We start from the raw sequence: 57671 nt of genomic DNA, 5'->3' as shown, positions 1-57671 counted from the left end.
CTTGACGGATATATTCTTGCACTGTGCGTACTGCCTGCTCAAAGTCCTCTTGAGGAAAGGAGGTGTGCCATCCTTCCGTTTCCTGATCCGAATCGGTTGATTGCGCAGTGAGATGAATGTGGCTATGACGATGCTCCAATGCCTGTTGCTGCTCCTCCGCCTGGGCAAACCCTAGAATATGCAGCCATCGTTGCTGCATGGCTGCTGCTCGCTCTTCTGCTTCTGCATACAGCCTACGGAGCTGAGCTTCATCCTGATCTGGCTGTACAGCCAGATGAACCATACAGAACAGCGCCTGCTGGTCATGGTCATACGCCCATATTTCTTCAAACCGCATCCACCAATAATCCGGGAGAGCCGGGTTGTCTTCAGCCAAGGTTGGCAGCTTTTCCAAAGATCTCGCTACGTCATAGCTTAGATAACCTGCACATCCACCGCCAAAGTCTGGAGCCCCGCTCACCTTTGGTGCGCTGTACGGCGCAGCCCATCTTTTTAATACTTCCAGCGGTTTACCACAGTCTGTCCGGGTACCGCCTTGAATGAGATCTTGAATAACAGCTTCATTGCCCTTGCCGGAAATAACGGATACCGGATTTAATCCCAGAAAGGTATATCTTCCGCCTTTACCATTCTCCAATACTATTGCATAGGGTGACGCCTGCTGCCAGGCTGCCTCCCACGTTAACGGTAAACCGCCATGATACGGTCCTTTATCCGACTTGATCATATACGGCATCATGGTCCAACCTTTTCCGGCCCACTCTGTCCAGTCGGCGTATGTTGTCATCAGGTGTGTCATTGCGGTTTGCCGCCCTCCATCTGTCGCTTGTTCTATTGTCTGATAGTATACTAAAGCGCCGCTGCTTTTAAAAGCATTCAGCAAAAAATCCTCCACACCCGGTATGCGGGCAAGGAGGATTTGTTTCATCACTTGTTAAACTTAAGCTTCGAAGTTGTAAAGTGGCGTACTGAGGTAACGTTCGCCGTTACTTGGCACGATAACGACAACACGTTTGCCTGCACCCAACTGTTTGGCCACTTGCAGACCTGCGCGGATAGCTGCACCGGAAGAAATACCGGACAGAATACCTTCTTCCTTCGCTACTTGACGAGCCGTCTCAAACGCATCGTCATTTTCGATGTGAATGATCTCGTCATAGATTTCCTGATCCAGAATCTCAGGAATAAAGTTAGCACCGATCCCCTGAATTTTGTGAGGGCCCGGTTTGCCACCTGCCAAGATTGGGGAAGCTGCTGGTTCAACGGCAACAACTTTAATCCCAGGGAAGGATTCCTTCAACACTTCACCTGTACCTGTAATCGTTCCGCCTGTACCGATTCCTGCAACGAAAGCATCCAACGTACCGCCTACAGATTGAATAGCTTCAACAATCTCAGGACCAGTCGTTTCACGGTGGATCTTCACGTTGGCTTTATTTTTAAATTGCTCAGCCATGAAATAAGATGGATTTTCCTTAAGCAATTCCTCAGCTTTTTTAACTGCACCATTCATACCTTCGGCTCCCGGTGTAAGCACAAGCTCAGCTCCGTAGGCGCGAAGCAGGTTACGACGTTCCATGCTCATCGTTTCCGGCATAACAATAACAGACTTGTAGCCTTTGGCGGCAGCCACCATAGCCAGTCCAATTCCTGTGTTACCACTTGTTGCTTCGATGATGGTATCACCCGGTTTCAGCTTGCCTTCTTTTTCCGCTTCTTCCACGATGCTAATCGCGATACGGTCTTTGACGCTTGAACCTGGATTCTGGTATTCCAGTTTCACGAACACTTCAGCACTGCCTTCAGGTACAATACGGTTCAGACGAACAAGCGGAGTACCTCCGATGAGTTCTGTTACGTTATTAACTACTTTAGCCATATGAATGCCCTCCTTAGTGGGATGAATACTACTTAAGTCCTGTTGCCATATACATGTGTGGCCGAGCAGCCTCTAGATGTTATAAAAGAGAACCACGGAAATCCTTCTGAGTCTATTCCATCTGCAATAAACCGGACAGAACCTGGGTTTTCCGAAGATTTCTTTGTTCATATAAATGGTTTTATTCCGAGTAAATGAGTAGGTTTTTGATTATTTTTATCTTATCAACGTTACACCCTATTGTCAATATGAGGACTCAAAAAAATACTCCGCCCTGGGCCCTAAGGCCGTAGACAGAGTATTTTTATCAAGATGCAGCAGAACATTCGTTTGCAGGATAATCAGGATGCCGGAATTTCAGCGATGATGACAGCTTCATACTTGTTGCGTAACCTCTCCTCCACCTGAGGCAAGGGATCAGCCAGGCTTAGAGCAAGCTGCATCCGAATTTCTTCGCGAACCTCTTCTGCTGGTTGTACCTGACGCTCTTGTTTGTCATTCATTTTAATGATGGCGTAACCTTCTTCGACCTTTACCGGCCCTGCAATATCGCCAACGTCCAGTTGAGCTGCAAGTTTGAGAATTGCTTCGGACTGAAACGGATCGTTCTGCTCGATCCATCCCAGACGACCACCCGCATCACGGGAGTAACTGTCTGTCGATTCATTCCGTGCGGTTTCTTCAAAGTCTGCTCCCTTGTCGAGCGCATCCAGGACTGATTCAGCCTGTTCCTCTTCCTTCAATACAATGATAGACAGATCATATTTCTCTGGGGAAACATAGTCTTCACGGTGTTCGTTCCAGTAATGCTCAATATCTGCATCCTTAATCTGAATACCGCCCGTCGCGATTTTCTCAAGCAGAAGTCGGTATCCCGCCTCCAACTCAAGGTCCTGCCTGGATAAACCCAGTTGAGACTGCATTTCGTCAAAATAAGCCTTCTCCGAATCATATCCATCCATGGCTGCGGCAAGTTCCTTCGCAATTTCCTTGGGAGTCACCGTCAGATTACGATCGAGCGCTTCCGCATATACGGCTTTGCGATTGAGCATCTGGAGCAGCAATTCACTGCCATAGCGCCGTTTCAATGCTTCGGTCCATTCCTTGTTGGTTATGACCTCCCCATTGATCGTTGCTACCGCACTTCCCTCTTCCTGATTGGTATCCTGAGGTGGATCTGCTCCTTCTCGTCCATTTCTTAAGCCTTGCACAACCAAAACCGAACCCATCACCAGCATTCCAAGCGTCAAGACAATTACAGCCGTCCATAACCCTTTTTCCTGTCTTGTCATTCCGCGTCCCGTCCCCGCATAAAATCAGTTCTTGGCTTGCTCTAGGATGGTCTCAAGTTGTTCCTTGTTAAAATCGTAAGCCTCATTGCAAAATTGGCAAACCACTTCGGCCTGGCCTTCTTCCTCAATCAATTGTTCCAATTCCGATTGACCCAGACTGATCAATGTTTTCTCTACCCGCTCACGTGAACACTCACAGTGGAAATGGATATCCATTTCGTCCATGACCTGTACATCAGGCAGTACGCGTCGAAGCAGTGCTTCCAGTTCAAGCCCCTCTGCCAGCAGTGACGTCACTGGCGGCATTGTGCCAATGGCATTTTCAATCACAGTAATTTCATCATCCGTCAAACCCGGAAGCAACTGTACAATGAATCCACCGGCTACAATAACCGAATTGTCGGTGTCCACCAGTACACCTACGCCTACAGCAGAAGGCGTCTGCTCCGATTTGGCAAAATAGTACGTAAAGTCTTCGCCAAGTTCTCCCGAAATAATCGGCACACTGCCGCGATAAGGCTCTTTCAGCCCCAGATCCTTGGTTACGTTCACGAATCCCTCTGTTCCGACTGCGCCAGCAACGTCCAGTTTGCCCATACTATTGCTCGGCAGATGTACATGCGGATTGCTTACATAACCACGAACTTCACCCTTCGCATTAGCATCGGCAACAATCTGTCCAATGGGACCATCGCCTTTGACTTGAATAGTCAGCTTCTCTTCTCCCTTAAGCATAGCACCCATAATGGATGCTGCTGTAACCGTACGCCCCATAGCTGCTGTAGCCGTGGGAAACGTATCATGTCTTCTGCGCAGTTCCTCAACCAGTTCCGTCGTTTGAACAGCAAAGGCCCTAACCCGTCCGTTCATTGCTGTACCGCGAATTAACCGGTCTTGTTTGTTGTTGTTTTCCAAGTCATTCAGCCTCCTTTGGCGTAATCGCCAGTTATAGAAAAAACGGCATAACATATAAGACTGTAATCTCAGCCCGCTGTTTGCCGTCTCTGTTCTTACCTTTCCCGGTTCCGCTCATAAACGATACGCAGCCCTTCAAGCGTAAGCAGCGGATCCACTTCATCGATGCTGCGTGTTTCTTCTGCAATCAGCTTGGCAAGGCCTCCGGTTGCAATAACTCTAGGCTTGGCTCCCATTTCCTCACGAATACGCTCCACAATACCGTCCACCTGTCCTGCATAACCATAAATAATGCCGGCCTGCATCGCATGAATGGTGTTGCGACCAATGACTTTCTTGGGCTTCTCCAATTCAATACGAGGTAGCTTGGACGCTCGTTCATAGAGTGCTTCGGTTGCAATATGGATGCCGGGTACGATAGCCCCGCCCAGATAATTTCCTTTCTCGTCAATACAGTCAAATGTGGTCGCTGTACCGAAATCGACCACAACGAGAGGGCCGCCATACTTCTCAACGGCTGCTACTGCATTAACAATGCGATCCGCGCCAACTTCACGAGGATTCTCATACCGCAGGTTCAGGCCGGTTCGGATACCAGGCCCAACGAGTAACGGTTTTTTGCCTACGTATTTCTCACACATGGCTTCAATCACATTTACCAGCGGTGGAACCACGGATGAGATGATCACACCTTCAATGTCGCGTGTTGAAATACCCGACATATGAAATAAATTATAAATCAATACGCCGTATTCATCCACTGTCGACTGCCGGGATGTACTCAGGCGAAAATGGTGGAGCAACTCCCGGCCTTGATACACGCCGAGTACGATATTACTGTTGCCCACGTCTACCACAAGAATCAAAGAGGTTCACCCCTCTTTCTTTTCGTTTAAATCTAGGCTGATATCCAGGCTCTCAAAAGAATAGGTTAACCTGCCAACTGAAATTACATCCACTCCGCTCTCTGCAATACCACGAATGGTATTTAGCGAGACGTTGCCCGATGCCTCAACCTTCACATGCGGAGCCTGCTCACGAATAAGAACGACGGCCTCACGCATCCGATCTGGTTGCATGTTATCCAGCATAATGATATCTGCCCCAGCCTGCAAGGCTTCTCTGACCTGTTCTAGGTTTTCGGTCTCAACTTCAATGGTCATGGTATGCGGAATGACGGCCCGCGCACGCTGTACCGCTTCAGTGATCCCCCCTGCGCCCTTGATGTGGTTATCCTTAATCATAACGGCATCATAGAGGCCAAACCGGTGATTTGCTCCGCCACCAACCCGCACTGCATATTTTTCAAGCAAGCGGTGTCCCGGTGTCGTTTTACGAGTATCGACCAGTCGTGTAGGGAGGCCTTCCAACGCATCGACATAGGTACGTGTGCGGGTAGCGATACCAGACATACGCTGAAGCAGGTTAAGAGCCAAACGCTCTCCTGTCAGCAAGCTATGTGTGCTCCCTTCTACCTCAGCCAGAATCGTACCGTGCGTAACTGCATCACCGTCTTTTACCATCGGTGTGAACACAAGGCCAGGATCCACTACCTGAAACACGAGTTCTGCGACCGTAATCCCTGCAATGATTCCATTGTCTTTGGCATGTATAACGGCCTTGGACTGACTGCCAGCAGGAATTGTCACACTTGTTGTGACATCGCCTGCGCCAACATCCTCACGAAGCCAGTTTTTGATTGATTCGATGAGTCCTTCATTATATCCGTTCAGTATCATGACATCAATTCCTCCACAATCGCTTGTTCTCGCTGCTGCAGACTATGCTTCTGCCATACGGCATCGTCACGCTGCGGGAAATCCTCACGGTAGTGGGCTCCCCGACTTTCCTCGCGGTGTAATGCTCCAGTGGTAACCAACCAGGCACAGGTCAAAAGGTTGGCATATTCCATCTCTTCTTTGTGAGTAAACTTCTGATCAAAAAATTGCAGTTCTTGTTGCAGCTTCTCTATTGCTCCTTGCAGGTTAGCCCCATTCCGGCGCAGCCCCACTTGACGTACCATCATTTTTTGCAGACGCAAGCGTCTTTCGGACACCGGCTTCTGCTCTTCTTTTATGCTCCTGCGAATGCTTGTTGATGTGGGAATTCTTGTCTGTAGCGGAGCTAGTGGAGGAAGGGCTTGAATACGATCCACGATTCTCCGGCCAAATACGATTGCTTCAGAGAGAGAGTTGCTTGCCAGACGATTGGCACCATGCACTCCGGTAGAAGATACCTCACCGCAGGCAAATAATCTGCCAATGCTGCTCTCCCCGCTAAGATCCGTCTTCACTCCGCCCATCATGTAATGTGCAGCAGGAGCGACCGGAATCCAGTCTGTAGTCATATCCAGTCCGTATCGCATACAGGTCTCATAGATGGTAGGAAACCGATGTTTAATCATCTCCGACGGTTCATGAGTGATATCCAAATATACAAAGGTACTGTTTGTCGATTCCATCTCACTGACAATGGCCCGCGCAACGATATCACGTGGTGCCAGTTCAAGCTGTGCATGATACCGTTCCATGAAGCGCTCGCCTTTCACATTGCGCAAATAAGCTCCTTCGCCACGTACAGCCTCGGACACCAGGAAACGTGGTGCTCCTGGATAACAAAGTGAGGTCGGGTGGAATTGAATAAACTCCATGTCCCGGACAACTGCTCCGGCACGATAGGCCATCGCCACGCCGTCTGCTGTAGCCACTTCCGGATTAGTCGTATATCGATACAACTGTCCAGCCCCGCCAGAGCATAGTACGGTTGCCTCTGCTTTCACAAATACTTGCGAACCATCAGCCTTCTGAACCAGCGCACCTACACATTCTCCCTGCTCTGTAATTAGGTCAATGACAAAATGCTCATCCCACACTTCAATCCCCGGATGTTCATTCGCCTGTGCAGCCAGTGCACGCACAATCTCATATCCCGTTGCATCCCCATTGGCATGCAAAATACGGCGGTGGCTGTGCGCACCTTCCTGCGTCAACGCCAACTCGCCGTTCTCCAGATCAAACAAAGTACCCAAGCGAATCAGTTCTTTCACTCCGTCAGGGCCCTCGTTCACCAATGCTTCGACTGCTTCGGAGCGGCATAATCCCGCTCCTGCAACAAGTGTATCCTGCAAATGGTAGGCAGGTGAATCATCTTCAGCAATAACCGCAGCGATTCCCCCCTGCGCATACCGGGTGTTACTTTCCAGTAACGACTTCTTCGTGATCATCAACACACTGCGTTGTTCACTCGCCTTGATCGCAGTAAACAAACCAGCAATGCCTGAACCAATAACCAGCACATCCGTCTCCACCATCGGCAGCGCGGACAGATCAAAATCCACTAAATATTGCGGTATCATGTTATTTCACCTGTCTTGGAGCAAGAGTAGCGCATGCTACTTCACCAGTAACATGCGCTCTAGTGATTCTCTGGCTTTGTCAGCAACAGCCGGTGGCACGTAAATCTGCGGCTTCATCGTTTCCAGACATTTAACCAGCTTTTTCAAGTTGTTGACCTTCATATTCGGACATACAAGGAACTTCGTAGCAAAGTGGAATTGTTTATCCGGACTATCGAGACGCAATTGGTATCCAGTACCGTCCTCAGTCCCTACGATAAATTCTTTAGCGGACGAATTCTTACAGTATTCCAGAATGGCGGTTGTGCTACCTACGAAATCACCCATTTCTACGACCTCAGGACGACATTCCGGGTGAACAACAAACTCTGCATTTGGATGCTTCGCTCTCATCTCAACCACGTCTTTGACCGTCAGCATATCATGGGTATTGCAGTAACCTTCCCAGATAATCATTTTCTTGTCTGTATGTTGTTGCACATAATGTCCCAGATTTTTATCCGGTACCCAGATGATTTCATCGGAATCAACAGATTGAATGACTCTGACAGCATTGGCCGATGTACAACAGATGTCGGTCTCTGCCTTGATCTCAGCTGAGGAATTGATGTACGTTACAACTTTGGCCTTCGGGTGCTGTGCTTTCAACTTACGTAAGCCTTCAACGTTCACCATGTCTGCCATTGGGCAGCCTGCACGTTCGTCAGGGATGATAACCGTTTTGTTAGGGGCAAGAATTTTAGCGCTTTCACCCATAAAATGAACCCCGCAGAAAACGATAACATCCGCATCGGTTTGTGCCGCCTTCTGAGCCAGCAAAAACGAATCTCCCCGGAAATCAGCGACCTCTTGTACCTCGTCACGTTGATAATAATGGGCAAGAATAATAGCATTACGTTCCTTCTTCAACTCCATCAGCCGCTCGCGCAGCTCCCGGTTCATCTCAGCCTTGCGCTCTAAAGCCAGAGCTTCCACCTGTGATCCTCTCCTTATCGGGACAGCCTCATACGCTGTTTTATATGGCAAATCCAAGTCGTTATTTTCGCTTGAGAAACGAATCACAAGCGGTTTAACACCTAATGTACACAACGTTCACGACTCTGTCAATAAATGAAAACGCCCCAGAACAAGGGCATAACCGCCCATTTCCTACGTAGTTCGCCCTAAAGCTCCCGGTTATCATTATCTATACAATTTGAAGGAATACATAAAAAAAGAGAGCCCGAGGGCTCTCCTTTTCATCTGCCACTATAGACAGATTGTGTTATAAATTAAGACGTTGGCTTCGTTCCACCATCATCTGGGTCATTGCTGTTTCCTTTGTCCAGGTTCGGAGCTTCGTTAGGAATATCTCCGGCTGGTGGCTCAGGCGTTTCATCTTTGCCTTGGATACGGACGCGTACATCACCGATGTTGTCGATGATTGCCTCTCCGCCTTCGCTAGGCGTACCTTCGCCATCGTTGCTGTTTTCATCTTTTGGAGTCAGAGAACCGGTCTCGATCAATTGCTTGATCTGATCCATTTCCAAAGTCTCCACTTCCAACAACGTTTGAGCGATCAGATGCACTTCTTTGGAATGCTTAACGAGCAAGTCTTTACACTTCTCATAGCATTCGTTAATAAAGCGTTGCATTTCCTGATCAATCTCGTATGCAATGGAATCCGAGTAATTCTGTTCGTGACCGATATCACGACCCAGGAATACCTGTCCCTGTGAACTACCAAACTGCATAGGTCCCAGCTTCTCACTCATACCGTACTCCATAACCATGCTACGGACGATACCCGTTGCTTGTTGGAAGTCACTATATGCGCCCGTACCGATTTCACCGATAAACAGTTCTTCGGATACACGGCCTCCAAGGAGTCCTGTAATTTTGTCCAGCAATTCTTGCTTGGTAACAAGCATACGATCTTCTTTTGGTAACATGATTACATATCCACCCGCACGTCCGCGCGGAATAATGGTAACTTTATGTACCATATCGGCATGTTCCAGGAAGTAACCTACAATGGTATGACCTGCTTCGTGATAAGCGACAATACGTTTTTCACGGTCACTGATAACACGGCTTTTCTTCTCCGTACCAACGATGACACGGTCAATCGCCTCGTCAACTTCTTTCATAGAAATATCTCTGCGATTACGACGTGCCGCAAGCAATGCCGCTTCATTCAAGAGATTTTCCAAATCTGCACCGGAGAATCCGGTAGTACGCTTCGCAATAATGTCCAGCTTCACATCTTTGGTGAGTGGTTTGTTGCGTGAGTGTACTTTCAGAACTGCTTCACGACCTCTCACGTCAGGGCGGTCAACCGTAATTTGACGGTCAAAACGTCCTGGACGCAGCAAGGCAGGGTCCAAAATATCAGCACGGTTCGTTGCAGCAACAATGATAATACCTTCATTGGCTCCGAATCCGTCCATTTCAACGAGCAACTGGTTGAGTGTTTGTTCACGTTCATCGTGACCACCACCAAGGCCAGCACCACGCTGACGTCCTACAGCATCGATCTCATCGATAAAGATGATACATGGGGCGTTTTTCTTCGCATTTTCAAACAAGTCACGTACACGAGATGCACCGACACCGACAAACATTTCAACGAAGTCAGAACCGGAAATACTGAAGAATGGTACACCCGCTTCACCAGCAACAGCACGAGCGAGCAAGGTTTTACCTGTACCCGGAGGACCTACAAGCAATACGCCTTTCGGAATTCTTGCACCTACTGCTGCGAATTTACGAGGGTCCTTGAGGAAGTCCACGACTTCAACAAGCTCCTGCTTCTCTTCGTCAGCACCCGCAACATCTTCAAATGTAACCCGTTTTTTCTCTTCGTTATAGAGACGAGCACGGCTTTTACCAAAGTTCATTACTTTACCGCCGCCGCCTTGTGCCTGATTAAACAGGAAGAAGAACAGCAGGAACATAATGATCAAAGGAATGAAGGAAGTCAGCAACGTCAACCAGATGCTGTCACCTTTCATAGGTTCCTGATGATATTGGAATTTGTTCGTTTCGCTTGCAGTTACAAGCTCACTAATTGCCTCATCCGTAGGAGGAATATACGTTGAGAAATTTTCTGATTTGGCTCCGTCAGGCGTCTCCCTGTATTGACCGGTCACGAGGTACGTCTGACCGTTGAATTGAACCGTCAATTCAGAGACGTTGTTGGCCTTGATCGCAGCGCGCAACTGATCATATCTAGGATTATCGGTGGCTTCGCCGCCATTGCTGACGAACTGGACTATCCCCACCACAACTAAAAAAAGAATCAAATAAAAAGCAGAATTCCGGATGAACCGATTCATCCCCTACCTCCTCTCGAGACACTGTAATTATTTTAACATAGCCCAACGTAGCTTCTCAACAGAAGCCACCAACAGATATGGGCTTGGAACTAGCTTAAGCATTAGTTGCTGTAAACTTCCGGTTTCAGAATCCCGATGTAAGGGAGGTTCCGGTACTTCTCGGCATAATCCAGGCCATAGCCAACGATGAATGCGTCTGGAATGTCAAATCCGGTGTAATGAGCTTCAAGTTCGACTTTGCGACCTGAAGGCTTGTCAAATAGCGTAACTACGCGGACCGATTCAGCACCGCGGTTCTGCAAGAGTTCGATCAGATAACTGAGCGTGAGTCCACTATCAATAATGTCCTCTACAATCAGAACCTCGCGTCCCTCAACGGATTCATCCAGATCCTTAATGATTTTGACAACGCCAGATGATTTGGTGGAAGCACCATAACTCGATACTGCCATGAAATCCATCTCAACAGGTACCGTAATGTTCTTAACCAAATCAGCCATAAATATAAACGCACCCTTGAGCACACAAATGACCAAAGGATTGCGATTTGCATATTCGGCACTTATTGTTGCGCCTAATTCCTTGATTTTACTCTGAATCTCTTCTTCACTGATCAATACTTCCTGAATGTCGTTCTGCAACTGTGCGAACCTCCTAAGTTATACATATGAAAGCCTTACCTGAACCATAACCACTACCCCTGAATCGCTGAATCGCCTACAGTCATGTACAGGATTGCGGAAGTATCCTCCCTGACAGGAGCTACACTAGACCGGCGAACACCCGGTAACCAGATGATATTGCCTGCTCCATCACATACCACGGGAACCCGTGAACGGACAGAAGGGGGAATTTTCTCATCGATGAAAATATTTTTCACCTTTTTGCTTCCGTTTAATCCCATCACTTTCATGGTATCTCCAGGTAACCGTGAACGCACAACCAGCGGCATAAGCAGTTGATCCGCATCAAATGCGGCATGGTCCGCCGATTCCGGTACATGATAATCCTCGGGACTCATCGGAACGATCCGAACATTCCGGTCGATTTCCGCGAGAGAAAGCTCATAAGTTCCGCTCCATTGAGCAAGACGATATTCGTAAGATTGATCCTGTACGTCAGTCCGTATGCCGAAAGAGATCAGATCATACTCCCGGGTGCAGGCGAGTGTCTGTCCTATATCCAGGCTCCAGGTCGTCGCGTCAGGTTGAATAACCTTGCGGCGAATGGTCTCAATACGGGTAAAGTCGACAAAATCACTGTCCAAAGGCAGATAATTCAATATTAGTTTAATCAACCTTCGTTGTAAAGCGACATGTAACTTCAAAAAGGAAGGCACCTCAAAGGTTTGCCTTCCGCCGTTCGCCTGCACTAGACACCTGTATGCGTCATATGCACCTTGTTCCATGAAATCGTCTTCATCACCTACAATTTCGGCAAGTCGATTCAAAGACGGCGTTAACTGTCCATTATATTGCCCCAAAAAAGGAAGCACATCCAAGCGAATGGCATTACGCCGATATTTACGCAGGGAATTGCTTTCATCATTAAAATACAGAAAACCCTGGGTATTACAAGCTTCTACAAGGTCTGTCTTGTTTATACGAAGGCATGGACGAATAAGTTCCACATTTTTTTCTCGCCTTTTAAACTTCATTCCTGCGAGTCCGGAAAGACCACTCCCACGCAGCAAATGGAGCATAACCGTCTCTGCTTGATCGTCGGCATGATGGGCCAGTGCAATGCTCGCCGCATTGTGTTTGGCAGCCACTTCATGCAAAAACTCATATCGTTTGTTGCGTGCAGCTTCCTGAGAGCCTTGACCGGTAAGCTTCATATAAGAAGGTACATCGGCCTTCACCCATTCGAATGCAATGCCCAGTTGATGAGCAAGTGCCCTCATCATCTCGGCTTCATGATCAGATTCAATCCGAAAGCCATGATGTACATGGGCGCAAATCAATTCCAGCGGAACATGCCTAGTACTGATCTCATGCATGATATGCAAAAAAGCCACCGAGTCCGGTCCGCCCGATACTGCGACGACAATCCGATCCCCGGGAACCCATAACTGATGCTCTTCCGCTGCATCCAGCACGTTATTCACCAGCTTGTTCCAGCGTAAAGCCTCCATACCTGTTCCTCATTCCTTACGTTATGTATATGCACTCTCATAGGTCAGAATCGCAGTGCATAGATGAGTACCCCAATAAGTAATATAACGGATACGGCAAATGCATTTTTGAGCCATCGCGGTGTTGTACTTTTGGAACGGCGACGAAGAGGAGAAGGGCGCGCCATCATCTCTTTCCAAACCTTAGCTGCGTGTCCGGCATCCTGAAATTGACCTCGTAATGCCTGAATAGTCCAGTTTCGAAAAGGACGGAGACGCTCGCTGCGCTCCACGAGAGCTGTGAGCTGGTTTACACTCCGCAGTTGAGGTAATCCCTCTGCAGCCAGCGCTTTGAGTGCATCAGCTTCAAGTACATGAATCAATAATAGGGCAAAAGCAAACACATCATATGTTCCATCTGCTGTTCGGCTGCCCGCATTCCAGAATCCGCGATCATACCATTCAGTGAACTGCTTGACACTCCGGCCGATAGAAGTCACTCCGCCATAGTCGATAAGTTCTACCTGCCCATAATCCGAAACCAGTACATTTTGAGGTTTGAGGTCACCAAACACCCATCCAGCCTGATGCAATTGAGCCAACTTCTGCAATAGTCTGAGTCCAACCAGGAGTGTCCAGTCCGTTCCCTGGCGCCTAATGAAGTGGTGCAGAGACTCCCCCCGAACGTAACGCATCACATAAAAGGGAATATCACGACCACGAATGGCGTAGTCATCCACATCTTTCAAATAAGAAGGAATGCCACTCTGCCGAAGGGCCTCATGATTACGCTGTAATTGAAAAGATTTGAGCACATTAATTTCCGATTGCAGATCTACAGGGTCAAATCCCATTTTAAGCGCATAATGTTTGCCATTCTCACCCCGCTGGACAAGAAAAACGATGCCATTGGCTCCTTTGCCCAGCAGCTTCCGAATCGTATAACGGCTGCGATTCCATTTCCCTATGATGACTGTTCCTGGCGGGAAAGAGGCGTCAGACAACGTTGTCACCGAGCATCCCTTCTCTTTCAATGCGATAGTTCCCTTCTATTTCCTGCTGTCCCTCCAGTGTACCATAACGGTAAAAATCAATCACCCTTTGAATCGCAGGACCTGTCGGCGTCGCTCCCTTCATTTGCAAACGTCCAAATAGCGAACGAACACGGCTCGGGTCAACTGTCCAGTCGATGTCCATGACAGCTTCTTCTCCGCTATGTCGTCCAGGAAAATGAAAGACGGAAAGATGGCTCTGACCCATACGTGCCTGCAAGCTAAGCATTAAATCCCGAATCCCTTCCTCCACAGCTGCGAGCTTCGGCTTCATACTGGCACTTACATCAATGAGAAGAACGACTTGAAGCGGTGTTGTCTCCGCCATATCCTCCATCACTTCAACCACCTGTGCACGTTTAGCCGGTTCAAGGTCAGTTACCGTTTTCGGCTCTTGCTCACCCAGAATTTGTGTTAACTCTCTATTAACCGCCTGTTGAATGGTCTGAACCACTGTTTTTCTGGTCATCATCTGCATCGTGTGGGCAAGCTGTCTGGTGCCTACGATCTGACTGATTCCACCTCCGGCTTTGGCAATATCCTCGATTTCCCGACTGCCCAACTCACCAATGGTTCCATAATCAATAACACCGACCACGTTGACCGTAATTCCCTCTTCCCGCGCTTCCGCCGCAGCCAGCACCGGGCTGGCACCTACATTGGAACAACCGTCGGTGATCAATAAGATTTGTTTCATCCGATATCCCTCCGTTTTGGGTTACTCTCCAACTCTATGACTAGCATTGCCAGAATGAAGAGACTTCAAACAGAGGAATATGCAATTAACTAACGGTGCGCGGACGCTCCATCCGGCTTATTCCGGGGACTCTCAATGTCGCCCACTCCGGGCGATAATGTTCTATTTTGCCTACAATTACAGTCATGTCATCATAGATCTCATTTTGCTGGTAACGAATAACACTTTCAAGCAGACAATCTGCTACTTCCTGAGGATCATCACTATCAATTTCCTGTATGAGCCGCTTCATCCAAAGTTCTTTATTGACGGCATACCCTGGCGCATCATAGATGCCATCAGTCATCATAATTAAAACATCCCCTGGCTGAAGCTGTACGGTTACCAGATCCACCTCAATATCTTTAATAATTCCAATCGGCAGATTGCTTGCCGAAACCTGAATAACCTCCTGCCCTCGCTTAATGAAACTTGGAGTCGATCCGATTTTCATAAATGTGGTCTCTGCCGTATATTCATCGATCAGAGCCATATCGACCGTTGCATACATTTCTTCAGGAGAACGCAACATCAGAACGGAATTCACCGATTTGATCGCCAGCTTTTCATCCATGCCCGACTGTAACAACTGCTCTAGTATATTTAGCGCAGCACTGCTCTCCATGCGTGCGCGTTCCCCATTACCCATGCCATCACTAAGCGCAACTGCAAATGTACCATTGCCCAGTTCAACCGTACTGAAACTGTCCCCGGACATCACATCTCCCCCTTTGGCGGCAGCAGCAACACCCGTTGTTATCTCAAACGTTTTGGCAGAGCCAAAGGTGACTGTCGCCAGTCCTTGGCGAGGGTCGAGCATCGTCTCGTTCAAGACGGCGATATGCTCATCCAGTACATCCGAGATCAGCGGAGCGATCATTTTCCGGCACTCGTCAAATCCGCGTGTATAGGCATGAACAATCTCAATTTCCACATTCCCCGCTTCCAGATTAATGATTTCAATAGAATGTATGGACAGACCTAACGATTCAAGCGCATCTCGAATCTGCTCCTCCTGTTGTACCATTTCCTCACTTTCCCGTTGAATTTCTTTCGCCAGGTCCTCCATTACCTGGGATACCCCTGATAATTGCTCTGCAACCAGCTGTCGACTATCTATAATCTGACGTTTCCATTGCATGTTATGTTGATGCAGACCGTACTGGGCGCGCATCACTTCAAGTACCTCCTCCGGTTTCGCACATACCCTGTTCCATTCCACCGGAATCTGCTTGCCTGACATCTCCGGGTTGGCTTCAATGGAACTCATCACATCGGTCATATATTTATAGGTTTGAATAAACTTCGAATCCCAGCATTGCGCCTTCTTAAAGCATCCTGAGCATGTGCCTTCGGCTACAGCATTCATGAAATGCTCCATCCCGCCTTCGTTCTGTACCGGCTCCCCCGCGCCGGACATCTGATCGAAGCTGCGTGACAATTGACGGAATACTTGCGAGAAGCGGGTAACCCGTTCTGCGGTGACATCCCGTATTCTCTTCGCATATTCATGCTGCGACTTCGTATGATCCTGCGTGCCAGGAACATATTTGGATATTGCCGTGAGCATACTTTTTGGCGTTAACATAAACAGAACAATGGCTGCACATGTCTCCCATAAAGAATTCATGACATCTCCGGGACCACCCAGATATATGGATAGAATGGAGGAACCAAGCAGCATGCCCAGAGCAACCGCCGCACGTTTTCCTTCCCTGAGCATACCCGCCAGCATGCCAGCAAAAGCAAGCAGACTCATCTGATATACCGCAGACATATCGGCCAGACTCAGAATGAGACCAGTAATGACCCCAACCGAGGCTCCAAGGGGGGCTCCGCCCACCAGCGCGAAAATCAGAATGAGATATCGGGAGAGCATATGCTCCACGGACAGGGATTGAATTGTCCAGCCCACCGCCCCGGTCATCACGGAAGCCAGCAAAATGATCAGACAGAGGATCTCCTCGTTCTTTAGGTTGAATTTTTTTTTGCGATACGTGAAGATCGGTATAGCCTGTATGAAAACCAGGGTAAGCACAAAGCTGAGTACGGAATCCATCGTGAGCATGAGCATGGCGTACCAGCTGAAAGACGGCCCAATGACGACGGCGAATAACTTGACCATAAAAGTAGTCGTAAACACCATCGTTGGCGCATAAGATAATTCAGCGCGGTCATAAGACTCCAGGCCTCTGAACAACAGATAGAAGATGGCGAGCTCCGAAGCAACAATCAGAGGTACCGGAAACGGAGCGAAGAGACTTCCTGCCAGCAACGCAGCCCCTACCGGAATAATGTAATCCCTGCGCATGAAGGCGATAACCGCAAAATAAGCAATCGCAAAGGGCGATAATTCATTCAGAATCATGGCCTTGCCCAGCAAAAATCCCATAAAGGTAAGAAGCAGCACCCATTTCCGTGCAGCAACGATCTGGACGGCCTTGCGGGAGCTAATCCACTGTTTGAGACGTACTGACAGCTCCTCCCGAGCTTCTGTACCTCCTTTACCAGCTTTCATTCCCGGAAATTGAATGACATTCCACTTTTCCATCATCCTCAAGGCACCCCATTCGATTAATTTAATTTTCGTGTTTCGTTCTCGATGGTTCTGATTATAGATAGAATAGAAGACGTAGTTTGTCACAATTGGTGGGTAGTGTCCAAAAACTTTACGACAAAAGAAACAGATGCGGCGCGGTGGTGCGAAACCCCCGGCCTTATTGTGGTTTCATCCATTTGCCACGATCCTTGCCGACAAGACACTTGTCTTATTTTGAACCGGACGCGCTTCGTCATCGCCACGATTTGAGCAGGATACCTGTGGAATGCCATGGAAACCTGTCGGTAAAAAATGGTAGACGACAAATGTTCTTATGTACTTTTTTTCCTGCGCAGAAAAACTGGGGATATGGAGATTCACTTTACAAAAACGGCTATGAATCCGGTTAAATGTCTATATCTGAACGGTTAAATTCCAAAATTAAAAACTAACGCAAAAAAACCGCCAGCCCCAAGGCTAACGGTTTTTCTTATATTTTAAATCAGGTTGAACCAGATTACACGCGTTTGGCTCCACGGCCACCACGTTTGCCTTCTGTGTTCTTCTTCAGCGAAGAGATCCGTTCTTCGCTATCTTTCAGGAAGCGTGACATTTTATCCTCAAATGAAGGTTTGCCTGCTGCGGGCTTGAAAGAACGGCCACCGCGGTCACGGTTAAAACCACCACCACCACCGCCGCCACGGCCTTGGCCACCACTTGGGCCTCCACCGCTGAATCGTTCGCGATCTCCTCCACTGCGTTCCGGTCTAGGAGCTCTTGGGGGTCTGGACTGTGTTTGTTGCTCAACCGGTTTGTCAACAGCTTGCTTAATGGAAAGCCCAATCTTGCCATCCTTGTCAACGTTGATGACCTTAACGGTAACGAGGTCATTAAGCTTCAGGTGGTCGTTGACATCTTTGACATAATTGTCGGCGATTTCCGAGATGTGAACGAGACCCGTGACACCTCCTGACAGATCCACAAATGCTCCAAAATGCGTGATGCCTGTCACCTTGCCCTCTAACTTGGTGCCCACTTCAATTGCCATAGAATAAAATGATCCTCCCTTAAAAATATACAACCCGATTTTTTGAATGCCAAAATCAATGCTGTGCTAATTTAATTATACCTTATGCCGCAAACCAAGGTCAACTGAGCACTACCCCTTAAGGCAGCCTATTTTTTCCGGTATAACGGCTTCAGACATGTAGATAACAATCCTTGCTCAATAATGAGCCAAATTACATCAGTTCCCTGACTCTTCAACCTGAATTGGTGTTTCCTCAGGCAGATAGTATCCTTTTTTTCGAGCCAGCTGTCCTATGTATTCGGGATCCTTCAACCGACTGACTTCGTACTTCAATTGATCCAGCTTCTTCAACGTCTCTTCCTTTGAAGATTGCTGGGCAGCCAGATGAGAACTCTTGTCCGAAATTTGCGCAGTCTGCACAAGGAACGTATATCCTGCCCAAATGATAAACACAACCATAAAGGTCATCCATAGCATGAGACGCCTTTTGGCACCTGCAGATTTTCCTTGGCCTGCTGGAGCTTTTGATTTGTTCATAGGTGTTTTACCCATTATCGGACCTCCTTAAAACCAGCGTTTCCACATCGCTGCGATACTTGAACCCGCACGGATCAGGAAGCGTGGCGTAACCCAATGTTTCAAGATTGGCCTAAACATCCAGCGGAACAACTTGCCGAAAGGTACCAAACATTGCAGCACCAGCTTACCCAGGAATAACAGTATGGCGAGTACGAAACCAATTAATACGCGCACTAGCTTGTATATTCCTTTAGCGGGCATAACGATCAGGATGTTAAGGATATGTCCACACCAATGAATCAGCGTTCTTGCGAGTTTAATTAACATTACCACAAAACGCTGGGTTGTAACACTTAAAAGCCAAAAATAGAAGCAAACCCCTATAATCAGCCCCAAAAAGACATAAAACCGCAGCTGTCCGTGATTCCCGGCATACAACATCCGGAAGACGAACAGCGCGGAAGCGACCCAATACAACAGATCTAGCGTGTGGACGCTCCATCTCGGGAACCGCAGCTGACCGGACAGTACCCGGTAACTGTCGTAGGCCATCCCCATTACGGCTCCCGACATCAGCATCCACATTAATGTGATCCATTGAGTATCCGGACTCATCGGAACATCTTGCCGAACAGGCCTTTACCGTTTTTGGACTGGGAACCGGGGTCCAGATATTCAAGAGAACTGATAGTGCCCTCGATGGATAACAAACCGTCCTCCAGGCTCAGGTTTTTGATATGTAAATTGTGCCCCCGGATGGTCAGATGCCCAAGTTCAGTTTGCAGCAAAAATTCCTCACTGTCGAAGCTCTCCACATTGGAGACACCCGTCAGATCCAGCAGTTTCCGATTCTGCATGCTCAGATGATGCTGTTTCGTCTTACTTTGCTCAACCATGGCATGTACCCCTCCTTCTTAACCCTAGCTTATGGATCAGAAGTGAAGAATAGAACCAAGGTGCGATGAAAGCAAATATGCGAATATTGAGAAACACAAAAACGCCCTTCCCTATACGGGAAAGGCGTTTCTCCTCATTGCACAATGAATGTGTACAAAAGTATATCAGGCATCCCTGTTACCAGTTCAGACCGTTGTCCTTGGCAATCGGCTCTTCCTTAACCAAGGTGTAGAGGCTGCTCGCCTCATCCTTCTTGGTACTCTCGGCTAGACGCTCCACCTTCACGGTGACCAGCTTTTGACCGAACTGAACCGTAAGTTCATCGCCCACTTTGACAGCGGCGCTTGGCTTCGCTTCACGTCCGTTCACCAGCACACGTCCCTGTTCGGAAACGTCCTTGGCTACGGTGCGGCGTTTGATCAACCGAGAGACCTTCAGGAATTTATCAAGACGCATTATTTTACGGCTTCTTTAAGTTTGTTGCCTGCTTTGAACGCAGGAACGGTGGACTCAGGAATCACGATTTCATTCCCTGTTTGTGGGTTACGTCCGGTACGACCGGAACGTTTGCGGGTCTCAAAAGTGCCAAAGCCGATCAGTTGTACTTTGTCTCCGCTGGCAAGTGCATCTGTAATTTCTCCCAAAAAGCCGTTCAATACGGACTCAACGTCTTTTTTAGTCAAACCGCTTTTGGTGGAAATGTTGTTAATCAGATCTGTTTTGTTCATTTTTAAAAGCCTCCCAAATTGAAAAAAAAGTATCTGCGAATCCGTGACAACAGATCTGCTGCTGCTGGCTCCGCGCAAGGTTTACTACACATGTATTCTGGCTTGGCATCTGAAATCCTGCATCGGTCTTCGACTTTTTTTCACTTTTTGTCGGTCCTGCCCAAGAACAGTCTAAGTCCAGTACCCGAAACACCTCTCTGTTAATCACACGCTTTCTCGTGCAACTCGCCCGATATGTTTCGACAACACGATACGCATGATGCAAAATGCTCGCCTATGTGAATGATATCGGATCAGCGCCCAAAATGCCAGAACCCTTTACAATCCAGCCTTCTTCGCAGCCTGCCAGTATTGCTCCATTTCATCAACATTGCTGTCTGACGGAGTTCTTCCCTGTTCACGTAGACGCTCCTCGATATACTGGAAACGTTGAATGAATTTCCGATTGGTGGCGGCAAGCGCCTCCTCCGGATCGGTATCAATAAATCTCGCAACATTGGCAGCTGCAAATAATAAATCACCCAGTTCCAGCTTCCGCTCTTCCGCAGACTGGTTATGCTGTACCGCTTCTTTTAGCTCTGTCAATTCTTCCTCGATCTTGGCAAAGACACCTTCCACGTCATCCCAATCGAAGCCAACTTTGGCCGCTTTTTTCTGTAATTTGTACCCTTTCATCAAGGCAGGCAAGTCACGGGGAATACCGTCCAGCACAGAAGTCTGCTGTAGATCCTGTCCCTTGCGCTTTTTCTCCTCTGCCTTCATCTGTTCCCAGTTTTGCAACGCTTCATTCGCATTCTCTGCCTGTTGTTCACCGAATACGTGCGGATGACGGAAAATTAGCTTGTCGTTCAATCCTTCAATAACATCGTACACGTTAAATGTGCCAACCTCTTCTTCCATCTGGGAGTGCAGCAAAATCTGCAACAGGAGATCACCTAGCTCTTCCTTCATGTGATCGGGATCATCTTCATCAATCGTTTCAATGACTTCATAGGTTTCCTCAATCAGGTTTTTGCGAATAGACTGGTGAGTCTGCTCCTGATCCCATGGACAGCCGCCTGGACTGCGAAGGATATTCACGATTTCATGCAGCCGTGCAAAGGAGCGCCGACGAAGCGCGTCATCCGTATTTTTGGGCACATATATCAATGAGAGATTACCGTATCCTTCAATCCGGTCCAGATCATGCAGCGGCACCTTGTGAATGATCTCCTGTCCCTGCACACCCAAGGCATGTCCGACAAATACCGGATAATCGTCAGGGTAAACGTCCATCAGGCACAGTTTTACGTCAGAAGCGGTAAACACATCATATACTTGTCCAATCAAGGTATGAAGCTGAGGCTGCACCAATTCCGTATTCAGACTGCTGGCATCGAGAAGCTGAAACCCTTCAATAGGATCGAATCCAAGACGAATAAACGCTTCATCCAGAAAGCTTTCCCCGCCCATGACACGCAGCGAAATACCCATTTGTGGGCAGCGCTCTTTCAACAGACGTACGCTCGCTTCAGCGACCATGGGATGCCCTGGCACGGCATATGCGATCTCGGTACCCGGCTCGCCCTTGCGTGCGGCCTCAATCAACCGGTCTGCAATTTCGTCATACACTTCCGGAAAAGAATCCTTCGCTTCATAGATGGCATCAAAGGATGTCATCTCCAACCCTTCCTGCTTGAGATCATTCAATACGGGATGATCCAGTGTGCGTACATACAGCGTCGCTGCATGTTTCATTTTTTTGATGATCCCTACCGTCAGCTGATCTGCATCTCCAGATCCAAGACCGACTACTGTTAAATCTGCACTCATGTTTATAAGCCTCCATCCGAACTATCCTGTCCATACTTCCATCCTTGATCAAAACCAATCACGGATGAGTCATACATAGTACTGAACAGGGCTCTATAATTACACGTATTATACCAGAATTAGACGTTATCCTATAATTGCATTTGCATGTGACACGGTGTGACCCATTCAATCGCTGTTGCTCTGCTTTAGAATGTGGGAGCCGGGGTGAATGGACGGCGTAGCGCTAAGTGTAGCAGCACAACGCGAGGGTTATCGCAGCACACGCAGTCTGCGCAGCAGCTTGGCAAGCAGTGGCCCCAGCTTGGGCACGGCCGCCAGCTCTGCGGCGGTCAGCAGCCCCGTTCGGGCCGCGGCCAGCAAGAAAACGGCTGAGCCTGCGGCTATGCCAAGCAGGCTCACGCCCATAGCGGCCAGCCTGCGGTCGGCCGCGATACCGATGCCGCCGAGCACTGCTTCGGCGGCCCAGGCCGTGCCTGCCGCCGCCAGGCTCAGGGCGGCGATCACTAGCGCCGGCTTCGCCAGGACGGCGCCCGGGGCCGGGCGCAGGGCGACAAGCCGCGCCAGCAGCGCCACATTCAGGCCAGCCGCCAACATGTAGGCGACTGCGCCTGCAAGGGCCGCGCCGCTGATGCCCAGCGCCGGCACAAGCATGACGTTCAGCAGCGCCTTGACGCCTGCGGCGGCCAGCATGCTGAACGCGGGTGCGCGCACGGCGCCTAGGCCTTGCAGCAGCGCCGCCGCGATAATGCTGACGGTGCTGCCCGCAGCCGTCAGCGCCATGTACCGCAGAGCTTCGGTGCCTGCGGCATCCCCGTACAGCATGCGGTTAATCGGCTCTGCCAGCACCGCCAAACCTGCGGATGCGGCCAGGCCGATTAACCAGAACCAACGCAGCGCAAGGCCTGCTTGCTGCCTCACGGCTCCCGGCCCGCCTTTCAGCCGGGCTTCGGCCATCGCCGGTATAAAGAGCACAGACAGCGACGTGGCAAGCATCGTCACCAATTGAACCAGCGGCAAGCCTCGGTTGTAAATCCCGAAGGACACCATGGATTGAAGCTCATCCAGCCCTTCTCGTCTTAACAACCGGGGTACTGTAAAGGTATCCACCAGATTCATCAATGGCACGGCCAGTGATCCGAGACAGACCGGAATGGCATAGATCAGTAGTGTGCGAATCCATTCACCGTTGGATCTCCGCTCCTCAGACAGAAGCGTGCTCCCCCCGCTGGGGTGCTCTTTGGTTTTCTCCATTTGCCCACCTGTCTCAGCACTTTTCATAACAGCGAGCTTTTCCCCATTTTTGCGTCGATGATGGTACACATACCCAAGCATTGTAACTAACCCGGCAAACCCACCTGCCACTGAACCAATCATTGCTCCAGCTGCAATGGTCTCCAATGAAGCGTCCCGCCCCATGAGCCACAACAAAAGAACAATCATCACCGTGACCCGAACAGTCTGCTCTACCACTTGGGAAACGGCTGTTGGCACCATTTGCTGCAACCCCTGAAAATATCCGCGCAGTCCTGTCATCACCGGTACAAACAGCAATGCCATTGAAGCTGCCCGAATAGACGGTACGACACTTCCATTACCAATCAGACTTCCAACAAGCGGTGCACCTAAATACATCAACAGGGCCAGTGCCAGCCCAATTCCACCGAGCAGCAACGAGGACAAGCGTACAACCCGTCTACCCTCCTCCGGTTGACCAAGAGCATTCTGCTCGGCTACGAATTTGGATACAGCGACAGGCAGCCCGGCAGCGGCAATGGTAATAATGAGCATGTAGAACGGGTACACCGTATTGTAGATGCCAAAAACACCGTCTCCCCCCAGATTCTGCAGCGGAATCTTCTGAAAAGCACCAATGATTTTGGATATTATGGCGGCAAGCCCAAGCACAAATGCACCCTGAAGCAATCTTGAGCCTGTAGACGACTGTTTCATATGTCCCTCCTGCGTATGTCCGTGCATTCATTCTTTCAAGGTATACCTAGTTATTATACCTGTCCAAAGGCACACAGACTAACCCTTCGAGGTATCCTGTTCTTCAGGACTCATCCACACGGTCTAGAGCTTCCGTAAAATGCAAAAACTCCTGTATGCCCTCAGGGCACCAGGAGTTGATCTGCTTTTTTTATTGCTCCATCTGTTTGCCAAGGAACCCGGCAGCCGTCTCGGACATTTTGATTTCCATCTGAGACATCTTCACCGATTCATCCTTGTTGAAAAGGATAACCGTTCCGATGGGGTCACCACCCGAAATGATTGGAGCGATAACAAAAGACGATAACGTCTCGTCGTGATCTTTGCTAAGCTCATACGAACCATTGTTGGTCTCCATAATCGTCTTCCGGTTTTCCATACAGCTCTCCACCAGTTGACCTACCTGCTTGTCCAGATACTCTTTCTTGGAACCGCCTGCGACCGTAATAATCGTATCACGGTCAGAGATCATCGTTACATGGCCTGTACTTTCATACAGCGATTCTGCATATTCTTTGGCAAAATCACCAAGTTCGCCAATCGGCGAGTATTTTTTAAGAATAACCTCTCCATCGCGGTCCACAAAAATCTCAAGTGGATCGCCTTCACGGATACGTAACGTACGGCGGATTTCTTTCGGAATGACCACTCGACCGAGGTCATCTATACGGCGGACAATACCAGTAGCTTTCATTTCACATGTTGCCCCACTTTCTCGAGAAGATTTTTCAACTACTGTTCCTTAATGGGTAGAGGAAAGTCCCAGAACGTTTAGTGTGATATCTTGACCATAGTATTCATCTGTTCCCATTTCCTTATACATACTTTGGAGAATATAGTTGTGTAAACTTCCACAGAAGGCGACCATGTACCCACTTTGCTCCATAGATACAAGGAAAAGCAAGAGGGAGGCCTTAAGTCCCCCTCTTGCTTTTCTGTATGGTTGTCCATATTTGAAGCGTTCAGTGTATCACCCAGACAAATGTATTGGCTGGAAGTACGCATTCGCTATCTTACTTACCGCTTGTATCTGTACTTTCATCTGTTTTTGTATCCTTGTCGGTTCCAGTTGTTCCTTGATCCGTTTTGGTATCCGTACCCGCATCGGTTTTCTCACCCTCAGTACCTGCATCAGTTCCTGTACCGGTTGTGCCTTCAGTCGTGCCTTCTTCAGCCTTGTCTGTTTTCGGCAGTTTTACTTCTTTTACGATTTTGTCCAGTTCGCTGGTCATGAATGTGTCGATCTCAGCAGCGGCCAATTGGCTTTTGAGTGTTTCTTTTTGCTCAGCAGTCAATTTCGCGTAGTCCGCTTCTGTACGTTTTTCTACTTTCATGATGTGATAACCATATTCAGTCTCTACAGGATCACTGATTTTGTTCAATGGCAGCGTTTTGGCCGCTTCTTTGAACGCATCTACCCAGCTAGCTACAGGTGTATCTTCATACAATCCGCCTTTTTCTGCAGAACCTGTGTCTTCAGAGTATTTCTTTGCAATTTCAGCAAAGTCTGCTCCGCCGTCCAATTTGGCTTTCACTTCTTTCGCAAGTTTCAGAGCATCTTCCTTTTTACGCTCTTTTTGCGTTTTTGGATCCGTAAAGTTAATCAGTACGTGACGAACAGACGCCGTTGTGAACTGATCTTTATTTTTCTCAAATTCAGCTTTAATCGCATCTTCAGTAACGCCAGTTTCTTTGTCCTTAATTACTGTCATAATGCGAGTCATGTAATCTTTAATGTTCTGGTCTGTCAGGTTCTGAGCTTTCAGCATCTCAGTCCATTGATCAGCTTGAACAGAAGCCTTCATTTTGTCGAATTGCTCTGTCGCTGTTTTGGCACCTTCGGTTTTCGCTGCATCACTTGCTTTTCCACTCAAATATTCATATGCAACTTCCTGTTTTACCAGGTATTCCTTGAAATCATCCATATCCATCATTTGTGCATATTCCGGATAGAGGAATTTCATGACCCGTTGCTCCATGTCGAATTCATTGGCTGTAATTGTACCGCCTTCATACGTAGCGACTACAGCACTTGTATCCTTTGTTTCCGTTGTTGCTTCTTCCTTCTTGCCACAAGCAGCAAGTAGTGATAGGGACAGTACTGCTACCATACTCACAGACAGTACTTTCCCTACTTTTTTATACTTTGCTAACATCCTTTAGTTCCCCCTTTGATTTAAAAGCACTTTTCATGGACTCCAGAAATTTCTCTACCAGCTCCATCAGTTGCTTGTCCCCAAGCCCTTTGCCCTTGACATGAATAAGCATATGGGGTCCTTGTTCAAATTGTACACGTCTTTCGAACTGATTTCCAATGTGTGCGATTTTTGAGAGCTCAAATGCATGTTCTCGGCCTTCATAGAACTTCACTGTAAGATCATCTCCGCGTTGGGAGATGGATTCAATACCGTAAATCTTGCCATAGACTTTCATTCTGGCCACCGCCAGCAGGTTGATCACGGCTTCCGGCAGATCTCCGAATCGGTCAACCAATTCGTCTTCCAGTTCCATTGCATCGTCGAAGGAGGCAATAACCGCCACTTTTTTGTAAATTTCAATCTTCTGAATACTGTCATAAATATAATCAGACGGCAAGTACGCATCGATACTGAGATCCAGCGTTGTGTTCCACTGATCGGAGGGAACCGGCTCTTCGCCGAGCATCGTAACTTTCCGTTTGTTGATTTCCTCTGCCAGCATCTGAGAATACAGATCGAATCCGACAGACGCAATAAAGCCGTGCTGTTCAGCTCCGAGCAGATTACCCGCGCCGCGGATCGACAAATCACGCATCGCGATCTTAAATCCCGAACCCAGTTCAGTGAATTCCTTGATCGATTGCAGACGTTTCTCAGCAACTTCGGTCAGCACTTTGTCCCGTTGGTACGTGAAATACGCATACGCAATCCGGTTGGAACGTCCCACCCGTCCACGCAGCTGGTACAGCTGCGAGAGACCCATTTTGTCCGCGTCATGCACGATCAGCGTATTTACGTTAGGAATATCCACCCCGGTCTCAATGATGCTTGTGCTGACGAGTACGTCATATTCACCATCCAGGAAGTCCAGAATAGTTTTCTCCAGCTCCGTTTCCGACATCTGGCCATGACCCACACCAACCTTGGCTTCAGGGACCAATTCGGAAATTTCGGCAGCCATCTCCTGAATTCCCTGCACACGGTTATACAAGTAGTAGACTTGACCGCCACGAGCCAATTCACGTTCAATCGCTTCACGAACAAGCGCCTGACTGTGTTCAACGACATACGTCTGTACCGGAAAACGGTTTTCCGGCGGTGTCTCGATAACCGACAGATCCCGAACGCCCAGCATGGACATGTGAAGGGTACGCGGAATCGGCGTCGCTGTCAGTGTCAGCACGTCCACGTTTGTTTTCAGCTTTTTCAGTTTCTCCTTGTGGGTTACACCAAAGCGCTGCTCTTCATCTACAATTAACAGGCCAAGATCCTTGAAGACTAGATCCTGTGACAATAACCGATGAGTACCAATGACAATATCGACGGTGCCTGCCTTGATGCCTTTGGCCGTCTCATTCTGTTCTTTACGTGAACGGAATCGACTAAGTACATGAATGTTGAACGGATATCCCGAGAAACGCTCACGGAACGTTTCATAATGCTGCTGAGCCAAAATGGTTGTAGGAACCAATACAGCAACCTGTTTACCCTCAATGGCAGCCTTAAATGCAGCACGGATCGCAACCTCGGTTTTGCCGTAACCGACATCCCCACACAATAAACGGTCCATCGGACGATTTTGTTCCATATCTTTCTTGATTTCTTCGATGGCACGCACCTGATCACGTGTCTCATCATAAGGGAACATGTCCTCAAACTCCTGCTGTTCCGCAGAGTCTTTGTCGAAGCCAAAACCTTTTGACGTCTGGCGTTCCGCATAAAGCTTGATTAGATCATCAGCAATATCCTGTACGGATGTGCGGACTTTATTTTTAACTCGTGTCCACTCATTACCGCCCAGCTTATATATTTTCGGCTCTTTCTCTTCCGAACCGACATATTTCTGAATCAGATCAATCTGCTCAATCGGTACAGACAGTTTGTCTCCACCTGCATAGAGAATATGCATGTAGTCTTTGTGAATCCCGCCAACCTCAAGTGTGCCAATCCCGAGATACTTACCAATCCCGTGATTCTGGTGAACGACATAATCGCCAACTTTCAGCTCACTATAGGATTTAATACGTTCAGCATTATCCACATTGCGAATCGGTTTGCGCACTTTGCGCTGCTTCTGTGAGAACATCTCACCTTCAGTAACGACAGCCAGATGAATAGAAGGCATTTCAAATCCGGTTTGCAGGTTGCCAATAAGCATCTCCGGCTCAGGGATATCATAGTCCATGAGTACCCGGCGCATCCGATCGAGTCTTTCCTCACCGTTAGCCAGCATGAGCACCTGAACTCCGGCTTTCTGCCAGCGCTCCATCTCTGCTTTGAGCACGTTCATCTGACCATGGAAGTCCTGCATTCCACGACTGATAAAGTTGAGGATATTCTGCGGCTGGGTATGAGGAACCTGACGCAAAAAGATGGACATAAACAACGTCTGGAATGGACGTTCATAGATCAGATCATCCCCATCGGCCGACAGATGCAGGTCCGGAAGGGTCTTTCCGTTTTGCATCAGATGCAGATTCCACTCCGACTCATCCCGGTCAAGCTGTTTTGACGTCTCTGCGAGCCTTGCCGGCTCATCGAGTACAAGCAGCGTATCTTCTGGCATGTAGTCGTAGATCGTCTTGTTTTCTGGATAGAGCGGTGAAATATATTTATACATTTCGGAGAAATACACATGCTCCCGCAGAAGTTCGATCTCGCGATGAATTTCTTCTCGCAGACGCAGCTTCGCCTGCCGGTCTGTCATTTTCTCCAACTGTTGGTCAAGCAAAATAACTGCTGCATCCGCAGCCTTCTCCATACGTTCGCGATCTGCAATTAACTCTTTGCACGGCAGTACCGTTACTTCGTCAATTCGTTCAATGGAGCGCTGATCTGCAGGATCAAATGTACGAATGGAATCGATCTCATCGTCAAATAATTCCACACGATACGCAATGGACGATGTGACCGGATAGAAATCAATAATTCCTCCACGGACGCTCATCTCGCCGCGTGATTCCACACGTTCAACGCGTTCATATCCGAGCTTCACCATCTCCAGCAGGAATGAATCGAGCTCCAGCGTATTCCCTTGTTTAATTGTAATCTGAGCATTAGCCATCACTTCTGGAAGTGGAACATAACGCCGTACCCCGGAAAATGGGATAACAACAACGCCCCTGAATCCCTGGGCGCAACGGACCAACACGTCAATACGCTGACCCAATGTTTCCGGACTGGAAACAGCAGCTTCAGCGGCAACAAGCTCGTTGGCAGGATAGAGCAGCACCTGATCTGGTGAAAGCGCTTCCTGTAAATCTTCTGCGATTTTTTGAGCGGAAAACATATTGTGTGTCACAACGAGCAGGGGGCGGTTCATTTCCTGATGTAAGGCAGCCAGCATAATCTGACGCGCCGAACCGGATAAGCCCGAAACCAACTGCTCCTTCATACCGGATGTAATCCCGGCCGTAATGGATCCGAAGTCCGGATCTTTGGAAAAAGCCTGTATAAGTGCTTGTAACAAAAGGGGCACCTCTCTTATAACTTACTTGAGTATCTCACGCCTGCGCGTAGGTTCACCACATTAGAAATTGGATACAAATTCCTTTTTGTCCTGTTTCATCATAAAGGATTAATCGCTTCTTTGCCACATCCGTTTGATGTAGCTGAAGGGTAATTTGGATATAGTCTGGTTTCATCCCAACTGAAAAGAAGCCTCAGCAGGCTGCCAAGGCTATAAAGGTGAAGCGGTATTCCGCAGCCACCATCATCTGTCATAAGTTCTTGCTGCGGGCGAGTTAATTATTGAAGCGGACTCGCAAGCAGACTTAGCTCAGGATTGAATTCCAGAGCTTCTTTGCAATAATCACATGTAATTCGAACGGTTATATCGCCACCGGAATTATACGCTATTATATCCCTCCGCTCGTCGGGGGTCAAGAAATGAAAGCCCAATTGCGCTTCCGTTATCCGGGCAGAATCGATTCGTCCAATAAAAGTACGGCAATGCCTGCACACATAATTCACTGACATGTTTATGCCTCCTGAACATGGTTTATACGTCCAGTATGCCCATTAAGACGGAATCGAACCCGGATCTTGATCATTTTTCCAGTGTCAACTGCAGCGGTTCACCCGTTGAACTTGGCCATCGTCTGCTCAAACGTATGATCCAGACTATACTCCAATGCATCACAGGTCTGTTCGATCGTTTGATCGAGCGCTTCCTTTTCGTTCTTCATAAACTTGGACAGTACGTAATCTACAATGGCATGTCCCGGTTCTGGTCGGGATATTCCCATCCGCACCCGGTTAAACTGCTGAGTACCGGTGTGCTGGATAATGGATTTGATTCCATTGTGACCACCTGCACTGCCCTGGTAACGCAATCTGACTTTGCCTGTTTCCGTGTCCATGTCGTCATAGACAACAATCAGGTCTTCCAGACTAACTTTATAAAAGTCCATATAAGCCCTTACCGACTCACCGGACAGGTTCATAAACGTCATTGGTTTAATCAGCACCGTTTTGACGCCACCAATTACGCCTTCTCCAATGAGCGCCTTGCATTTGCTCTGCGTTATGGAGATATTATGGCGCTCTGCGAGTCGATCAAGTGCCATAAAGCCGATGTTATGACGAGTTTTGGCATAGTTCGGGCCTGGATTTCCGAGGCCGACAATCCACTTCATCTTGTTCCCTCCTTCGGATCAGCCTAAGGTGAAGCATAGACTTCGAATGTTATATTTCATATAATATCAACAAAGTGAGATTCGAATTGTTATATAATTTGAACTAAAGAGTATTTACACTGGCACTCCGATGACAGAACAACTTTCCGATCGCTGTTATCCCCGGATTTTTTTGATTTCTTTATGAAAAGGTGAAAATCCGGGGATAGCTTATGCTTTCGATGTAGCTTTCTTGCAGAAAGCTTTCAGGCGAACGCTTCGCTTCTTCAAGTTATTTCTGTCCTCTCCGTTATCGTGTAAATGTTTAGTTGATCTTATATAGTGTTTACATTTATTATTTCATCAACCCAGGAAGGTGAGCGGGTTTTGCGCGAAGACAACGGACAACTGACTCAACATAGCGATTTTATCTATCATCTGGAATATCACGTACCTGTACAGGTATATGACCGCGACACCCATATTGAGATCGGACTAATCACTCGTTTCGATAATCAATTTGTCGAAATTGCCGACACTCTTTTTCATCGGCGCCGGTTCCGTTTTATCTCCCGCCCCGGATACTAGAAATTCGGCAGGCACTTTTCACTTCCAATATAACGGCACGCCGACAGGGGTTACATTTTCCATTGATCCGGAAAACGTAACCCCTCTACTACTTTATGCAGACATCCTTATTCAATTTCAAACAGCTTGCTGATTGACAATTCCTCATGAACCCGGATAATGGCTTCTCCGAGCAAAGGTGCTACAGACAACACTTTAAGTTTGCTTGTCGGGTTAACATGCGTAATCGGAATGGTATCCGTTACGATAACTTCCTTCAGCGGTGCATTCTCCAAGCGTTCCATCGCAGGTCCGGACAATACTGGGTGAGTACAGCAAGCGTATACTTCCTTCACGCCGCCTTCCATCAGAGCATTCGCTCCCAATACAATCGTTCCTGCTGTATCAATGATGTCATCGATCAGAATTGCTGTTTTACCTTCGATGTTACCGATAATGTTCATCACTTCGCTGACGTTCGGCTCTGGACGACGTTTGTCGATAATTGCGAGAGGTGCATTCAGGAAGTCAGCCAGTTTCCGAGCGCGTACTACGCCGCCGTGGTCAGGCGATACAACAACCGGATTTTCGATCTGTTTCGAGCGGAAATATTGAGCCAAAATCGGCACGCCGAGCAAATGATCGACCGGAATATCGAAGAATCCCTGAATCTGCATGGCATGCAAGTCCATCGCGATTACACGGGTTGCACCCGCCTTTTCGATCAGATTGGCAACCAGTTTGGCTGTAATCGGGTCACGCGAACGGGCCTTACGGTCCTGTCTAGCATAGCCATAGTACGGAATAACGACGTTAATCGTCTTGGCAGATGCCCGTTTAAGTGCATCAATCATAACGAGCATTTCCATCAGGTTGTCATTAACCGGCAAGCAAGTAGACTGCACGATATAAACGTGACAGCCCCGAACACTCTCAGAGAGTTTCACTTGGATCTCACCATCACTGAAGCTGGTTGTGTGAGATTCACCCATAGGAATTCCGATATAATCAGCAATTTGATGGGCAAGCTTGGGGTTAGAATTGCAAGTAAATATTTTTAATTTCGAATCAAAATAAGTCATAAAATAAAAACCCTCCGTGCTGGTTCATTGGAATCTATAAGCGTCTGCGACATGTCGGCACCCCCCGATGTTCAGGAGGCAATTCTTAATATCAATACCCCTTATTCGGGTTTGGCATTTTGTTTCTTGGCTTTGGCACGACCACGAATTTTCTCCGCATATCCAGGTTTGTTCTCCTGGCGTGGGCGGGCAATCGCAAGATCGTTTTCGGGAACAGAATGGGTAACGGTAGAGCCCGCAACAACATATGCGCCTTTTCCTACCGTGACAGGTGCAATCAGATTGACATTACTGCCTACGAACGCATCATCTTCAATCGTCGTTACAGCTTTATTATATCCATCATAATTCACTGTTATTGCCCCGCATCCAACATTTACGTTTTTCCCTACTTTAGCATCCCCAATATAACTGAGATGAGATACTTTGGAGCCTTCATCAATTGTAGCATTTTTCACTTCAACAAAGTCACCAATTTTTACGTTGCGGCCCAGTTTGGTGCCTGGACGCAAATAAGCAAATGGACCTACAGTTGCTTCTGATCCAACCTCGGCTTGTGACAGTACAGAATGCTTGATTGTAACTCCATCCTGAATGATGCTATCTTCCACATCTGCCTGAGGACCAATATGGCATGCTTCGCCGATGGTAGTTGTACCTTTGAGTATGGTACCCGGATACAATACTGTATCTGATCCAATGGTAACATCCGCCCCGATATATGTCGATGCCGGATCGATGATCGTAACACCGTTCAACATATGTTTCACCGCCAAACGTTCACGCATGAACGCTTCTGCTTGTGAAAGGGCAAGTCGATCATTAACTCCGATGGATTCCGCGATGTCATCTGACATGTAAGCTTCCACCACTTCTCCATCATTACGGAAAATGCCAACCACATCAGTGAGATAATACTCTCCCTGAGCATTCTGGTTCGTCACTTTCTCCAACGCAGCGAATAATTTGGCATTATCGAAGCAGTACGTACCTGTGTTGATTTCGTTCACAGCATCTTCCTGCTCCGTGCAATCCTTCTGTTCAACAATGCGCTGTACAGAACCATCTTCTCCGCGAATAACGCGGCCGTACCCTTTGGGATTGTCCAGTTTAGCTGTGAGAACCGTTGCTGCTGCTCCGCGGCTCTCATGGAGCTTCATCAGTCCTTCCAGCGTCTCGCTGGTCACAAGTGGTGTATCTCCACAGACAACAATGGTTGATCCTGCTTCACTGCCGAGCAGAGATTTAACCTGCTTCACCGCATGTCCTGTTCCCAACTGTTCAGCCTGAAGCACGTACTCTGCTCTGGAACCCAAAAATGACTGCACCGCTTCGGCACCATGACCGACCACAACGACGCTACGTTCAACGCCTGCGCGAAGAGCTGCATCCAGCACGTGACCCACCATCGGTTTACCGCATACGGGATGCAGTACCTTGTACAATTTCGATTTCATCCGTTTGCCTTGCCCTGCCGCAAGAACGATTGCCATTCTTTTCAAAATTTACGACCTCCTGTTCTGAAAAACCCATCGTTTGACCTTACCTGTATATATCCGATGAGTAACGTTCAGCCGGCCCTGCGCCGGTCTTGTTCATCGCCTGCTGTCTCTGTAATCACGCGTAACAACGCGGACACCAACAAATCGTGACCTATATGTATACGCCGTGTACCTGTGAGCTTAACCGATTCCCATGATTCCTAAGATGCCGCCCTGTTACCAAGCGCACGCTGCGCTTTTTGTTCTTTCAACATTTTGCAACATTCAAGCTGCGAAAATGCTCTTCTGTGAATAAACTCAATACTGAATATATCTTATTCCGGTCAAAAAGAAAAGAGAGCCATAAGACATGGCTCTCTTTTCCTTCGAACCCCAATAATGTTCTCAGGCACCTTCTTCAATGACTTCTTCCTCAGTTGCTGCGCGATCATACTCAGTCAAAACAGCTGCTTGAATCTTCTCGCGAGTACCGGAAGAGATCGGGTGGGCGATATCACGGAATTCTCCGTCAGGAGTCCGCTTGCTCGGCATAGCAACAAACATTCCGTTATTGCCATCGATGACGCGAATGTCATGAACGACGAATTCGTTATCGATGGTAATGGATGCGATAGCCTTCATTCTCCCCTCAGAGTTAACACGGCGGAGTCTGACATCCGTAATTTGCATGTGTGTGTTCACCACCTTTTTCCATCAGAACTTGGTGTATAATTCCACACAGCCTATACGAACTCCTTCTTTTTATAACCACAAAAATGTCCTAATTTCAGGAATTTTTTTATTTAATACACAATTCGACATTGTTAGTGCCAGCTCGATGGAAAAGAACTTTTCCCGACATGCAATTCGTCATGATTCTACAGGTCAAAATAGTTGCCAGGCTTAACGGAAATGTGTCTGCTCTTCGCATCAACTGCCGTCAGCTTCGCCAGAGATATGTAGTCCGTCAGCAGTCGTTCTTCTGAATCAACCGATCCAGATTCTACTAATACGCCTACTCCGGCTACCGTGGCATTAAACTCGGCCAATAGGTCGATCATCCCTTGGACGGTTCCCCCAGCCTTCATAAAATCATCTACAATGAGCACTCTGGAGTGCTCACGCATGGCCCTGCGAGATAGGGACATGGTATGTAGGCTTTTATGGGACCCGGATACATAATTGATACTTACGGCCGATCCTTCCGTAGCCTGATGGTCCCTGCGCACGAGCACTACAGGCAGATTGAGTTGGGCTCCGGTAGCATAAGCAAGCGGAATCCCTTTAGTCTCGACCGTCATCACCACATCAATATCCATATTGCCAAAGGCCGTTGCAAAAATCTTGCCGGCTTCATTCATCAATGCGGGCTGTCCAAGCAGGTCGGACATGTACAGATATTCACCAGGGAGTATCCGATCCGGCTGCGCAAGCTGGGTAGAAAGTCGTTCTGCAAAAGCCAGTGCCAGTTCTCTGGACACCTTCGGAATCCACTTTACTCCCCCGGCTGCTCCAGCCAGTGTATGCAGTTCTCCCGAACCACCTTCTTCGAACACTTCCTTGATAATCGCCAAATCTTCACTGATCGACGACTTCGCAGCTCCATAGCGTTCGGCAAATGTGGTCAACGGAATAACCGTATGCGGTCTAGACAATAAGTACTGCGTCATTTCAACCAGCCTTGCGCTTCGTTTTAATTTCTTCACAGAGATCCATCCTCACGATCACGGAAAACATCCAAATCCGAATAATTATTTAAAAATATACCACCTTTATACGTGTTTGTACATTATAAAAGCGAATATTAGGTTAGCATACGTACAGCATAAACTTCTTTACAGAAGCCTCGCAGTCCATTGTAGACTCGGGCAACCTTGGACTCTTTGGAAACTAATCCAAACACGGTTGGACCACTGCCTGACATTAATACTCCGTCTGCTCCAAGCCGAATCATGGCATCTTTCAGATGCTGAACTTCCGGATACAGCTTCAACGTTACGTCCTCAAGCACATTCCCCATCTGCCCGCACACTTCGGCAAAGGATTGGTTACGGATGGCCTGCTCCATTTTGGCAGCACTCGGATGACGAACAATCTTGTCGCTGCGGAAACGCCCGTAGACGTCGGCTGTGGACACATTAATCGGCGGCTTGGCCAAGATCACCCAACATTGTGGGGGATTCGGCATCGGTGTCAGCTTCTCCCCACGGCCTGTAGCAAGTGCTGTTCCACCTGTAATGCAGAAAGGCACATCAGACCCCAGTTCAGCTCCGAGCACCTGAAGCTCTTGATCCGGGATGTTGAGACGCCATAGGCGATTCAATCCACGCAGCGTTGCTGCTGCATCACTGCTGCCGCCAGCAAGTCCGGCGGCCACCGGTATTTTTTTGTCCAGATGAATATGGACTCCAGTTTTCACATCATAACGCTCTTTGATGAGCCTGGCTGCCTGAAAAGCCAGGTTCTTCTCATCCAGGGGGATATATCCCGCCTGACTGGAGATAAAGATCGTGTCACGAGGAAGCTCAGACATTTCCAGTCGATCGGCAAGATCCACCATCGTCATGATCATCTCAACTTCGTGAAATCCATCTCTTCTTTTATGTAAAACGTCTAGCATCAAATTGATTTTAGCAGGCGCTTTTTCGTAAATTTTCAAGGCGTTCACCCGTCCTCACCTTTTCCCTAAGACAACTTAACATATTATATCAAAATGGGGCTGTCAAGTCATTTCTATTCCGCATCCATGGGGAAAAAGCGAGGTCATTCCTGCCGGATTGCCCCGCTCTCCAAACCGTTGAACCGGATTACGATTTGCGTGCCGCTTCTTCCGCAAGTTGAATGGCACGTTTCACCATATTGCCCGCATCCTTCGCTTTGATTCCGCCCCAACCTTCCTGCTGGACGGTATCATAGAACCCTAGGTCTTTTGCCAGTTCATTCTTGAGTTCATCCGACATTACACTTCTTCTTCTCCGGCTCATGGGTCATCCTCCTCGAAATAGTTCATTCATGATAAGTCCATTCGTATCCGGGACTATTTGCCCCCAGGCCAAGAAAAATGCCTTGAACCTGTCCAAATAGTATGCCGCTTCTTCCCCAGACTCATTCCTGATCAACTATGGCTCTCCGAGGATGAGCAGATTTTTAAAATAAAAAAAGCGACCTGCCCAAGGGGGCAGAATCGCCGTAAATCGATACTTACGTCTCCATGTAGGAGCTATGCGTCTGGCTGCCTGGATCAAATACCATGACTTCCACCGATTCCGTAAGTATATCAGCATAACTGTAGGATACTCGCTTGAAAGTTTCTTGCTCCTCATCAAGCTTGACAATAAAAACAGAAGGGTACGTTTCTTCCAATACACCCGTACGCTCAATGGTCTTACGGCGGCCACCATTAGCCCGCAGCATAATTTTCTGACCGATATGTGCATCGAGATTGCGTTTGATATCCAATAGCGTATTTTTAGCCATTGTCGACGACCACCTCTTTTCTTGTCCATTATACTGGATTTTACAGTCATTGTCAAATCAAAACTAATTATTATATCAGTATCAAAAAGTTGTTGTCAATGAATTTTTTTGCAAACAAAAAAAGCCCCTAAATGGGGCTTTCTTCTGCCATCTTCAGACGGCTGATGGATTCACTTTTAACGTGGATAAATCATTCAACCCGGGCAGACCTACGCGATAACTCCCCCGTGTCTCTACGCCGCCCACACCCTGACTGCCACTAATCGTGTTATGCAAAATGTCATTCATGTTCACGGTTTCCCGTACCGACGTGAAGGCTGCCTTGGCTGCCACATAGACCGGGTCCAGAGCATGAATGAGAATTCGGCCCGGTGAACTGGCAAAGTTAGCTCCAGCCCGCAGCAAAGCCTCAAAGTGGGACTGACACGCACCAGCTACAATCGTGAGCGCATCGAGATGACGTTCATACTGCCTAGCCACCTGAATAGCGGATACGAAGTTCTGCGAATTCTTGTAGCTGCCCAGACTATATAAGTCGTAGGGCTGACGAGTCTTGAGTACTCCGTCATGGCCAGTAATGACAACGATATCCGGACGCACTTTCGGCAGCAGACGATATAACGTGTCAGCCATGGCCGACTCATGTACATATTGGCCCTCTGCGGGAACACGAAGCTGCTCATAAAGGTTCATGCTTTTTTTTAGATAATTGGGGTCACCATCCAAGTGCAGCACTTTGCCAGGCATCTCGAAATAAGCCGGTTCTTGTTGCACAGACCATTCCTGAACTATTCCTTCGCGATTGCGCTCGGCCTGTTCCATTCGATTCTGCTGCAGGCGTGAGAGCGTCTGATGTGCCTTCACGTGAGCCTGCCTCGTCTTCGCACTCTGCGGTTCATAAGGAACCTGTATCAAATCGTCCACAGGGGAATCGGCTAACAGCCGGAACTCGGTCCCTTTAATGATGGCACCGTCCGACTGGAGGCCTTCCACCCGAAAAGTCACATCTCCACCGTATGACTTTCGAACGACCAAGTCTCCGATATTCATCAACATAATCACCTCTACCCCATCGTATGGGCAGAAACCCGGATTGGTTCATCCGAATTTTACAGAGCTGCGCGTACCCCGGCTTCCCACATTACGGTACAGAGTGTTGCATACTCCTGCAGGCTCAATGTTTCTCCCCGTCTTGAAGGTTGAATACCGGCCTGCTCCAACAGCTGATCAGCCTGTTCTCTGTTCTCCTTTGTGAAGAAACGAGCTTTCAAATTATTGGAGATTGTTTTTCTACGCTGCGCGAAGGAAGCCTGTACCACTTCGAAGAAATGTGCCTCGTCGGGAACTTCAACCGGTGGCTGCTCACGCACCTTTAACTTGATTACTGCCGATTCCACATTAGGCTGCGGAATAAAGACCGTGGGCGGAACAATACAGACCAATTCCGGCATACTATAGTACTGAACCGCAATGCTCAGACTTCCATAGTCCTTTGATCCCGGTGCAGCAGCCATGCGTTCGGCCACTTCCTTCTGAATCATGACTACAATGCTGTCTACTGGCAGCTTCTCTTCGAGCAGCTTCATCATGATTGGTGTAGTTACATAGTAAGGCAGATTGGCCACAACACTCACTTTATCCACCGTTCCAAAATCGTTGCGGAACAACTCGGCTAGATCCAGCTTCAGCACATCCCCGTGATGCACACGAACGTTCGGATAAGGCTGCATCACTTCACCCAGAATCGGGATCAATCTCTGATCAATCTCTACAGCCGTTACAGGACCAGCTACACGAGCCAGACGTTCTGTGAGTGCGCCAATACCTGGTCCGATCTCAAGTGCCCCCTTGGACTCGTCCAGATCAGCTGCATTTACAATTTTGTTTAATATATTTTGATCGATCAGAAAGTTCTGACCCAGGCTCTTCTTGAATGAAAATCCGTGTCTTTGAATAATTTCTTTGGTTCGTTTGGGTGTTGCAATCTCTACGGTTTCTTCCATGCCTTTCATACGCTCACAATCCTTCACGTTCAATTTGCGATAATGCTTCGGAGAATTCTTCCCGGGTAATCTGGAATACACTCAACCGTTTGTGGAACTGCTTGCCGTTGCAGTAACCTATACCCAGCAGATTGCCCATCTCCATACGACGTGCAGCAGCCTGTGGATGCACAATCAGTCCCGCCGCAATCAGATCCTCCCAATCGATCAGACTTGGTGCGCCTTCATATGACGTGTGTACACGTGCCAGTGCATGACGAATCGCCTCCGGTGAGGCGTTCTCCACTCCGATGTCGCCTTTGCGCGTAGCATCTGCCTCCGGAATGAAAGCATGTTTGCAGCCAGGTACTTTATTGGCGATGATTTTACGAATACGTTCTCCAGCATGATCCGGATCTGTCAGTACGATCACACCACGTCTCTCTTGAGCAAGTGCAATCCGCTTTAGAATGCGCTGGTTGATAGCAGACCCACCAGTCTCGATCGTATCTGCCTGAACCGCACGTCGAATGGCTACGGTATCGTCACGACCTTCAACCACGATCACTTCTTTTATCATGTTCCATTTCTTCCTTTCTAACGCAAAAAGAAGAGGAATATCCTCTTCTCTGCCAAACGGCGGGGGAGACTGAATTCAGACCCCCCCGCCGCATATTCCGCATGATTCATTCATGCTTATATTTTATAGCATTCCCATTTCAAAGTAAAACGATTTTAGTTCGCTTCCGGCTTCACCGGACCAATCACATATACCGTCTTGCCTTTCTTCCGTCCGAAGTTCAGGGCATGCTTCACACTATCATAATACACATCAATTTTGTTGCCTTTAATGGCACCACCTGTGTCTTCCGCACGACGGAAGCCAAGGCCCTCGATATACACCCACCAGCCAATTGGAATGACTTTTGGATCCACTGCAATGGTACGTCCCTCGGTTACCCGAGTACCTGATGCCGTTTTTGTGCCGATACCGGGCTCTTCAGAAGAGTATGCCGTCATGGATACATTTTTTAATACTTTAGAATATTTAAAAGAACTGCCTGAAACGGTAATTACTTTACTGCCCGAGGCAGCGGTTTTCTTCGAGTTCGTAGTTGTTGCTGTTTTTGTCGTGGAAGTCTGCGCCGATACCGTCTGAATCACTGGCTCTTTCACAACAGGTTTGGCTTTGGTACCAACGGCGATCACTTTATCAACGCGATTCGTTGCGACCGATTTACCCACCATTTTTTTGGAGACCAATTCTCCATCCTGGAACACCTTTTCAATATGTTGTACAAGCGTGCCTTCTTTACCGCTCACAATGACACGATTGTCACCTTTGTACAAGCTAGGGTCAGCCGTCTTGATCACTTTATAAGCAATCGGCTGTTCCACTTCCACCGTACGCTTTGTTACCCGCACAACACGAATTTTCATATCCGCTTCAATAGTGGTTCCAAGCGCCGGATACACTTTGTCTTCACTTGCAATCTGAATACCTGATTTTTTAATCGCATCTTTTACCGATGAATCGGTTGTATACAGAGTCTTGGTGTCTCCGTCTGCCGTAATATTAACTGGAACGGCCCGCTCAATAACGATGCGGTCTCCATCTGTGATCGCCCCATTCAAAGGCATGGATACCTGATCGTGAGGGCTGACTGTGATTGACTGCTCCTCCAGCATTTCCTGAAGCATTCCTGTACGAGTCTCTACCACTTGAGCTTTGCCATCAATAACCAGTGAAATTTGTTTCCCGGCCTGACCGTAAACGACTAACAAGATCATGATTGTAAGCGCAATTGAGAAAATCGCGATCAATGCCATTTGACGCATGTTCTCATGCTTCCACCGCAACGCGAAAGACTTACTGGATGATCGTGACTCATGGGTCTCTTCTGGTTGGAATGTGCCCACTTCTCCGTCCTCCTTCATAGCCTCGCCGTCTAAAGTAATGCATGATGTCTTTGACGCGACTATACCAAATTTTCTACAGAACACAGATCGGACCAACATAATCCGGTTCTGCACCATGAATCAATCTTCGCAACATGATGTCATCCTCCTGAATACTTACCGTATGATGACAGTATTTCTTTTATTCAAAAACAAAAAAGCCAAAGAAAGAGTTTAAGAGGAACTCTTTCGTGGCTTCCGAATGATTCTGAATATCGGAAATTCATGCACGAGGTTGCCTCTCTTTTTCCGCTTGCGAGGTTAGCTGTCGGGTTCGGGCGAAAGAGAGCCGCCCTATCTCCGGTCATCCGCTCATGGCGGACGCCCTTGAATTCACCCCGAGACCCAAAGAAGAAATCAAATACGGCTTCGCAGATTCATACGCTGCTTTTGGGTCAGCGCATGTTGCGCATCGGCTGCAATCACCGATGTTTAAGCCCTATTGGTTCCCCCGCTCTCCGTTAACGGAGACTCAGCGAGACTGATTCATGAAAGTAATGTTGTTTCATCGGAAAGTGTCCCTTTGTTCATCCCCCGAACATCTGTCAAATTTTCCGCACAACAATTCACTGAAAAGATGATATCCTGTTTCGATGCATGTTGTAAAGCGTTGTTCAAGTACGTTTTTCTAAATATTTGGTTAAAATATTGTAATATTCTTGATTTATTTGGATCAAAAAGCAAATTAACTCCGCCTAACTCACTTTTTCACCCGTTTTGCTCGATCTTTTAACGAATCCCAAATCGTTCCATGGCATTTTTGGTCGTTATTGCTGCAATTTCCTCTACCGAAATGCCTTTAATTTCCGCAGCTGCTTCTGCAACCAGACGTACATGCGCTGTCTCATTTCGTTTTCCACGATAAGGGTGCGGTGTCAAATAAGGAGCATCCGTTTCGATGAAAAATCGGTCCATAGGAACCTTCTCAAGTACCTCTTTGGGCTGCTTCGCATTTTTGAACGTGATTGGTCCCCCGAAAGAAAGATGAAAGCCCAAATCCAGACACATTTTCGCCGTTTCCCAACTGCCAGAGAAGGAATGCATGACACCGCCTACTTCTCCTGCTTTCTCTTCACGCAGAATCTTTACAATATCCTCATGCGCATCCCGGTTGTGAATGACAATCGGCATATTCAACTCGCGGGCCAGACCAATTTGTTGTCGTAATACGCGATGCTGAACCTCTTTCGGTGAAGTGTCCCAGTAATAGTCTAGACCAATTTCACCAATGGCTACCACTTTTTCATGCTTGCATAAAGATGCAATCCATTCCAGATCACCCTCCTGCATCGTGATTGCATCCACTGGGTGCCAACCTACCGCAGCATATATAAAATCATAGGTTTCAGCCAGCTTCATCGTGGATGGAATGGTCTCCCGGTTAAAGCCCACGTTAATCATGCGACCAACGCCTGCATCCACAGCACGCTGAATCATTTCCTCGCGGTCCTCGTCGAATTGTGGTGCATCCAAGTGTGTATGTGTGTCGAACAACATCATGCTTTATTTCTCCCTTCATGTCGAATAAACGACTGTCTCTTTTTATTCCATCCTGCACATCTTAACCAGAACATAAGTCTTACTAAATTAGATCATGTTTTTTTATATTTGATTCCACTAGTTTATTGAGCACAACATGTAGAACGAACAAGTTACTTCATATCTATATGTGCTTATTATTAGCAGCTCGGGTTGTATTCTAATTGCTCTGATTACAAAATTATGTCGATCTACATGTACTCTCCATTAAAGCAGATTACTGTATCATGAAAAATAGCTCTTTTCGAAAGCTTTTTGCATCATGATTCTTGAACAGCAATGCGCATCATTTAATGTGAGAAATAGGGGCGTATATGAGACGGTAATTCATGAACAATCGCATCCACCTTATTTTGCGGATAATACAAATGATGCTTTCCGCGATGAAGACCACTAATTGAACGGACGATGTCGGACACCTCTGACAACTCATGTAAATTGTCTTGCCGATCAAGCAGCAAAATCTGCTTGTCCGTGGATTCATCCGGACGAAACACATCATACGGATTATCCGTTGGAAAATCAATTTCTAGATCATACTCGGGATTGAGACCGGCTACAGTGAAGGCTTCCCGAATCTCTTCAATCATGTTTACGTCGATCTGTTCAATCTCTACATACTTATATAATTTGCGATCTATAAATCGTTCGCATAACTCACTTAGAACAGCATCGTCCTCTTTGCGCCACTGCATAAATGCCGTCTGAATCAAAGCTTCGTCCAGTTGCAAATAATCATCCACTGATAAATCTCCATTGAATAACTGGGGCAGTGGATCAATCATGAAGCGGAATTGGAAACCTTGCTGTATGAGACTTTTTGCCCGCTTAAATATTTGCCGCAATATAATTTCCGAACTTCGGGTAACCGGATGAAAGTAAATTTGCCAGTACATCTGGTACCTGGACATCAAGTAATCCTCCACGGCGTGCATGCCCGACTCCTTGACCACGATTCGTCCGTGATATGGACGCAGCATACGCAGGATACGATCAAGGTCAATCGTCCCATAATTCACACCTGTAAAGTAGGCATCCCGGAGCAAGTAATCCATGCGGTCCGCATCGAGCGGACTGGTGACCAAATTAACGACAATAGGTTGCTCATACGTTTTTTGAATTACAGAAGCCACTTTCTCGGGAAAATCAGGAGCATACCGTCTTAAGATCGCCCCTACTTCGGTATCACCTGTAATGATCCGACAAGTCCAATCCTCATGATTCATATCGAAAGCTTCTTCTATAGAGTGAGAGAATGGCCCATGTCCAAGATCATGGAGCAATGCTGCGCAAAGAGCTACCGTCTTTTCCTCCTTTGGCCAATCTGAATAGTTACTTCTTTCAAATTGGGAAATAATTTTACGTGTAATTTCGTAGACGCCCAAGGAATGTGAGAAGCGACTGTGCTCTGCACCATGGAAAGTAAGAAATGATGTTCCCAACTGACGGATTCGGCGTAAACGTTGAAACTCGGGCGTGTTGATCAACTGCCATATAATCGGATCTTGCACATGGACATAATTATGTACCGGATCTTTAAACACCTTTTCTTCCGTTAAACGCTGTTCCATGTCTATTCACTCCTTTAAATATCGTTTGTATTTGTCGCTTTTAGTATAATAGCACCAAGGATTCGACACGGTATGACGAATCTTGTCGAATAAGGTAGTTTTGTCGTTTTCCAAATCGACAAAGCTGACATTGATGTTTAAATACGAAAAATAGCTTCCAATCCCTTACCACTCGTAATCTTATCAAAAATAGCCTTTATTTTAAGCTAATTTTAAGGTTGACTGTTTTGGGAATCGTTGGTATGATGAGTATCATAAAACATAAAATAATGTCGAATAATGACAATGATCGTTAGCTGAGAGGAGCACTGATTATAATGATGAAATCAACAGGTATTGTAAGAAAAGTGGATGAACTGGGACGGGTAGTTATTCCAATCGAATTGCGCCGTACGCTCGGTATTGGTGAAAAAGATGCTCTTGAGATCTATGTTGACGGCGAGCGCATCATGTTGAAAAAATACGAACCTGCTTGTATCTTCTGTGGTAATGCAGAGAACGTTACTTATTTCAAAGGTAAAATTGTTTGTAACGAATGTATTTCCGAAATCCCTGCACCTGTGACAAAATAAGAAATATCCGGTATAATAGTCTTATTAAATTGTTATTTCTAACCTTTTTATATTCCTTGATCGCCTTCCCGGTGTGAACCCCACCGCTGGAAGGTATTTTTTTGCTTTATTATGGTTTCTCATTACCCTAAAAATAGATCTATGAGTCTATACAACTCCAAAAAAAAGAAGAGCGGTGACGTTCGTATTATTTTTTTCTCCGCTCTACTCGTTTTCATATTCCATTAAGGTTGGATCTAAGGTTCCTTTAAGTGTATGTTCCCTATTCCAGCATTTATTTGTTGATTCGTTATTAGATTAACGCGTTATATACATCTCGTTTCGTCAAACCCCGATCTGTTGCCGTTTTCTTCATCGCATCTTTCCGACTAAGTCCTTCATTCTCATAATGGCTCACATGATCCTCCAAGGACAGCAACTGCCACCAGGCTTCCCGCTCCGCCTTACGCTCCTCTTCCCTGATACCTTCTACAAGCAAACAATATTCCCCAAGGGGCGGATGTTCCTCAAGCCATTTTATGCATTCTTGGATAGTGCCTCTTGCGAACTCCTCATGACGTTTCGTCAGCTCACGTGCCAGTACGATCGACCGATCACCCAGAATCTCTTCGAGATAGGCCAAAGTTCTACGAATACGGTGAGGGGACTCATAAAATAGCAACGTACCATTGGACTCATTAAAAGCTTCCATCACTTTTCGCATGTCTTTTTTCTCCCGCGGCAAAAAACCGCCGAATGTGAAACGCTCCGTCGGTAAACCGGATACGATCAGAGCTGATAACGCTGCATTGGCTCCAGGGATGGGAATGACCGTAATTCCAGCTTCAAGCGCAAGTTTTACCAGATCGGAACCAGGGTCCGAAATGGCCGGCAGACCGGCATCACTGACGAGTGCCAAATTTTTTCCTTCTATTATATAGCGTATGAGTTCAGGCCCACTGGCTGCCTTATTATGCTCATGATAACTGAACAACATCGCTGGTGTAATCTCAAAATGGGTAAGCAGCTTTCGGGTCTGACGTGTGTCTTCCGCTGCAATGATGTCACAGCTCTGCAATGTTTTAATTGCTCGAAATGTCATATCGTCCAGATTACCGATTGGTGTTCCTACCAAATATAGTTTACCGGCATCACCAGCCTGCTCTGCATAGCTCTTCTGAATTTGCAATGTCATCTATAACCCTCCTTCCGTTGTACGGTGTGCATACTGTGCACCGTAATATATGTCCATGATTTCTTCGCAGTATTTCCCCTCTTCATTGTAGACAATCAGTGGTGGAAGCATGCGTACCTCCGGTTTCCCATCCTTGAGTGCTTCAATCAAAACCATATTGGCTTCCAAATGAGCACGGGGATGTACCATCCGAATCCGTTTCGGTTCAAGTTTATACTCACGCATCAGAGAGATGATCTCTCCTAGACGCTGTGGGCGATGAACCATGGATACTTTACCGCCATTACGCACCAGTCGATTGCAGGCCTGAATGACTTCCTCCAGCGTACACCCGATTTCATGGCGTGCCATGGCCTGATGAGTATTCATCTTGAGATCACTCCCATTTAAGGGCATATACGGAGGGTTAACCGTTATAGCATCGTATACAGCATGACCCGTTTCTTTCACGAGTTCACGCAAATCACCTTCATGGATCGTAATGGATTCATCCAATGCATTCAGTTGAACGCTGCGACGTGCCATATCTGCCAATCGCGGCTGAATTTCAATGCCTTCCAGACTCGCCTGCGTTCGTGTGGTCAACAGAATGGGAACAACCCCATTGCCTGTACACAAATCAAGCACACGACCACGTTTCGGTACTGAAGCAAATCGGGCCAACAATACAGCATCCATCGAAAAACTAAACACTTCATCACTTTGAATAATCTTCAAATCATGAGAGAGCAAATCGTCGATTCGCTCCGAATCTTGCAATTTTACTGATATTTCTGTCATATGATGCACTCATCCTCCGGTACTCTATATCTCAGACAAGGTTCTTAACCTTGAAAAAAAACCGTAGGGGATCCCTACGGCCACTTCATTTATTCAAAAAAGACAGGCAGAACAGACAATCGCCTTCCGTCCGCAAATGTCCATAGTAGACATTGCAGATATGGAATCCTTCGTGATACAACCGAGCAAGATTATCATACCCTTCACCTACAACATCTTCACCAGTAGCCGGACCCGCAGGTCTTGCTACCGGAGCGAGCGCCGATGCGATAGGCAGATCTGCCGGGGCCTCACGCTTCAGCAGTTTGCGTAACTGCTCATTCTCGATGGTAAGCCGCTGATTATCTTCAAGCAGCTCTTTAACAATCATTTTTAACTCTCCTAAATCACTGTGCAACTGACCCAATTGGGTTTCCATTTCATGAATGTGCGTAAACAGATTTTTCTTTTCCAAGTTTCCACCCCGAAGCAACCTTTATGGTTTACTTGATAACGACGTCATCCAGCGGAAGTTCTTTGACTTTACTGATGTCGAACAGTTGAACATGGACTGTGCGATTACCGGCATTGATGCCGACAACTTTTCCTTCACCCAAAGAGGTGACGACCAACTTGCCTACAGCCGGCAATTCTTCTCTCACACTTTCATAGTTATCATGCTCAAATTTCAGACAACACATGAGTCTTCCGCACAACCCGGAAATTTTCGTCGGATTCAGTGACAGGCTCTGATCTTTAGCCATCTTGATTGATACCGGCTCAAAGTCTCCCAGCCAGGAAGAACAACATAATACTCGGCCGCAAGGTCCAATTCCTCCAAGCATCTTTGCTTCATCACGTACACCGATCTGTCTCAGTTCGATCCGTGTCCGGAAAATGCTTGCCAGATCCTTGACCAACTCCCGGAAATCCACTCTTCCTTCAGCTGTAAAATAAAAAATAATTTTATTGCGATCAAACGTAAATTCCACATCGACCAGCTTCATTTTGAGGCCGTGGTCTTTGATTTTATTTAAACAAGTACCGAATGCTTCTTTTGCTGCGCGCTTGTTTTCATCTACGACACGGGCATCTGTCTCGCCCGCCACCCGGATGACCTTTTTGAGCGGCAACACCACATCAGACTCGCCTACTTCTTTCTTGCCAACGACAACCTTACCGTACTCTACCCCCCGCGCTGTCTCCACGATAACGCAGTTTTCTTTTTCAATGGGAAGGTCCAGGGGATCGAAGTAATAAATTTTGCCCGCTTTTTTGAAACGGACACCCACTACACTGTACAAAAAATTAACCCCCTCGTAAGCCAATCCCACTTCGTCTGAAGCCCTGTCTTCTTAGGGAACCCGCCGAAGTTTATAACCGTTTGCATATGATTGGAACAAAATCTGTCCTCTCCCAGTCTTATGCCAAACCGATCAAAAATTGCTCCAGACAAAGCTGGCCATTGACATTGAAACGCAATTTTTTTCTGCATGCTGCGGCCATATCCATGTAGGAAACCCACTGCTCGGTGCTGCGGGTATGGGCCAACTGAGACAGCATGTCCAACTGATCTATAAAAACGATATGTTCATGCCTACCATACTGGACATACAGCATATCCCTGAACCATAAATGGAACAGGCTAAGCATCGTATCCAGGTGTTCTGAGAGTCCGGTTTTAAAAAGCTTCTGCTGTGCAGAGATCAATGATGTACTTCCTCTACCCAGGGACTCCTTCCCTAATTGTAACATTACGTTTCTAATTTCTGCAAACCAATTCTGCTGGAGAATTTCTCTACATGCTTCCAATCCTGACGCTAAATGGACGGCAGAGCGAGCCAGATTGGCAGGGTGTCCTTCCGTAATCAGCGATTGCAGCATCTCTTCCGGATTCAGTGCACTGAAAGGAACCAATTGAGAGCGTGAACGAATGGTGGGCAGCATCGCCTGTCCATTATCCGTAATTAAAATGCCTACCGCGGGCACCTGTGGTTCTTCCAGAAACTTCAGCAAGCTGTTGGCTGCTTGGACAGTCATTTTCTCGGCCTGTTCGATAATATATACTTTGGGATGCCCCGCCTCTGAACGGTACGAAAAGATACGCTGCAGATCCCGAATTTGATCAATTTTAATGTTATTCCCATCCGGTGCAAGCATGGTTAAATCAGGATGGTTTCCATGCTCCACCTTACGACATTCAAGACACTGTCCGCAGGCATCATCTTCAAGCTCTGTACAGAATATTGCTTTGGCAAATGTAATCGCCGTCTGCAATTGTCCACTGCCGGATGGTCCGCTAAACAAATAGGCATGACTTATGGCATGACGTCTCAAACTGCTCTGTAACATCTGCTTGGCTGCCTGCTGACCCATAATTTGTTGAAAGGACATACTTCCTCCTCAGAAGCTTAAATTAATAAGCATTCCCCGAATTTCTCCTACTTGCTGTAATAACGTAATCTTGCCTTCCTCTGTTTCCAAAAGCTCATCAGCCATAGTTAATAAGGCAGAGTCAATCTCATCAATTAACTTGTAACGTTTCCCTCTTCCCCGACGATCCCATCCTCGAGTCTCTTTCATAGAGACACCACGACGGACCGTTTCCTCCAGAAATCTTTTTACAAGCTGCTTGTATGCTTTTAATTCTCGAATGGTCATGGAACGAGACAAACGGTCACCCTGCATCTGGATCTCACTTAATCGGCGGGTAAGTTCAGCCTGTGATGCTCGTTCGCCCTGGTGATTCATCATATCAGAGAAATTTTTGGATTGAACCGGTTTGGAGCCGGAATCGGAAGAACTGAGTCCACTCTGCATCGGTCGGAATCCAGGATTGATTTTCATGGAAACGCCTGCTTTCTACCTTAGTAGGCCAATCGCCCATCAGCACAGTGCGCGCTGCGCCTGTGCGTGGAGGAGACCTTATATATGTGCTTCATTATGCTCTATATATAATAGTAGTTAAATATCACCACATGGATCTATTCGTTGGTTAGTCAACCTCTGTCCGAAATAAAATCTTCCCTGATCGAAAAGTTTTTTCCGGACAGAGAACGCGATTCTTGATAACAAGAAGGACGCTCAATAGGATTTATGCGAAATGCATCATTAAAAGTGTTCGAATCGATCTACCGGAAGAACAAACACGGTAGCTCCACCTACTTGAACTTCGACAGGTAGCGGCAGGTAAGAGTCGGTTGTTCCGCTCATCGGAGTGACTGGAGTCACGAGCTGTTCACGAACCTTACAGCTGCTGCGAATGACGTTCATTACGGACTCGACCTGACCATCATCGACACCGATCATAAACGTCGTGTTGCCTGCCTTCAAAAATCCACCGGTACTGGCCAATTTCGTAGCCCGAAAATTTGCTTTGACCAATGCGCTGGATAATCGGTTGCTGTCTTTATCCTGTATAATCGCAACAATCAGTTTCATCCTGCATAACCTCCTTCAGATAATAAGCACCTTATGAAATGCCATGTCTATATATTAGACAATTACTCGTCAAAATCCTTCAAAAACCCTGTCTCAAGCGACAAAATCATTGCTGCCAAGACCTCTTCTTGCTTTTGAGAAGCATCAATGACCTTGATTCTGTCAGGAAACTGTTCCTTCAGCAGAAAATAGCCTTCACGCACTTTGCGGTGGAACTCCAGACTTTCGAGATCCAGACGGTTAACTTCACGTCCATCGTGGGCATCAATACGGGCGAGCCCTGCTTCCGGCTCGATATCCAGATAGAGTGTGACATCTGGCATCAGTTCACCTATTGCAAACCGATTGATGGCCCAAACATTTTCTATGCCAAGGCCACGAGCGTATCCTTGATAGGCCAGACTGCTGTCGACAAACCGGTCACAGATCACGGTCTTCCCTGCCTTCAATGCAGGCTCCACCTTCTCTGCCAGATGCTGGCTTCGTGCAGCTGCATAGAGCAGCGCTTCGGTTCTTGCATCCATTGCCGTATGAAGAGGATTGAGAATGATAGCACGTATTTTCTCCGCAATTTCAATCCCGCCAGGTTCCCGAGTAACTACATATGGTATACCCTGTTCTTCAAAGTAAGAACCTAGCTTACTGATCATTGTTGTTTTGCCGGACCCTTCTCCCCCTTCCAACGTAATGAATTTACCTCTGCCCTGCATATGCTTCCCTGCTTTCTATATCGATAATTGCTCCTAATTGTGCTGCGATAACTACAATCTCGATCCTCTCATACTCCAGACTATGAATGAACCCGCCCAGAGGTGTATGTTCATGACTATTCCATAGATTGGTTCGGGATTGGTTCGAATTTTGTACAAGCTTCTTATTATAACTACTATACATGATCCCGCGTTAACGGTCAGCTATTCTCCAATATTTCCGATAATGCACATAACCTGATCAGCCATAAATCAACCATACCCATAAAGGGAGCATGACAGAGCCGGCAATAGCACTGACAATCATGGATACGGAACTCAGCGCTACCGCATTTTCTCCATACTCAAAGGATCTTGCCATACCCAGTGCATGCGATGCAGAGCCAAGTCCGATCCCATACGCATTTTTGCTGCTTACTCTGGCCCATTTCAATATCATGGGTCCCAATAATATCCCCGAAAATCCGGCTATCATCACAAATAATGAAGTAAAAGATGAATTTCCTCCCACCTGATCAGCCAGTTGAATGGCAACGGGTGTCGTGATGGATTTGGGCAATAAAGCGATAACGATATCTTGCGGATAACCGAGTAGCAGGGATATGGCGGCCCCTGTGGACATACCAACGATACTTCCACTCAAGGTACCCCCTAATATCGGGATAATATTCCGTTTCAGTACATCAAGGTGTTTCGCCAAAGGAAATGCCAGGGAAACTACAGCCGGCCCCAATAACTCCTGTATCCATTTGCCACCAAGCATATACGTATCGAGCTTAATACCTGAAAGGACCAAAATCAGAACGATTACAGTCGTTGCCGTCAAGACAGGCATAAGGATCGGCCACTTCAACCTTCTATATAAATGAGTCGCCGGTATATATATAGCCACGGTCAAGGCAATCATTCCAAATCCGAGGATGAATGCGAGCATGAGATCGCCTCCTTCTTGCCTTGATGCGTCGATCTCCACACCATGAGCCATTCACTTATTTTCGCGGACAACAGACAGGTAATCAACGTACTAACGATCAACCCCAGAACAAGCAACACCGTATTGGCTCTAAAAAAATCAAAATGATTGATAATGCCCACTGTGGGAGGGATAAATAATAATTGCAAATTCGATTGAAGCCAGGATGATCCTTCTTCGCCCCAGCTTAGTCTGATCCATCCCAGTTGAATGACGATGAATAAAAGCAGCATCCCGACAATACTTCCTGTTAACGGCAGATGCAGTACAGCCTGAATCAGGTTTCCTATCCAATAAAAACCGTACATCAGTATAACTTGCAGGACTATTCCTGTATATTTTTTTAGCGGAATATCCAAGGTTTGTTCCCTTCTTTCTTATGTCCAGACAACAATGATGTCCTAACTTGTTTGGGCATTTTGCATAAATTCAAAACGTGTCTTCAATCAACAAGTTATATATCCGAAATGCTTATTCGTCTATAGATTGTACCCGTGGTTGAATCGAATCAAAGGAAGCAAAACGCTGGTTTTAATAACGGTTGACTCCTCAAGCCCCTTGCTATACTAGATTCAATTATTCCCTAATGATTTTCAACGATTGTAGCGAAGTATCCGATACGCCATGGAACCTTGCTCCTTCATCTCTCAGCAGCTTAATACGTGAAGCCATTGACGCGCTTATTCGCTCACCAGCGTACACAAGAGGTATGCCGGGAGGATACGGAATGACCATCTCCGCAGAGCGAAGACCTACACATTTATCAATCGATACCTCTGTCGTATCCTCCTCAATAATAGGCTGCAATGTAAACGGGATGGGCTCCGAAAAAGGAGTTCCTTCTTGAAAATTGTTCCACGTGGAAATATAATTTGCAGCCTCTTTTGTAAAACGCTGTGGTTGCTCACCACGAGATTGGCTCTGCTCCTGTTCTAGGTTGATTTGTCGTAAAGCCTGCAACAGGTGCTCGGCATCGCGCAGCGTCGAGCCCAAAGTAAAGATCAGGACGACGTATTGTTCGTCGCTCATTTCGGGCACGCAGCCGCGTGCTTCCAGCTGCTGCTGCAGCCCATAACCGCTCAGCACCCCTGTGCCGTCATAAATGACGGCCTTAAACGGGTCCTGAGCGGTGTACCCCGCGGCTGAAGGCAACGCCGCCGCGGGTACAGCTTCAGGCCGCCCCGGTGCACCGGCGGCCTCCGACTTACCGCCAACTGCCGGCTTCGCTCCGGCTGGCGGTTCTTGCTGCAGCAGCTGCGCGGTCTGCAGCAACCGAAAGCGCGGCAGCTCCGCAAGGCCGCGCTTAAAGGCGTCCACGGCGGCAAGCCCCGCCGTGAAGGCATTTGCGCCCTGCGTATGCAGCAGGCGGCGCGCCAGATCAAGCGAAGCCATCACCGGGTATGATGGGCTTGAGCTCTGCACCATGGCCAAACGCTGACGCAGCAGGGACCGGTTTAACCTTGGTCCCTGAACGTGCAGCATGGCTCCCATGGTGAAAGCAGACAGCATCTTGTGGGTCGACTGCACCACACCGTCTGCTCCGCAGGACAGTGCTGAGGCTGGCATCTCCGGATGCTGCCCATAATGCGCGCCATGCGCTTCATCCACGAGCAGCGGCATGCCTGCATCATGGCACATCTCCGCTATGGGCCTCAAATCAGCGCCCATACCGTAATAATTGGGCAAAGTCACAAGTACTGCCTTTGCCTCAGGATAGGCCTGGACAGCGGCCTGCACCGTCTCAAGCAACGGCATCACCGCAAGTCCACTCGCAGGGTCAACCCACGGCTCCAGGAATACAGCCCTTGCGCCTGCCAGCATCAATCCGTGAATGACAGACTTGTGCACATTACGTTGTACCAGTACAAGACTATTAGGTTCATTACATACGGTAAGCAGCAAAGACAAATTACCTGCCGTACTGCCTCCGACAAGGAAGAAGCTCTCCTCTGCTCCAAAACAATCAGCTGCCAGCTGCTGCGCCTCCAATATAACCCCTTCTGGATGATGCAAGTCGTCCGTCCCCGAGATTTCCGTTACATCCAGCCGCATCATCTCCAAAAACGCACTCACCGGTACTACATCTACATCTGCTGCAGATCCGTCAGTTCCATCGCCACCATGATTCGTCAGCCCGTGAATTTCATTATTATGCCCTTGTCCCTCAGCTTGTCTGAAGCGCTCTTCCCCATCAGTTAATGACCGTCCCAGACTTTGTTTTCCATTCGCCTCACCCTCATTACGGTGAATTTCATCGACTCCCCGATCTAACTGCTGCTGGCCCGTTTGCTCCAGTAACCCTCGATAGACTTGTCCATTCTTGTGCCCAGGTACATGAAAAGAACGCTGCCCTGAATCACGATAAGCAAGCAACGCCTCATATAAAGGTGCGGTATTTGATTTATGCTCCATCGAATAATCATCCTGTACATTCATAAATTTTGATACGATCGTACCAATGCTCTCTCTAACTACCGAGACCTCTCCACGCTTGTTTCTCTTCTAAGATCTGCTGTATTCAAAACGTGTGGGTAAAGCACTCCTCCTTTCATTATATCAGGAATTGTCCAGTCCCCGTGCAAACCGCCGTTTCCAATGATGCAGTAGCAACATATTCTGTCACCCCATGGGTGCTTATCATGTCCATTTTCCCCTTCCTATTTACCTGATAGAAACAGAAAAAGGCCCCTAGGGCCTCTATGCACATCGATACAAGTCAATGTGATGTTTCACTAATATGTTTTAACGCTCTTTATGCGTTCTTTTGCACCCAAATCTGCTTCATCTGATGAATAAAATAATTGTACTTGGCATCCTGTGCATCCGTATGAACCATTTCTGCTTCGCAAGCGTCACATATAAATTCAGATACAATAAAAATGCCTTCTCTTTTGGTCTGTTCGCAGATAATGCATGTGTGTTCGGCGTGTCCTTCCATCAACCATCCCACCTTGTTTTACGTATTACTATCAGTATTGCACAGTTTCTATTATTTTAAACCTTTTCATAGTGCTTTCTTTCTATAAAATATATATATTCGCCTCCCCCTCCATGGGTGTCTGTACCGAAAACAAACAGAAGAAAAATGCCATTCGTTCAATACTTCAGCGAGACAGCCTGCATTGGTTAGTCATTCTCCTTACCTTATAACGTATCTAAAACCTCACAGACCTATAATTTGTTCTATTATATGAAAAACCATGCATGGACAGTCATTACAAGAAACATCACCGTACTTCATTGTATTTCTCAGGTGATTTTCTCCTCCTCCAACTGCTCTAAAAACTTATATTCTATAATCTTAAAAAAACTTGGATTTTCAGCCGATATATATTACATCACCATTCAGAACCTGACAGCCAGGTCGTTCAACGGTATACTTGTATAGAATTAATCTACTTCCATATCTTGTACATCAATCTGGAGTCCATTCAAGGTTCATATATACAATTTTGCCTCATCCATTTCCTTATTTATGAAAACGAATACCTTTCACAAATGAACGTGATCCCAGAAGGAGGATTTGTAACCGTATGATTGCCGAACCGGAGAATAAAGCAACCTTTTATCAGTACCGGCTTCTGAAAAAAAAGGCCATTGCCCGCAGCGTAATCTTCAGCTATCTGTCTTTGCCTGTCATTATGCTTTTGTTTAATCTGTTAGCTTTCTCCTGGACCGGCCTCTTCTACTTTATCCTGGCAGGACCGATCACACTATGGATTCATTATGTCATCGCCAGAACCATATTACTGCTGGTCCGTACCTCCTATGCACGTCGTTGGCGATGGAATCTCAAAATGCCTTGGTTCGGCTATATTCCAGACCAACATTTCAGCTACCGTATGTTCGTTCGGGTCCACCTCAATATGAGTTGGATTGGATTATGTATCATTACCGTCTGTTTAATATGGTCACCCTTGTCCTTCAGCCTATCGTTGATTTTCTGGCATCTGTGGCTTCTTGTACCACGTCTATATGTTGTACTTGTTCTTTCACGCGAACGTAAGGACGGACTTATCAAACTAAATGAACAAGATGTCTCCTACTACCTGCAATAATTGTTCTTCTATCCTTTATCTATAACCTTGCCTACACGCAATGTATAGTAGAGCCCAGTAATACATAAATCGCTAAAAGCTCATCCATACCTTCTTTCTATTCAAAATGACGCAACCACTCCTATGACAGTCTTCCTAATAACTGCGTCAAGTTTCCAAACCTTAAAGGTTATCCACAGTGGATAACCTTTATTTCTTCCTCTCCCTTTTTCCCTTATCCACAGCATGGGTATAGTTAAAATGGTTATCCCCAACGCCATTCCCCCATTTCGTTCTGCCACGTCCTAGCTTGTTGAATAACGTTTGTGATATTGAGTATGTATTAGGCTCATAATCGACCTCTTTTCGGTGTCTTCTCTCCTCTTCTATGATTAGTTGCTATATAAACGACTGAGAGAGACTCTACGGGCCCATACTATCGGTTCTTCATGTCTCCTTGTGTGGGTGATAAGCCAGCCTCTCTACAGCTCCTAATAAGTCACTGCCATAAGAACCGCCCACCTTCTATTGCTCATCTAATAATGGTTCATGATATACAACAATAAATACAAAAAAGCCCCCATCACTGTCGGGAGCTTTAATATGATACGGACCATTACACCGTTAATTTTCGAACCATTACATCAAAGCACAACTCATTCAGTCATCATCATCCAGTGATTTTACTGTCGTCTGAGCAGCTTCACTTTTCGGAACCATTACCGTGAAGAACCCATCATGTACAGCTAGATGTACAGTATGCCCTTCTTTAGCAAATACACGTAGGGAACTTGAGTCATTGGATGTACTCTTGGCTTGCTTTTCTGTCCAGCCCCAGCTCTTAATCTCGTCTAGATACACCTCAGGAATACTAGTGCTCTCACTAATACCAGATAGCGTATATCGAACATAATCCATATCCGAATTGTTTTCAGACTGGTCAGATTTATTCGCCACTTTAGGAACCGGGAAACCCTTCTCGTTTACCGCTCCTTCATAAGAAGTCCATGCAGATCCTGCTTCACCGCATCCTACAAGCACGCCTATAAGGCTAAGCAAGAGAAACGAATGAAGAACTAGTCTTCGCCAACTTGTCACACACACCCTCCTTTTCACAGCTGCACATTCCAGCTCTGTGGTCAGGTACTTTTAGCATATTTAACATAGTCCTATTATACTGGTTTCGAATGCGTTTTCCGTAACAAAAATGTTACCTTCATTTCAAGACTTTTTTAGAGCATTCATTTCCCCTCTTTTGAAAGTCAATTCAACCTCTATTTATATCAGCTTCTAGCGCCAGAATTCAAACCATTTTCAACTAGCTAATCCTGCATTCTTGCTTATAAACAAATAAAAA

General features: G+C 47.2%; 56 protein-coding genes and 1 riboswitch (1 of these 57 running past the window's edge). Of the genes, 3 read left to right on the top strand and 53 right to left on the bottom strand.

All coding sequences use genetic code 11. The annotated features are described in order from the left end of the window. From DC345_RS26370 to pth, 27 genes are all read right to left on the bottom strand, one after another. A protein-coding gene (locus DC345_RS26370) for an anthranilate synthase component I family protein (protein ID WP_113055745.1) crosses the window boundary here: on the bottom strand, nucleotides 1-799 show its 5' portion. It extends 773 nt beyond the left edge of the window; the window shows 799 of its 1572 coding nt (coding positions 1-799); it begins with the start codon at nucleotides 797-799; the stop codon falls past the left edge of the window. 141 nt (nucleotides 800-940) lie between these two features. Beyond that, nucleotides 941-1879, bottom strand: coding sequence for a cysteine synthase A (gene cysK / locus DC345_RS26365; RefSeq protein ID WP_113055732.1), 939 nt, complete (start codon nucleotides 1877-1879; stop codon nucleotides 941-943). 341 nt (nucleotides 1880-2220) lie between these two features. Beyond that, nucleotides 2221-3171 carry a peptidyl-prolyl cis-trans isomerase gene (locus tag DC345_RS26360; RefSeq protein WP_113055731.1) on the bottom strand — a complete coding sequence of 317 codons (951 nt, stop codon included), beginning with the start codon at nucleotides 3169-3171 and terminating at the stop codon, nucleotides 2221-2223. A 24-nt stretch (nucleotides 3172-3195) separates the two neighbouring features. Continuing rightward, nucleotides 3196-4086, bottom strand: coding sequence for an Hsp33 family molecular chaperone HslO (gene hslO, locus DC345_RS26355; RefSeq protein WP_113055730.1), 891 nt, complete (start codon nucleotides 4084-4086; stop codon nucleotides 3196-3198). Between the two features lie 95 nt (nucleotides 4087-4181). Next, nucleotides 4182-4952, bottom strand: a complete 771-nt coding sequence (locus tag DC345_RS26350) for a type III pantothenate kinase (RefSeq protein WP_024633734.1) — start codon at nucleotides 4950-4952, stop codon at nucleotides 4182-4184. Nucleotides 4953-4958: 6 nt separating this feature from the next. Continuing rightward, nucleotides 4959-5825, bottom strand: a complete 867-nt coding sequence (gene nadC / locus DC345_RS26345) for a carboxylating nicotinate-nucleotide diphosphorylase (protein ID WP_113055729.1) — start codon at nucleotides 5823-5825, stop codon at nucleotides 4959-4961. Further along, entirely contained in the window at nucleotides 5822-7441 is a 1620-nt protein-coding gene (gene nadB, locus DC345_RS26340; RefSeq protein ID WP_113055728.1) for an L-aspartate oxidase, read from the bottom strand. Before nadB ends, nadC begins: the two co-directional genes overlap by 4 nt. A gap of 36 nt (nucleotides 7442-7477) precedes the next feature. Next, nucleotides 7478-8416: a quinolinate synthase NadA gene (gene nadA, locus DC345_RS26335; protein ID WP_113055727.1), complete on the bottom strand. Its 939-nt coding sequence runs from the start codon at nucleotides 8414-8416 to the stop codon at nucleotides 7478-7480. Nucleotides 8417-8712: 296 nt separating this feature from the next. Next, nucleotides 8713-10758, bottom strand: coding sequence for an ATP-dependent zinc metalloprotease FtsH (gene ftsH / locus DC345_RS26330; protein WP_113055726.1), 2046 nt, complete (start codon nucleotides 10756-10758; stop codon nucleotides 8713-8715). A 101-nt stretch (nucleotides 10759-10859) separates the two neighbouring features. After that, the gene (hpt, locus tag DC345_RS26325; RefSeq protein ID WP_024633729.1) at nucleotides 10860-11399 is read right to left on the bottom strand and encodes a hypoxanthine phosphoribosyltransferase; all 540 of its coding nucleotides are present in this window, start codon (nucleotides 11397-11399) and stop codon (nucleotides 10860-10862) included. 53 nt (nucleotides 11400-11452) lie between these two features. Then, nucleotides 11453-12892, bottom strand: coding sequence for a tRNA lysidine(34) synthetase TilS (gene tilS / locus DC345_RS26320; RefSeq protein ID WP_113055725.1), 1440 nt, complete (start codon nucleotides 12890-12892; stop codon nucleotides 11453-11455). Between the two features lie 44 nt (nucleotides 12893-12936). Continuing rightward, the gene (locus DC345_RS26315) at nucleotides 12937-13884 is read right to left on the bottom strand and encodes a serine/threonine protein kinase (RefSeq protein WP_113055724.1); all 948 of its coding nucleotides are present in this window, start codon (nucleotides 13882-13884) and stop codon (nucleotides 12937-12939) included. After that, nucleotides 13868-14620 (bottom strand): vWA domain-containing protein, encoded by a 753-nt coding sequence (locus tag DC345_RS26310; protein WP_113055723.1) that lies wholly within the window; start codon nucleotides 14618-14620, stop codon nucleotides 13868-13870. Before DC345_RS26310 ends, DC345_RS26315 begins: the two co-directional genes overlap by 17 nt. Before the next feature lie 85 nt (nucleotides 14621-14705). Continuing rightward, complete coding sequence (gene spoIIE / locus DC345_RS26305) at nucleotides 14706-17213, bottom strand: stage II sporulation protein E (protein WP_181586739.1); 2508 nt, start codon at nucleotides 17211-17213, stop codon at nucleotides 14706-14708. A gap of 502 nt (nucleotides 17214-17715) precedes the next feature. Continuing rightward, complete coding sequence (locus tag DC345_RS26300) at nucleotides 17716-18246, bottom strand: S1 domain-containing RNA-binding protein (protein ID WP_053778917.1); 531 nt, start codon at nucleotides 18244-18246, stop codon at nucleotides 17716-17718. A 198-nt stretch (nucleotides 18247-18444) separates the two neighbouring features. Then, nucleotides 18445-18780: an FtsB family cell division protein gene (locus tag DC345_RS26295; RefSeq protein WP_063567554.1), complete on the bottom strand. Its 336-nt coding sequence runs from the start codon at nucleotides 18778-18780 to the stop codon at nucleotides 18445-18447. A 12-nt stretch (nucleotides 18781-18792) separates the two neighbouring features. Next, nucleotides 18793-19362, bottom strand: a complete 570-nt coding sequence (gene yabQ / locus DC345_RS26290) for a spore cortex biosynthesis protein YabQ (RefSeq protein ID WP_113055722.1) — start codon at nucleotides 19360-19362, stop codon at nucleotides 18793-18795. After that, entirely contained in the window at nucleotides 19359-19643 is a 285-nt protein-coding gene (yabP, locus tag DC345_RS26285; protein WP_113055721.1) for a sporulation protein YabP, read from the bottom strand. The genes yabQ and yabP overlap by 4 nt, the downstream gene beginning before the upstream one ends. Nucleotides 19644-19821: 178 nt before the next feature. Next, on the bottom strand, nucleotides 19822-20100 hold the full coding sequence (locus tag DC345_RS26280; protein ID WP_024633720.1) for an RNA-binding S4 domain-containing protein: 279 nt from the start codon (nucleotides 20098-20100) through the stop codon (nucleotides 19822-19824). Continuing rightward, complete coding sequence (locus DC345_RS26275) at nucleotides 20100-20372, bottom strand: HU family DNA-binding protein (RefSeq protein WP_017691362.1); 273 nt, start codon at nucleotides 20370-20372, stop codon at nucleotides 20100-20102. The genes DC345_RS26280 and DC345_RS26275 overlap by 1 nt, the downstream gene beginning before the upstream one ends. 318 nt (nucleotides 20373-20690) lie before the next feature. Further along, nucleotides 20691-22184, bottom strand: a complete 1494-nt coding sequence (gene yabN, locus DC345_RS26270; protein ID WP_113055720.1) for a bifunctional methyltransferase/pyrophosphohydrolase YabN — start codon at nucleotides 22182-22184, stop codon at nucleotides 20691-20693. Nucleotides 22185-22436: 252 nt separating this feature from the next. Beyond that, a complete protein-coding gene (locus DC345_RS26265; RefSeq protein WP_113055719.1) occupies nucleotides 22437-24137 on the bottom strand; it encodes a putative polysaccharide biosynthesis protein in 1701 nt (566 codons plus the stop codon). A gap of 190 nt (nucleotides 24138-24327) precedes the next feature. Then, nucleotides 24328-24870 carry a stage V sporulation protein T gene (gene spoVT, locus DC345_RS26260; protein WP_113055718.1) on the bottom strand — a complete coding sequence of 181 codons (543 nt, stop codon included), beginning with the start codon at nucleotides 24868-24870 and terminating at the stop codon, nucleotides 24328-24330. A 319-nt stretch (nucleotides 24871-25189) separates the two neighbouring features. After that, complete coding sequence (locus DC345_RS26255) at nucleotides 25190-26332, bottom strand: peptidylprolyl isomerase (protein WP_113055717.1); 1143 nt, start codon at nucleotides 26330-26332, stop codon at nucleotides 25190-25192. Further along, nucleotides 26316-29843: a transcription-repair coupling factor gene (mfd, locus tag DC345_RS26250; protein WP_076292118.1), complete on the bottom strand. Its 3528-nt coding sequence runs from the start codon at nucleotides 29841-29843 to the stop codon at nucleotides 26316-26318. The genes DC345_RS26255 and mfd overlap by 17 nt, the downstream gene beginning before the upstream one ends. 278 nt (nucleotides 29844-30121) lie before the next feature. Beyond that, entirely contained in the window at nucleotides 30122-30352 is a 231-nt protein-coding gene (locus DC345_RS26245) for an anti-sigma-F factor Fin (RefSeq protein WP_024633714.1), read from the bottom strand. 98 nt (nucleotides 30353-30450) lie between these two features. Continuing rightward, nucleotides 30451-31011 (bottom strand): aminoacyl-tRNA hydrolase, encoded by a 561-nt coding sequence (pth, locus tag DC345_RS26240; RefSeq protein ID WP_063567548.1) that lies wholly within the window; start codon nucleotides 31009-31011, stop codon nucleotides 30451-30453. 366 nt (nucleotides 31012-31377) lie between these two features. Between pth and DC345_RS26235 the strand changes: the two genes are divergently transcribed. Further along, nucleotides 31378-31578 carry a hypothetical protein gene (locus DC345_RS26235; protein ID WP_024633712.1) on the top strand — a complete coding sequence of 67 codons (201 nt, stop codon included), beginning with the start codon at nucleotides 31378-31380 and terminating at the stop codon, nucleotides 31576-31578. A gap of 107 nt (nucleotides 31579-31685) precedes the next feature. Here the strand turns inward: DC345_RS26235 and DC345_RS26230 are convergent, their stop codons facing one another. The 13 genes from DC345_RS26230 to DC345_RS26170 form a co-directional block, all read right to left on the bottom strand. Next, nucleotides 31686-32639 carry a ribose-phosphate diphosphokinase gene (locus DC345_RS26230; RefSeq protein ID WP_113055716.1) on the bottom strand — a complete coding sequence of 318 codons (954 nt, stop codon included), beginning with the start codon at nucleotides 32637-32639 and terminating at the stop codon, nucleotides 31686-31688. A gap of 101 nt (nucleotides 32640-32740) precedes the next feature. Then, entirely contained in the window at nucleotides 32741-34132 is a 1392-nt protein-coding gene (gene glmU / locus DC345_RS26225) for a bifunctional UDP-N-acetylglucosamine diphosphorylase/glucosamine-1-phosphate N-acetyltransferase GlmU (protein WP_397333759.1), read from the bottom strand. A 393-nt stretch (nucleotides 34133-34525) separates the two neighbouring features. After that, a complete protein-coding gene (gene spoVG, locus DC345_RS26220; RefSeq protein WP_017691372.1) occupies nucleotides 34526-34810 on the bottom strand; it encodes a septation regulator SpoVG in 285 nt (94 codons plus the stop codon). 188 nt (nucleotides 34811-34998) lie between these two features. Then, nucleotides 34999-35826: a pur operon repressor gene (gene purR, locus DC345_RS26215; protein WP_053778929.1), complete on the bottom strand. Its 828-nt coding sequence runs from the start codon at nucleotides 35824-35826 to the stop codon at nucleotides 34999-35001. 98 nt (nucleotides 35827-35924) lie between these two features. Then, nucleotides 35925-36779: a 4-(cytidine 5'-diphospho)-2-C-methyl-D-erythritol kinase gene (gene ispE / locus DC345_RS26210; RefSeq protein WP_113055743.1), complete on the bottom strand. Its 855-nt coding sequence runs from the start codon at nucleotides 36777-36779 to the stop codon at nucleotides 35925-35927. Nucleotides 36780-36927: 148 nt separating this feature from the next. Next, nucleotides 36928-37104 carry a small, acid-soluble spore protein, alpha/beta type gene (locus DC345_RS26205; RefSeq protein WP_053778930.1) on the bottom strand — a complete coding sequence of 59 codons (177 nt, stop codon included), beginning with the start codon at nucleotides 37102-37104 and terminating at the stop codon, nucleotides 36928-36930. Nucleotides 37105-37321: 217 nt separating this feature from the next. Beyond that, nucleotides 37322-37597, bottom strand: coding sequence for a biofilm formation stimulator Veg (veg, locus tag DC345_RS26200; RefSeq protein WP_053778931.1), 276 nt, complete (start codon nucleotides 37595-37597; stop codon nucleotides 37322-37324). Between the two features lie 153 nt (nucleotides 37598-37750). Then, on the bottom strand, nucleotides 37751-38647 hold the full coding sequence (yabG, locus tag DC345_RS26195; RefSeq protein WP_113055714.1) for a sporulation peptidase YabG: 897 nt from the start codon (nucleotides 38645-38647) through the stop codon (nucleotides 37751-37753). A gap of 59 nt (nucleotides 38648-38706) precedes the next feature. After that, nucleotides 38707-39609 (bottom strand): 16S rRNA (adenine(1518)-N(6)/adenine(1519)-N(6))-dimethyltransferase RsmA, encoded by a 903-nt coding sequence (gene rsmA, locus DC345_RS26190; RefSeq protein WP_113055713.1) that lies wholly within the window; start codon nucleotides 39607-39609, stop codon nucleotides 38707-38709. Between the two features lie 4 nt (nucleotides 39610-39613). Then, entirely contained in the window at nucleotides 39614-40159 is a 546-nt protein-coding gene (gene rnmV, locus DC345_RS26185; RefSeq protein WP_024633704.1) for a ribonuclease M5, read from the bottom strand. A gap of 155 nt (nucleotides 40160-40314) precedes the next feature. Beyond that, the gene (locus tag DC345_RS26180; protein WP_113055712.1) at nucleotides 40315-41499 is read right to left on the bottom strand and encodes a 3D domain-containing protein; all 1185 of its coding nucleotides are present in this window, start codon (nucleotides 41497-41499) and stop codon (nucleotides 40315-40317) included. Nucleotides 41500-41772: 273 nt separating this feature from the next. Further along, nucleotides 41773-42026, bottom strand: a riboswitch (cyclic di-AMP (ydaO/yuaA leader). 241 nt (nucleotides 42027-42267) lie between these two features. Continuing rightward, on the bottom strand, nucleotides 42268-43038 hold the full coding sequence (locus DC345_RS26175) for a TatD family hydrolase (protein ID WP_175382525.1): 771 nt from the start codon (nucleotides 43036-43038) through the stop codon (nucleotides 42268-42270). Between the two features lie 329 nt (nucleotides 43039-43367). Further along, entirely contained in the window at nucleotides 43368-44648 is a 1281-nt protein-coding gene (locus DC345_RS26170; RefSeq protein ID WP_113055711.1) for an HD domain-containing protein, read from the bottom strand. 317 nt (nucleotides 44649-44965) lie between these two features. Here DC345_RS26170 and DC345_RS26165 point away from each other — a divergent pair, with 317 nt between their 5' ends. Next, nucleotides 44966-45220: an AbrB/MazE/SpoVT family DNA-binding domain-containing protein gene (locus tag DC345_RS26165; RefSeq protein WP_024633700.1), complete on the top strand. Its 255-nt coding sequence runs from the start codon at nucleotides 44966-44968 to the stop codon at nucleotides 45218-45220. 292 nt (nucleotides 45221-45512) lie between these two features. Here the strand turns inward: DC345_RS26165 and rsmI are convergent, their stop codons facing one another. From rsmI to DC345_RS26100, 12 genes are all read right to left on the bottom strand, one after another. Then, nucleotides 45513-46394, bottom strand: coding sequence for a 16S rRNA (cytidine(1402)-2'-O)-methyltransferase (gene rsmI, locus DC345_RS26160; protein ID WP_113055710.1), 882 nt, complete (start codon nucleotides 46392-46394; stop codon nucleotides 45513-45515). Then, a complete protein-coding gene (locus DC345_RS26155; protein ID WP_113055709.1) occupies nucleotides 46395-47174 on the bottom strand; it encodes a tRNA1(Val) (adenine(37)-N6)-methyltransferase in 780 nt (259 codons plus the stop codon). Nucleotides 47175-47259: 85 nt separating this feature from the next. Then, the gene (gene yabA, locus DC345_RS26150; protein ID WP_024633697.1) at nucleotides 47260-47628 is read right to left on the bottom strand and encodes a DNA replication initiation control protein YabA; all 369 of its coding nucleotides are present in this window, start codon (nucleotides 47626-47628) and stop codon (nucleotides 47260-47262) included. A gap of 28 nt (nucleotides 47629-47656) precedes the next feature. Continuing rightward, a complete protein-coding gene (locus DC345_RS26145; protein ID WP_024633696.1) occupies nucleotides 47657-48457 on the bottom strand; it encodes a PSP1 domain-containing protein in 801 nt (266 codons plus the stop codon). 118 nt (nucleotides 48458-48575) lie between these two features. Further along, the gene (gene holB, locus DC345_RS26140) at nucleotides 48576-49547 is read right to left on the bottom strand and encodes a DNA polymerase III subunit delta' (protein WP_113055708.1); all 972 of its coding nucleotides are present in this window, start codon (nucleotides 49545-49547) and stop codon (nucleotides 48576-48578) included. A 9-nt stretch (nucleotides 49548-49556) separates the two neighbouring features. After that, nucleotides 49557-50000: a YaaR family protein gene (locus DC345_RS26135; protein WP_113055707.1), complete on the bottom strand. Its 444-nt coding sequence runs from the start codon at nucleotides 49998-50000 to the stop codon at nucleotides 49557-49559. A 264-nt stretch (nucleotides 50001-50264) separates the two neighbouring features. After that, nucleotides 50265-50594: a cyclic-di-AMP receptor gene (locus DC345_RS26130; protein WP_017691391.1), complete on the bottom strand. Its 330-nt coding sequence runs from the start codon at nucleotides 50592-50594 to the stop codon at nucleotides 50265-50267. 62 nt (nucleotides 50595-50656) lie between these two features. Continuing rightward, on the bottom strand, nucleotides 50657-51304 hold the full coding sequence (gene tmk, locus DC345_RS26125; RefSeq protein WP_113055706.1) for a dTMP kinase: 648 nt from the start codon (nucleotides 51302-51304) through the stop codon (nucleotides 50657-50659). 241 nt (nucleotides 51305-51545) lie between these two features. Beyond that, the gene (locus DC345_RS26115; protein WP_113055704.1) at nucleotides 51546-52238 is read right to left on the bottom strand and encodes an LrgB family protein; all 693 of its coding nucleotides are present in this window, start codon (nucleotides 52236-52238) and stop codon (nucleotides 51546-51548) included. Then, entirely contained in the window at nucleotides 52208-52636 is a 429-nt protein-coding gene (locus tag DC345_RS26110; protein WP_113055703.1) for a CidA/LrgA family protein, read from the bottom strand. Before DC345_RS26110 ends, DC345_RS26115 begins: the two co-directional genes overlap by 31 nt. Nucleotides 52637-52853: 217 nt before the next feature. After that, the gene (locus tag DC345_RS26105; RefSeq protein ID WP_113055702.1) at nucleotides 52854-54689 is read right to left on the bottom strand and encodes an aminotransferase class I/II-fold pyridoxal phosphate-dependent enzyme; all 1836 of its coding nucleotides are present in this window, start codon (nucleotides 54687-54689) and stop codon (nucleotides 52854-52856) included. Nucleotides 54690-55029: 340 nt separating this feature from the next. Further along, nucleotides 55030-55215 carry a sigma factor G inhibitor Gin gene (locus tag DC345_RS26100; protein WP_024633689.1) on the bottom strand — a complete coding sequence of 62 codons (186 nt, stop codon included), beginning with the start codon at nucleotides 55213-55215 and terminating at the stop codon, nucleotides 55030-55032. A 595-nt stretch (nucleotides 55216-55810) separates the two neighbouring features. Between DC345_RS26100 and DC345_RS26095 the strand changes: the two genes are divergently transcribed. Next, entirely contained in the window at nucleotides 55811-56335 is a 525-nt protein-coding gene (locus tag DC345_RS26095; protein WP_113055701.1) for a hypothetical protein, read from the top strand. Between the two features lie 639 nt (nucleotides 56336-56974). Here DC345_RS26095 and DC345_RS26090 read toward each other — a convergent pair. Then, on the bottom strand, nucleotides 56975-57412 hold the full coding sequence (locus DC345_RS26090; RefSeq protein ID WP_113055700.1) for a hypothetical protein: 438 nt from the start codon (nucleotides 57410-57412) through the stop codon (nucleotides 56975-56977). Between the last annotated feature and the right edge of the window lie 259 nt (nucleotides 57413-57671).

Origin of the sequence: Paenibacillus taichungensis (assembly GCF_003287275.1) — a bacterium.
GTDB lineage: Bacteria > Bacillota > Bacilli > Paenibacillales > Paenibacillaceae > Paenibacillus > Paenibacillus taichungensis_A.
This window is presented reverse-complemented; position numbering and strand designations above follow the sequence as displayed.

Coding starts and splice junctions, on each gene's coding strand:
- cysK (WP_113055732.1), bottom strand. CDS start 1,879: ATGGCTAAAGTAGTTAATAACGTAACAGAACTCATCGGAGGTACTCCG.
- DC345_RS26360 (WP_113055731.1), bottom strand. CDS start 3,171: ATGACAAGACAGGAAAAAGGGTTATGGACGGCTGTAATTGTCTTGACG.
- nadC (WP_113055729.1), bottom strand. CDS start 5,825: ATGATACTGAACGGATATAATGAAGGACTCATCGAATCAATCAAAAAC.
- nadB (WP_113055728.1), bottom strand. CDS start 7,441: ATGATACCGCAATATTTAGTGGATTTTGATCTGTCCGCGCTGCCGATG.
- ftsH (WP_113055726.1), bottom strand. CDS start 10,758: ATGAATCGGTTCATCCGGAATTCTGCTTTTTATTTGATTCTTTTTTTA.
- tilS (WP_113055725.1), bottom strand. CDS start 12,892: ATGGAGGCTTTACGCTGGAACAAGCTGGTGAATAACGTGCTGGATGCA.
- DC345_RS26310 (WP_113055723.1), bottom strand. CDS start 14,620: ATGAAACAAATCTTATTGATCACCGACGGTTGTTCCAATGTAGGTGCC.
- spoIIE (WP_181586739.1), bottom strand. CDS start 17,213: ATGATGGAAAAGTGGAATGTCATTCAATTTCCGGGAATGAAAGCTGGT.
- DC345_RS26300 (WP_053778917.1), bottom strand. CDS start 18,246: ATGGCAATTGAAGTGGGCACCAAGTTAGAGGGCAAGGTGACAGGCATC.
- DC345_RS26295 (WP_063567554.1), bottom strand. CDS start 18,780: ATGGGTAAAACACCTATGAACAAATCAAAAGCTCCAGCAGGCCAAGGA.
- yabQ (WP_113055722.1), bottom strand. CDS start 19,362: ATGAGTCCGGATACTCAATGGATCACATTAATGTGGATGCTGATGTCG.
- yabP (WP_113055721.1), bottom strand. CDS start 19,643: ATGGTTGAGCAAAGTAAGACGAAACAGCATCATCTGAGCATGCAGAAT.
- DC345_RS26280 (WP_024633720.1), bottom strand. CDS start 20,100: ATGCGTCTTGATAAATTCCTGAAGGTCTCTCGGTTGATCAAACGCCGC.
- DC345_RS26275 (WP_017691362.1), bottom strand. CDS start 20,372: ATGAACAAAACAGATCTGATTAACAACATTTCCACCAAAAGCGGTTTG.
- yabN (WP_113055720.1), bottom strand. CDS start 22,184: ATGAGTGCAGATTTAACAGTAGTCGGTCTTGGATCTGGAGATGCAGAT.
- DC345_RS26265 (WP_113055719.1), bottom strand. CDS start 24,137: ATGAAACAGTCGTCTACAGGCTCAAGATTGCTTCAGGGTGCATTTGTG.
- spoVT (WP_113055718.1), bottom strand. CDS start 24,870: ATGAAAGCTACTGGTATTGTCCGCCGTATAGATGACCTCGGTCGAGTG.
- DC345_RS26255 (WP_113055717.1), bottom strand. CDS start 26,332: ATGTTAGCAAAGTATAAAAAAGTAGGGAAAGTACTGTCTGTGAGTATG.
- DC345_RS26245 (WP_024633714.1), bottom strand. CDS start 30,352: ATGTCAGTGAATTATGTGTGCAGGCATTGCCGTACTTTTATTGGACGA.
- pth (WP_063567548.1), bottom strand. CDS start 31,011: ATGAAGTGGATTGTCGGCCTCGGAAATCCAGGCCCGAACTATGCCAAA.
- DC345_RS26230 (WP_113055716.1), bottom strand. CDS start 32,639: ATGACTTATTTTGATTCGAAATTAAAAATATTTACTTGCAATTCTAAC.
- glmU (WP_397333759.1), bottom strand. CDS start 34,132: ATGGCAATCGTTCTTGCGGCAGGGCAAGGCAAACGGATGAAATCGAAA.
- spoVG (WP_017691372.1), bottom strand. CDS start 34,810: ATGCAAATTACGGATGTCAGACTCCGCCGTGTTAACTCTGAGGGGAGA.
- DC345_RS26205 (WP_053778930.1), bottom strand. CDS start 37,104: ATGAGCCGGAGAAGAAGAAGTGTAATGTCGGATGAACTCAAGAATGAA.
- veg (WP_053778931.1), bottom strand. CDS start 37,597: ATGGCTAAAAATACGCTATTGGATATCAAACGCAATCTCGATGCACAT.
- yabG (WP_113055714.1), bottom strand. CDS start 38,647: ATGAATATCGGAGACTTGGTCGTTCGAAAGTCATACGGTGGAGATGTG.
- rsmA (WP_113055713.1), bottom strand. CDS start 39,609: ATGAAAGGCATGGAAGAAACCGTAGAGATTGCAACACCCAAACGAACC.
- rnmV (WP_024633704.1), bottom strand. CDS start 40,159: ATGATAAAAGAAGTGATCGTGGTTGAAGGTCGTGACGATACCGTAGCC.
- DC345_RS26175 (WP_175382525.1), bottom strand. CDS start 43,038: ATGATGTTGTTCGACACACATACACACTTGGATGCACCACAATTCGAC.
- DC345_RS26170 (WP_113055711.1), bottom strand. CDS start 44,648: ATGGAACAGCGTTTAACGGAAGAAAAGGTGTTTAAAGATCCGGTACAT.
- DC345_RS26165 (WP_024633700.1), top strand. CDS start 44,966: ATGATGAAATCAACAGGTATTGTAAGAAAAGTGGATGAACTGGGACGG.
- rsmI (WP_113055710.1), bottom strand. CDS start 46,394: ATGACATTGCAAATTCAGAAGAGCTATGCAGAGCAGGCTGGTGATGCC.
- DC345_RS26155 (WP_113055709.1), bottom strand. CDS start 47,174: ATGACAGAAATATCAGTAAAATTGCAAGATTCGGAGCGAATCGACGAT.
- holB (WP_113055708.1), bottom strand. CDS start 49,547: ATGTCCTTTCAACAAATTATGGGTCAGCAGGCAGCCAAGCAGATGTTA.
- DC345_RS26135 (WP_113055707.1), bottom strand. CDS start 50,000: ATGAAAATCAATCCTGGATTCCGACCGATGCAGAGTGGACTCAGTTCT.
- DC345_RS26130 (WP_017691391.1), bottom strand. CDS start 50,594: ATGAAACTGATTGTTGCGATTATACAGGATAAAGACAGCAACCGATTA.
- tmk (WP_113055706.1), bottom strand. CDS start 51,304: ATGCAGGGCAGAGGTAAATTCATTACGTTGGAAGGGGGAGAAGGGTCC.
- DC345_RS26115 (WP_113055704.1), bottom strand. CDS start 52,238: ATGCTCGCATTCATCCTCGGATTTGGAATGATTGCCTTGACCGTGGCT.
- DC345_RS26105 (WP_113055702.1), bottom strand. CDS start 54,689: ATGGAGCATAAATCAAATACCGCACCTTTATATGAGGCGTTGCTTGCT.
- DC345_RS26100 (WP_024633689.1), bottom strand. CDS start 55,215: ATGGAAGGACACGCCGAACACACATGCATTATCTGCGAACAGACCAAA.
- DC345_RS26095 (WP_113055701.1), top strand. CDS start 55,811: ATGATTGCCGAACCGGAGAATAAAGCAACCTTTTATCAGTACCGGCTT.